Origin of the sequence: uncultured Phocaeicola sp. (genome assembly GCF_948499155.1) — a bacterium.
Classification (GTDB): domain Bacteria; phylum Bacteroidota; class Bacteroidia; order Bacteroidales; family Bacteroidaceae; genus Phocaeicola; species Phocaeicola faecalis.
Genome location: NZ_CAOOSE010000029.1, coordinates 1 through 49,278, shown reverse-complemented (window position 1 = coordinate 49,278; position 49,278 = coordinate 1). Strand labels below are relative to the sequence as shown.

Here is a 49,278-nt window from a genome sequence, read left to right as displayed (position 1 = left end):
GAAACAGGTGCATTCCAGGATGTTACTTTGCCCGCTACTTCTGACTCATTCGTAGTAGAAGCTCTGGCTCCTATCGTTAATGTTAAATTCCAAACTGCAAAGTGGCAACCTGCTGCAAAGAATACTACAGAAAAAGCAAAGAAGGCATATAAGGCATTGACTGAGAAATTCACTGACCTTACCGGTATTGCTGCAAATGCTACAGTAAAACAAGGTGGCGAATTGCCGATATTGGTAAATCCCGCAAATGTAGAATTGACAGATAAGTTTGATTTCTCTTTGCAACTGGCTAAAGGAAAAGTTCTTGATATTGCATTGTCTAACCCTGTCAAAGGTATTGCAGACGACTGGAAAGTAAAAAATGGTGTTATGTCTAGAGCCGCTAAAACGGAAGATTGCTTGTGGACATTGGACGTAGAACCTGCATACGATGAAAAGGATAAAAAATATGCAACTACTGAGAGTGAAGAAGCATCTCTAGTTATAGAAAATGAAAAGGGTACAGTTGTCAAGACTGCTTTTGCATATAATGTTTCTGCAAACGAAGTGAAAGCTGACGTTACTGTACAAGCTGGAACTGTAACTTATGCTCCTACTATTGATTTGACAGCTGTTGATGCTAAGACTGAGAAAGCCGGTATCATCTATGCAAATGAATACAAAGGTAAGGCTATTGTAAAACTTCGTGACCAGTTGAATATTGAACAATATGGTTTGTCTTTGGACGGAAATGTATTGACTATTGCCAATATGCCCGCCAATGTATCTAGTATTACTGTTAAATTGAATGTTATAGCACTTGGTCTGAATGGTTCAGCTATTGATCAGGATATTGATGTAACTGTTAATCAGGATATTCAAGTAGCCGGTGGTTTGGAAGACAAGAATGTAACATTATCTACTGAAAAAGTTGGTGCAGCTTATACACAGAATATCCTTTGGAATGTCGCTGACTTCCAGTTTACTACTGCAACTCAGAAAAATGCATTCTTCAAAGCTGCTAAGACTATGCAGGTTTATCTGTTGGATGAAAATGGTGAAAAGCCTGAAACAGCAACATATACTTATTCTACTAAGGACAGTAATCTTAATCAGTATAAGAGTGACGGCAAAGCAACAGCTACATCATACAGTGACTTTGCTAAGTTTGGCTTTAGCTTGGATGCTGCAACATATATACCTGGAACTTATGCAATTGAATTTGAAGCAAAAGATGGTGCTACAACTATTGTGAAGTCTGAAGCTACCATGATTGTTTCTAATCCGAAAGCAGAAGACATCTTCAAGTTAGTACCTGACTTTACTACAGCCGGTGTATTGCAGGTTATCGGTGACTATGCAAGCGTACCTAATAAGGTAGTTTACAATCTGGGAGACGGTATCTTGGTTCCTGATTTCGCTGATAACACTTCAGTAACTTATATCGACTTGGATCACAAAGCTTGGGTAGATGCTATGGGTGCTAATACTGAAATGGGTGCAGAAGACTGGATTACTAATAACCAGTTGAATGTATACCAGAATGCTTGGAAGGGTGCTAATACTCCTGATAACCAATATATGCTGAACAAGGACCGCAATATCCGCGCTACTTATAAATTGTATGGCAATGCTGAAAACACTATTAACTATGACTTCAAGGTTATCGTTAAGAGTTCAGTTTATACAAAAGACGGTTCTAACGTAACTGTAAAAGCTATTACCGGTAACTTCGGTAAAACAGTTGATATGACTTCTAATATCTCTGCTGTTTATGCTTTGGGTATCAACAAGGGTAAGGCTCTGACATTATTCGGAAACGCAGGCGGTTCTACTCAGAAAGACGTTACTGACTATAACGCTCCTGAGAAAGATGCTGCCGGAAAGTATGTAGTGGATGCTAATGCTACTCCTATCGAAATTGCGAAGGCTGACTTGATCAAGTTCGGTATGACTGTTGATGCTTATACCGCATTGAAAGACGAGAAGTTCTTCTTGACTGTTGCAAACAATGATGTAACAGTAGGAAGCGAGACCAGCACTTTGATGGGCTGGGAAACTATCATGACTGAGGTTAACAAGTATTATACTTATAACAACGGAGTATGGGGTGACAAGTCAGGTTTGACAGCAGACGAGAAAGCTGCAAGAGACGCCAGTGCTGAAGTTGCTTTGTTCAAAGCTTATAATGCTAAGTTAGCATACGCTACCAAGAAAGAAACAGTAACAACTGATGAAAAGAAAGCTTCAGATGAAATCAAGTCTGTAGAATTTGCATGGGACGATGCTAAATTGGCTGATAAATTTGTATCAAGTGTAGCTACTGACGGTGCTATTGCTGATGGTAAGTTTACAGCTAAAGCAGAAAGTGACATCAAAGCATCTGATTTGGTTAATGGTAAAGCTGAACTGAAAGTAAACATGAAGGTTACAGATAAGTGGGGTATGGTAATGACCAAGACTTATACTGTCACTCTGACAAAAAAATAATCAACCTATAAAGTAAAAGCTCGCTTCCCCTTCGTGAGAAGCAGCTTCTACCCAAAGTAGAAATTATAAACTCTTTCAAGCGGGGAAAGAAAACACTTCCTATCAACGGAGTGGTTCTTTCCCCGCTTTCTTATATATTACTGATTATAAATGCTTTCATACTAAAAAAGATAGTATATCTATTTAAATATCTCAGCAAAGAAATGGAATGCTTAACTATTCTTTTGTAAGCATGAAATAGGTATTTAATCAAGAAAAGACGAGTGAAAAACATGAAACAATTAAATAAAAAACGCATACTGGTTAAAATACTGGAAGAACTATCGACGGAGATGAGATTTGAAGTACAATTCCTATCAGAAGATTGGATTACTATAATAAAGAGGCAAAATAAAGTTGGCTACATTTATGGATATGAATGGGGAATCAATTCATCAACAGCCCAATTGCTAGCCAAAGATAAAGAAGCAACTTATGAAATACTATCACGCAACCATATCAATGCAATAGAACATAAATTATTTTTCAATTACAATTGGCAAGCCAAATATATAGGACAGAAGGGATGCTGGGCTGAAATAATGAAATATGTTCAGAAGTGCCAATCAGACGGTAATTATAGGATAGTATGTAAGCCCAATAAAGGTACCGGAGGTAATGATGTCAGTCGAATATCCAATCAATGGGAGCTGGAAAGTACAGTCCAGAAAATGTTTAGCAAATATCATGATCTTTGCTTGTGCCCTTTTTATAATATAGAAAATGAATATAGGGTTATATTTCTAAACGGAAAGAGTTTATTGTTATATGCAAAAGAAAGGCCTTATATTGTAGGTAATGGTAAAGATACTTTAGCAACTTTGGTAATTGCAAAGTATAAAGAACAAGGACTTTCATATTTAAATGATTTGCTTGAAAAACTTGAACTAATTGTACCGAAAGGCGAGAAAGTTGTCATGTCATGGAAACATAATTTAGGTAACGGAGCGAATGCAATAATAATAGAAGATGAATCTTTGAAAGCTAAATTGGCAGAGTTTGTGAAATTAGCCGCTGATGCACTAGACATAAAATTTGCATCTATTGATATTGTGGTATCCAATGGAACATATTATATTATGGAAGTGAACTCAGGAATAATGATTGAAAACTTTGCAGCGCAACAGCCGAATGGTAGATATAATTATTATGAGATAACAAAAGATATTTATAGATTGGCGGTAACAACATTGCTTGAACAATAAAAATAACCTTAAGTATGGACAATGAAGATATAGCTCACCTTATAGCAAGATTAGCTCCTCAGATAGGAGCTAGTATCATTATGGAGCCTGTATATCAAAGGTTTGGAATGATTATTTTTCAGAATGGCAAACGTGTATTCTTTAAACACAACCAACTTAATATCAATATGGCAAATACAGTTGCTGTTACTACTAATAAATTTGAAACCAATAATTTCTTATCACAATTAGGTTATAACGTACCCATCGGTAAGAGTTTTTCTAACCATCCATATGATGAAAAGTATGGCCGCGGAATAAAAGATGGATGTTTATATGCACAAGAATTAGGTTTTCCTGTCATTTTGAAACCCAATAATAAAAGTCAAGGAACTTTAGTCTGTAAAGTTAGCAATGTGAAGGAATTCTATGATATAGCTACAAAAATTGTAAAAAAGAGAAAAGACTTTTTATTGGTAGAAAAGTTTTATTCTAATTATGCGGATTACAGAATAGTTGTATTGGATGGACGTGTTCTTTCAGCCTATCAGCGTATTCCTTTGACTGTTACAGGTGATGGAAAGAAAAACATTTTAGAGTTATTGAAAGAAAAGCAGAAGCATTTTAAAGAAATAGGAAGACCTGTTAAAGAAATTGATTTAAATGATTTTAGAATGATAAACCATTTAAAAAATGAAGGCAAAGACTTGAATTATGTTCCATCGGAAAAAGAAAATGTGGTGCTTTTAGATAATGCAAACTTATCTTCGGGTGGTACTGCTTTAGAATTGACAGATGAAATGGCAGAAGAGTATCGTAAGTTAGCTATTTCTATAGCCCATGACATGAATTTAGAATTATGTGGCATTGACATCTTAACTCCAACAATTAAAAAGTGGTGCAAAAATTATATAGTTCTGGAAATCAATAGTGCACCCGGATTAGATAATTATGCCTTCATTGGTGATAAACAGAAAAAATATGTAGACTCAATCTATTTGCAAATTCTGAGATATATTGAATCTCGAAACTAAAAAATCATAGTCGCTCCTAATTGAAGGGAATATACCAGCCTAAGGTTCTAGGATTGTATAACCTTTCCCGAAATATCCTTGGACATGAAGCATGTAAACGTCTCTGCGATTCTATATTGCCGTTCTTTTTTTAGTTCTCATATCTTTGCAATGTATAAAAACGAAGCATTATGGATTTAAAAGAAAACAGATTTGGAAGCACTTGGAAACGTTTCCTTGAAGTATTAAAAGTAGACTACCATTGTTCTTTAGCGGATGTCTGCCGCGAGCGGCATACGACTTTCGGAGGTATGAGTTCGTGGATGTCCAGACATGGCTATAGCGTCAAACAAGCCAGGGAAGATGTGGTCCGTGATTATTATGGGGGCGTTGAACCCTCCCTGCAGAGAACTTCCTCTCCCGGGTTCACTCAAATATCACCCTCCATGTTGCCGGAAGAGGAGTTTGGCCTTGCCGGGGTCACAATCACCTTTAATAGCGGGAGCACCGTTTCAATCAAACGGGCCACACTCGGGGGTGTCATTAAAATGTTGCGTGATTACAAAAGAAAGGAGGGGGATTTATGTATTCTCTGACATCAGCCAACCGGTACTATCTGTACCAGGGCTTTGTCCGTATGAGCCTCGGAATTGACGGTTTATTCAAAATTATACGCTCGCAAATGAAGGGCCTGTCTCTCATTTCCGAAGATATCTTTTTGTTCTTCGGCAGCCATAAGGGGGCCGAACGGGGCACCATACTCTACACGATAGCACTCACTTGCAGGATGCATAAAGTGAATCTGTTTGACTATCTCACCGATGTGATAAACAGAACTGCCGGATGGCAACCGAACACACCACTTGAAAAATATAGGGAACTGCTTCCCGACAGATGGAGAAAGGCTGATGAGTGAAAAAGAAAACTCATCAGCCTTTTTTGGATGGCACACAGAATCGCGGAGACACTTACGATATTGCAATAAATATTACTACTATTTATTGTCTTTCTTAGGTTTCAAAGTCACCACAATGACGACTGGATTGTCGTCCTCTTTTATATTTTTCAACAACCCATCCAATTCCTTTTTCCTCTCAGGCAAAAGACCGGTTGAATGACGCTTTTCTTTATCTTGCAGGAGTCCACCGACATAATAGACCATCAGTAAATGATTGTCATCACTTGTCCATGCAGGATGGATATCATAGCCACCGGCCAGATTGTCTTTAATAGTAACATTAGTAAAGGTTTTCTTCTCTTTATCATATATTCCCAAACGAGAAATATTCTTCATTCCATAACTGACAAACAAATATTGATTTGTTTCCTTAGCCCAATAGACCGATAAGAACTGAAATCTTTTCTTTGGATCAACTTCATCAGCCGATACGTCAATATCTTTACCGGAACAATCGAATTTATAAGCTAACTGACGTTTTTTAGGTGAGATAATCTTAAATATCACATTCTCCAATGCCGGTTTATAGAACAAACTATTATCATAATTATACATGAAGTCACGGGAAGTCAAAATCATACCGTATTTTTTGTTCTCCTCTAAATGGCCGCGCCACTTACTTACTGTTTTGCCACTCTGACTGTCGACCATATATAACTGTATCGGATTCGCCTTGTCAGCATAATAAATGTCATTACTATACAAAATATGATTCTCGTCGAACAATCCGGCTGCTCCCATATTTAATTGGGGTGTAGGAATACTCTTCACAAACTTTCCATCAAATCCATAACAAGTCAAGGTAGTCCAGTTCTGAACATATAATAACTTGTTTTTCCAATCGCCAAAAGCAAATAAGCCCTGCAAATATTCTTCCGGGCCCTGACCTTTATTTCCAATTTTATTGAGAAACTTTCCATTCTTATCAAAATGGAAAATGCCACTTGTAATAATATCTTCACCTGTATACTGCATGATGTAGAACTCATTATTCATTAGACAATCATCGGTCGTCTCCAAAGGCACATACCTGATATCCGAAGCCAACTCGCTTAGCATTATCTCTTTAGGAGATTCACTGATGGCTTTTGCCAAATTAATAATCACAGGTTTTTGAGCTGAAACCGACAAAGCACAACACAAGCATAAGAAAGAAAACAGATACTTCATATTCATTTTATATTAGATTAATAATGTCCTTCATTTTAATTCCGCTATCGATTGTAAAAGCACGTCAATCATTAGCTCACCATTTTCTACTGCATAATCGGATACACATACTTTTTGTTTTTCATAACCGGCTGCCGAAATATAAACCGTATCCCTTTTTCCAACCGACAACTGATAGTTGCCATTGATATCACTAATCGTTCCAAATGATTTTTGAGGAACAAATACAGAGGCAGCCACTATTTCCTGTCCAGTTTCATCCGTAATCTTTCCTATTACCGTCACCTGCTGAAAATCTGTAGCCTCTGCACTCGATACCGGAACTGCAAATATCCAGACATACAGCAATAATAAAGGAACAAGAGCTACTGTCCAACATTTTTGTATGCCGTGAGAAGAAGGCTTTTTCAACATGGAAAGACGCATTAATCGGGTAGAATATGCAAACGGATTAACCAAACTTTTCATGGTTCCATATAACCAATATCGGGTAAGTGTCTCCTTATAAACATCCATTCCCGCCACATTCCCGGCATTACTATCCGCCAAAAACTCATGGTTTTCCACCAAGTCACGTTTATACAGCCAAGCAGTAGGGTTGAACCACTGTATGATACAAAAAATATCTCCCAACAATAAATCAACGCAATGCCATTGGCGAATATGAGTCTCTTCGTGTGTAAGAATTACATTTTTATCCGCTTCTTTCATCCCTTGTGGAAGCACTATATAACGAAGGAAAGAGAAAGAAGATTGAACCATCGGTGTCTCTATCGAAACAATACCGCAAAAAACTTCTTTCGAACCGTTGCGAATACATCGGAACAACCGGAAAACAGTCCACATACGAGATAACAAAAGTACAATAAGTCCCGAAATATAAATGAGACAGCCTATCTGACTGAAATTGACAGATTCATTGACTTTCATTTCTATACTGATGATATTGCCAATCCGAAAAGCCGTTTCCGGCAAATCAGTCTCACTGACCGTTGGCACAGCATAATATAGAGGGACAAAAGGCAGTGCTAAAGCCATAAGCATTCCCGCTAAAAGATATACCCGATTAAATCTGAAAAAGGTATTTCCACGCAATGCCCAATGATATAAACTATAAAAAAGGGTGGTCAGCAAACAAATTTTTAAGAGTAACATCCACATAATTACTCCTTCCCTTTTTCATTTTCCAATTTCCGTCTGGTTTCTTCCAACAGCACATCCAACTCTTCTGCCGTCATATTACTTTCTTTGGCAAAAAAAGAAGCCAAGGATGAAAAGGAGTTATCAAAATAACGGCTGATAAAGCCAAAAAGCTGTTTGCGAGAGTACTCTTCTTTTTTAACCAAAGGATAATAAATGTAACCGCGCCCTGTACCCGGTTTATGACTGACCGCCCCTTTGTTTTCAAGAATACGAATAATAGTGGATACGGTAGTGCGTGAAGGTTTTCCTGCGTCATTCATACACGAAAGTATATCCTGTACGGTAGCTTCCTCCAACTTCCATAAATAATGCAATATTTGTTCTTCTGCCTTTGTTAGTTCCATAACTTATTAGATTGATAAGTACGAACTAAATATATGACTAAATTTTTAGTCATTATCATTTAAAGGCGAAAAAGAACCATTAATTAACTATATTTATAAGTTTGTTTAGAGTGTCATTACATATAAGACATGTTTGCATAGCGGACGGTCGTACTTTACCAACGGATGATTGAACTCCTTCACAAAACGCATCCCTATTTTTTGCATTACCCGTTCATCATTGTTTATTCACACAAAAAAATGGAATATCGTCTTCTTTTCAATCGCGCAATACCAAGCAGGGTGTTTCTATATAAATTATATTATCAATTCTATTATAATCCGTATTTTTTCATTTTGTTGAATAAAGTCTTCCGGCTAATATTCAAAGCCTCAGCCGTAAGTGTACGGTTTCCGGCAAACTTTCTTAATGTCTCTTGTATCAACTCCTTTTCTACTTGGGCATTCACTTCACGGATATCATTATTATCACCTAAAGATAAAGGGATATCATTTTGCTCATACCCTTTGATACGCACAGGAAGCTGCTGCACATCAATCGTTCCCTCCAGACTAAGAATCATGGCACTCTGAATGGCATTTTCCAAATCACGGATATTTCCCGGCCAGTCATAAATACAAAGTTTATCCATCGCTGCCGGAGTAATACTTTTCACTGACAGATTTAATGCCTCATTGTGCTTGCAGATAAAGAAATCAGTCAATAAAGGAATATCTTCTTTACGTTCCCTCAGGGGTGGAAGTTCTAATGTAAATACATTCAGCCGATACAACAAATCCAGCCGGAAATTGCCTTGTTTCACTTCTTCTTCCAAATTACGATTGGTAGCGGCTACAATACGCACATTAACCGGAATTTGTTTTGTTCCCCCGATACGAGTCACTTTCCTCTCTTCCAGTACACGAAGAAGTTTCACTTGCGCATCCATCGGCAATTCACCAATCTCATCCAGAAAAAGTGTTCCTCCTTCTGCTTGTTCAAAGATACCCGGCTGGGCTTCTTTAGCATCGGTAAAAGCCCCTTTTTCGTGTCCGAACAATTCATTTTCTATCAAAGAAAGAGGAATAGCACCACAGTTGATTGCTATAAAAGGCCTTTCACTCCGTTTGCTGCGTACATGCACCGCACGGGCAATTAACTCTTTTCCGGTTCCGCTTTCTCCATGAATAAACACGGTAGCTTCAGTCCTTGCCACGCGGTTTACTTGTTCCATTACCATTCGGAGTCCGCCTTCGCTACCGATAATCGGACGTTCTCCCTCTCCCAAACGCTTCTTTAATTGATGAATCTCTCCTTTCAGACGACTGTGTTCCACAGCACGCTTCACTTTCAACAGCAAATCATCATTATCAAAAGGTTTTTCTATAAAATCATACGCTCCTTTTTTTACAGCATCCACCGCCAACGAAATAGTGCCGAAAGCTGTTACCAACATCATAACCTGATTAGGACGCATGAGTCGTATTTTATCCAAGGCTTCCGTTCCATTCATTATCGGCATTTGCTGGTCCAGAAGAATTACATCAGGATTAAACAAAGTAGCTTCGGCAACAGCCTCTTTACCGTTCTCTACCGACTTGACTTCATATCCTTCCTGCGATAATAAAAGAGTTATTATCTTCCGTATACGCGGTTCATCATCCGCTATCAATACCTTTCCTTTCATATATGTTGGGGGAGTTTAATCGTAAAACAAGTTCCTTTTCCAAGAGTACTACGGACTTCCAGCTCTCCCTTATGTCGGTTGATAATACCGTAACAGATGGCAAGTCCCAGTCCTGTTCCTTCTTCTTTGGTAGTGAAGAAGGGATTGAATACATTCTCAATATTTTCCCCATCAATTCCTTTTCCCGTATCCTCAAATGAAATCAACAGATAACGACTGCGGACATCAATCAGGGCACCTTCTTCCATACTTATATATAAAGTTCGGGGATGGGAGTCGTCATTTTCCTTCATTGCTTCCACCGCATTCAGAATAATATTCAGACATACCTGTTTTAGTTGCTCCGCATCTCCCATAATGGTAGTCTGTTCGGTGAAATATTCAAATTCCACTTCTATCTGCTGCTTTCTCAACGTGTTGTTAACAAGTAACAAAGTCTGGTTAATAAGCTGTTCCAGGTTGACTTCCATAGAATTTAACTCAGATGGACGAGCAAAAGAAAGCAAACCTTGCACAATCTTGTTAATACGTTCTGTTTCATTCAATAACTCATGCATCATCTGCCCTTTTTCACTCTCAACATCAAAGTCATTACTCAAATATTGAATAGTGCTGCGGATAGAAGTAAGCGGATTTTTTATTTCGTGGGCTGCCCCGGCCGCCAGTTCTCCCAATACAGCCAAACGGTCTGTGCGATACATCCGTTTCAAGCGATCTCGTTGAATTTCATAAAGCGAGGCATGTTCAATGGCAAAAGCAGCCTGTCCCAACAATAAAGAAAGTAATTCCAGCTCTTTCTTATCAAATTCTTTTCCATTCATTTTTTTCCCCATTACCAGAATACCACTAATTCGGTTCATTACATTCAATGGATAGACTAACTCCGCATTCAGCCGGGCCAGCAATTTTCGCTCCTCCTCAGAAAAATAGGAGAGGAGAGAGGAACTTTTCGAAACAATCAACGGACGTTCATTCACAGCCAACCAGTTCACCAATTTTCCTCTTCCCATAAAATAGGAAACATTCTTGTCTTCCAATCCCTGCATTTTATATTTCTCCGTATTCTCATCAGGAAGAAAAAGAAAAATACCCTGCACAGGAGTTATTTGATTAACCTTCGACAAAAAGTTACTGATTAATAACTGTTTATCAACAATCAGCATGAGCGAACGGTTGAACTCCGACAAAAGTTGTTTTAATTCAACAGAATGAGTGGTAGGAAAAAGATGAAACATAATAGGTTCTATTTATACTCACAAAGATATTGTTTTAAAATAAAAAATGATATAAAATGAGTAACTATTTACTCACAATTGGGTAATCATTTTCTCAAATTCAATATACTCTCCATTAGCTTTTCATAGTAACCGTTTGATTATCAATACATCTTCCATTTTGGCATGGGAATTGTATTTTATATAGTAAATAGAAAAGAAATAAAGAATCATTGGGTAATTTGTTACCCACCCGACAGGAATAACCAATAATATCAATAAAATATGAAAGCGATAAAATTACTTCTAGCTTTGCTGCTGACAGGAATAACCGCCGCACAAGCACAAACCATTACCGGGAAATTAATAGACGAAACCAATGTGCCGTTGGAATATGCCAACATTATATTGTTAAACCCGACTGATTCCAGCTTTGTACAGGGAACTATCACTAATACTGACGGAGATTTCATATTAGACAAGGTGAACGGAAAAACTTATATTCTGAAAGCTTCCTCCGTAGGATATAAAACAATCTATAAGAAGTGTCAATCGGGAAATATCGGTACCCTAACTCTGAAATCCGATGCAATTCTGTTGCAAGAAGCTGTAGTTACTGCCCGCCGTCCTACTTATAAAATGAAAGGAAACGCACTTGTCACCAATGTTTCCAATTCCTTGCTAAGTACTGCCGGAACAGCTAATGACGTACTGGGCCATATCCCTTTTGTACAAGGTGACAATGGCCAATTCACCGTCTTTGGAAAAGGTACTCCATTGATTTATCTGAACGGACGTCAACTCCGTGACCTCAGCGAACTGGAACGTTTGAGTTCTAAAGACATACAAAGCGTAGAAGTCATCACCAACCCGGGAGCCGAATATGATGTAACTGTAAAATCAGTCATTAAAATTAAAACAGTGAAACCTAAAGGCGAGGGCTTCAGTACGAACATCAATGCCAGTGTCATCCAAGACCACAACTTCAATCACTCTGAACAACTGAACATGAATTACCGTCACGGAGGATTGGATTTGTTTGCCAATATCTACTATTCGCGTATGGGTAACTATCAGGAACAAAGAGACAAGCATTATATAGAAGTAGATACCATTTGGCAGCATCAATCTGAAATGGACATGAATGCCAAAAGCCATTATATCAACACCGAGGGCGGATTCAACTATATGGTAAACAGCAACCATTCTCTAGGGGCACGATATACTTTCAACCGTTCGCCTAAAAGCAATCTAAAAATGACTTCCGATTACGAAATCATAGCTGACGGCTCATTCTATGATAAACAACATTATGATTACGATTGGAATAACAATGATTTTTCTCACCGTATCAACACTTATTATCTGGGCAACATCGGAAAGCTAGGAATTAACTTCAACGCCGATTATTATAGTGGAGAAACACGCCAATATCAAAATGTGCTGGAAATCAGTGAAGAATACGAAGACCGCCACGTCACTGCCAGTAACCTGAATGACAACCGCCTATATGCCGCTAAACTTGTCCTTACACACCCCATCGGGAAAGGAGAACTGAAAGCCGGAGCTGAATACAGTCATACACGTCGTCTGAACCGTTATGAAAACCCGCAGAATTACCTGCCCGAAACAGATAATGAAATCAAAGAAGACAAGGTGGCGGGATTCGCTGAATTTGCTATCGCTTTGGGCAAACTGCAAGCATCAGCAGGATTCCGTTTTGAACATGTCACTTCCGAATACTTGAACAAAGGGAAACGCATAGAGGAACAAAGCCGGGACTATGACAACTTGTTCCCGAATATTTCTTTTGCCCTGCCTGTAGGAGAAACACAGCTCTCATTAAGTTATACAGCCAAGACACGCCGTCCGTCTTATAACGAGCTAAGCAGTAATTTGCAATACGATGACCGTTTTACCTACGAAGGGGGTAACCCTAATTTGAAACCCGAAACCATCCACGACCTTACGTTGATGGGCAGTTACCAGTGGATACAGCTTTTTGTCAGCTACCAGCAACGCCGTGACGCCATAGAATTTGTGGCCGAATCCTATGACAAAAACCCTGCCATCACCCTGTTTACCCGTGAGAATTTCGACAAGATAGAAGCATTGAACACAGGATTGGTACTTTCTCCCAAATTCGGTATTTGGGAACCTTCTCTCAGCCTGCAAATGCAGCAGCAGTTTTTCAAGAACATGACAATGGGAAACTTGAAACATTTCAACCGTCCTATTTTCAATAGCCGATTGGATAACTATTTCCGATTCAGCAAGACATTTACAGGAAACCTGACCCTGTTCTATAGAAGTAAAGGCAACTCAAGCATTATGCTGATGAAACCCAATCAAGGAGTAAACGTCAGTTTGAACAAAACCTTTATGAATGACCGTATGAGCGTAAACCTGCGTGTAAACGATATTTTTGCCTCACAACGCAGTTCCTACATTATCTATGGTGACTGTATGCAGTTCGACAAATGGAATTACAGCGATACACGGAATATACGGCTCACGGTGAGCTACAAATTTAATTCCACTCGCAGCAAATACCGAGGAACAGGAGCAGCCAATGAGGAGTTGAACCGTCTGTAAAAACACTCTTACTACAACTCATTTTAGATGCGAATTATACGGATTTCATAGAAAGTATAAAGAGAAATTCGTGTAATCCGCACCTGAAAAAGAAAGCACAACAAAAGTTCTAGAATAAGTTGCTACCACAAAACGATAACAAAAAAAGAAAAAAAATAGGAGAAGAAACAATTCCTCCTTATCTTTGAATCATTCAATATAGACACAATATGTTGCAAGCCATTGATTTAACCAAAAGATATGATGACGGAAGTCTGGCACTCGATGCATTAAACCTCCAAATAGAAGAAGGAGAAATCTTTTTCCTGCTGGGAGCAAACGGAGCCGGAAAAACAACTACCCTCAATCTGTTCCTCAACTTTATCCGTCCCACCTCAGGACAAGCCTTGATAGACGGAAGAGACAGTGTGAGACAATCATTAGAAGCGAAACGGTTCATCTCCTATATTTCTGAAAACGTAATGCTTTATGAAGACTTGTCAGCACGGGAAAATCTGGAATTCTTTGCCCGCCTTAACGGAAAGAATCCCCCAAAGGAGACCTATTATAACTTAATGAGAAGCGTAGGTCTAAAAGAGACAGATTTTGAAAAGCGCGTGAAATACTTCTCAAAAGGAATGCGCCAAAAAGTAGGACTGGCCTGCGTGCTTCAAAAAGACACACCGAATATTCTGATGGATGAACCCACTACCGGATTGGACCCCAAAAGTGCTGCCGAACTGATGGATACATTGCTTCTATTGAAACAAAAAGGAAAATCAATTTTGCTATGCACCCATGACTTGTTCCGCGCCCGCATGATAGCCGACCGTATCGGTATTATGAAAGAAGGACGTATGGTAATGTTACGCCCTCGCGAAGAATTTATACATGAGGATATTGAACGCATTTATTTGGATTATATGCAGGAGGTTCCACTATGAACATGATTCACTCTATCGCACTGAAAGATTTCAAGCAGCATCTACGTTCTTCACGTTTCTTTCTGACCCTGCTGCTCTGTCTGCTTTTTCTACCTTTTACCCTACTGACAGGAACAGATTATTATTGTGCCCGGCAAACAGTGTGCGAACAAAGACAAGCCACAGCCGACAGTGCATTGAATAATGCTTATGTATGGTCACAAGTACGTCCGCTGGTTATCAAACAAACCGAACCACTCAGTATCTTTTGTCAGGGAGTGACTCCCAATATGGGAATCTATAATCAAATATTATTAAACACTTATCCATTGCTGCCTTACGCATACAGTGGTAAAGAACAATCTATAATAGGATATAAACAAGCAGAAATACAAGGAGATACAGGAGGAAATGAAAATATTTTTCTAAATACCTTCTCGTATACCGACTTCACCGGCATGATAGGACTTGTATTCTCTCTGCTGGCACTCGTATTTTCATACGATGCTTTTTCACATGAAAAAGAAATAGGCATGCTACGGATGATATTCAGCCATCCTGTAAAGCGGTTAACTTTTCTTTTTGGAAAAATAGGAGGAATATGTTTCGTTTTGATTCCACCGGTCTTATTATGTTATGCCATAAGTGCCGGTTATCTGATTTATGCCGGAATCTCTTTACCGGGAACCGTCTGGAATGGAATATTACTGCTTTCCATACTGACATTAGGTTTCATTTTTGTATGCATACTTATAGGAATACTTATCTCTTTGCTCGCCTCTACCTCCGAACAGGCATTAACCGTCAGCCTCCTGCTTTGGATAGGTATGGTATTCGTTCTTCCCCCCGTATCAAGTTATTTGGCGGAAACCATGGCACCCATTCCTTTGTACCGGAATATAGAAGCAAAAATGAAATCGCTGGATGATGAACGCTATGAGAAATTAAAAGAAATAAGGAGAAAGATTGCAAAAGAAGAAAAAGTAAAGACTGAAATGACGCTCTTCAATAACATGGGAGAAGACGGATTTATGGACAAATGGGGCATTACTATTCCATTTGCTCATGCCATACGCCGCATCCATGCAGAAAGCGAACCAATAAGGCTCGATTATGCCGACCAAAAATGGATATTACAAAAAGACTATCTGAATAAACTGGAACGACAAATCCGCCTACGCTATTGGTTTTCCTGCTTCTCCCCCTTACAGATCTTCCAGGAAACAGCACAACATATATGCCGTACTTCACCTGAAAACTACTTGTCCTATATGGATGAAGTGCGAAGTTACAGACAAACTGTATGGAATTATTTCATAGAAAATAAATTATTCAGTTCTTATTCCTATTTTACCACACAAAATGAAGAAGACTTTATGACTGAACAAAGAATGGACGAAGTTTGCCGGGAATATGATAGTTTGGGTGAAGAAGGAAAAATAAATTTCCTTCAAAATATAGAAAACCGCCCCAAACTGGATACACAAGAATTACCACGATTCATACAACAAACGGCAAGTATCCGTGAACAGATAAAAGAGTGTCTGAATGCATTTTTCTTTTTCAGCATAACAAGTTTAATATTAATCTATACAACGATAAAAATTGCTGTCCGTTATGATATCCGATAAACTGATGACACTAACCATATTGCTAAAACAAGAATGGAAGAAGAATAGACGCAGCCTGAGATTCCGTTTATCCTGGATATTAATGCTATGCATATTTATCTGTGGAACTACTGCCTTTGTCCGTCAATGGCAAAATACAGAAAGTGAATACGAGCAATACCGGAAAGTAAATTATAACGAGTATCATGGATGGACGGTTACTACCTATGCCGTTATTACACAGGAATATTTGCTACAACCACGGCTTTCCTCACTGATAGACCCTTGTTCTGAACAACAATTACCTTCCATCTTTACCTATAATGCATTTGGAATACATAATTTCCACACCGCATTCTCGGTCAAGAATCCGTTGATGCAATCCAATGTTTCTTTCAGTTGGTCGTTCGTTGTCACCACCTTACTTACTTTTATTATTTTATTATTCTCTTTCAATGCGTTTTCGGGGGAGAAGGAGACTCATACCTTGGGATTCCTGCTTACCTATCCTGTTTCACGCCCCCTGCTATTGTTATCAAAATATATATGTATAATGATGCAGACCGGCATTATATTGCTATCGGGCATTGGGATAGGAATCTTGATTCTGATTCTGGCAGGCATTGAAATGAATATACACTTCCTGATTTTATGCGGTGGATTTTTTCTGTCTTCCTTATTATTACTTTCGTTGTTCGCCGCTTTCGGATTATTTGCTTCCACCATTAGCAGTCATCCCCGGAATAGTTTATTATTCTGTATCATTTTCTGGCTGTTGTGCGTCATTATCATCCCCAGCAGCCAGTTGCCTATGGCACGTTATCTGTTCCCTCTTCCCACTACAATGGAAGAAGTGCAACAAGATTATCAACAGCAGCAACGACAGATTATAGACCATGCTCCGGCTTCTGCACTGGGAAACCGAGAAGATGAACCATTCTATCCTCCACACGAAATGCGTGCCGATATAATGCGTCGCATGTTGAAGGTCAAACTGGATAAACTCAATGAATTTTATCAAGCGGGAGAGCAACAATATGAGCGAACAAATCAATTATCAATGTGTTCACCCATCATTGTCTTCAACCGACTGAATGAATACTGGCTAGACAGTGGCTACATCCGCTTCCGGAAAAACCAAAAGGCTTTAAGTGATTTTTGCACTCATTTTATGCAATGGTTTGAAGAAGAAGATGCCAAAGACCCCCAAAGCCCGCACTGGCTTAACCCACAAGAGCGATACAGCAGTACACAACGTATACTCACGGAAACGGACTATCCTGTCTATAAAGAACCCGAAGTAAACATAACAAATAGACTGCTATCTTCCTTGCCGGCTATATTTATTCTGTCAGGAATCACCTTATTTTGGTTCATTCTCAGTATCTTTGCATTCAATAAATACGATGTAAGATGAAACGAAAATTAGTATTTGCTACAAACAATGCTCATAAACTGGATGAAATATCCGCTATTCTAGGAGAGAAAGTAGAATTATTGAGCTTAAAAGATATCCATTGCGATGTTGATATCCCCGAAACAGCCGATACCCTGGAAGGTAATGCGATGTTGAAAGCTGAGTATATTTATGAACACTACGGTTTAGACTGTTTTGCCGACGATACGGGTCTGGAAGTAGAGGCACTAAATGGAGAACCGGGTGTTTACTCTGCCCGTTATGCAGGAGGAGAAGGACATAATGCGGAAGCCAATATGCAGAAATTATTGCAAAATATGCAGGGAGTACAAAATAGGAAAGCGCAATTCCGTACAGTTATTTGTTTAATAATGGATGGAAAGAAGCATTTATTCGAAGGTATTGTAAAAGGTGAGATTATCAAAGAAAAACGCGGTGGTTCCGGTTTCGGATACGATCCTATCTTTATGCCTCAAGGATATGAGCAAACGTTTGCCGAACTGGGAAACGAGACGAAGAATAAAATCAGTCATCGCGCATTGGCGGTGGAGAAGCTTTGCCGGTTTCTTGCACTCTTCACAGTGTAAGTATAAATATGAGGGTGTTTTTAAACTTCCCTTTTATCGAAATCACCCTCGTCACAGACAGTTGTAGCGAGAGTGATTTTTAGTTTATGAGCGTTTCGACACACCCTCTATAGTTCTATAACTTGTTTGCTTCTCTTTCAATTCCTACCTGATAATCATTCATATTTCTCTATAGCTTTTATAGTATTATCTATATCAGTTATAAGATAATCAAAGGATTCAAGGTTTATCAAATTGGGAATCTGAAACAACAAATCAAGTCCTTCATCAGTAGCCAATAAACGACTCCATAACTGGTCAGCGGAAAGTTTTTGAACATATAAACGCTTTACTTCCGGCTTGGTATCCAACCAGTCATTCCGTTCTTTTTTTAGATTTTGATAAGTGGCATATAGCGCATCAACCGCTTTTATAGAAGCATAAGCCTGGATAATACTCAACCCCAATTGTTTATTCTTTATTTGAGGAAAAAGTGCCGAACTTTTCATCAGTTCCAATGCATCAGTAGTAAAAGTAATAAATGAAGTTTGAAAAGGCATATTAAAATAATAACTCAACGAATCTTTCGATACAAATGAAAGACTATCCTTATTTTTCAATAAAAAATGAGCAGCACGTATTTCTTGTTCTATTCTTTTCTTTCCGTCTAATATAGTTTCTCTATTAGTCTCTAATTCCGCTTTTACTAACTGAAGCGCACTTTTCACATCACGTTGCGTATTCCGGTTTTCTATCCAGTCACTTCCCATAAAGGTAAGGATGATGCCAAGCATTACAGCCGTAAAATTGCATACGAAATCTCCCATTCTACGATTCCTAAAAAGGAGTGTTATTCTTTTCCACAGTATTATTTTCATTTTATAATTCTTTTACTTCCCATAAAAAAATAATTTTGGCGGAATAATGATTCCCTAAGAACACATTCTTCCGCCAAAATATTCTATTCACCTTTACTATTTTATAATCCCAGCTTTTCCGAGATTTCCAGCATCTTCTTGATAGGCTTCACCGCTTCCCGGGCTACTGCTTCGTCCACTGTCACTTCCGGCCATTCATACTTTAATGTATTGTATAGCTTTTCCATAGTGTTCAAACGCATGAAATTACATTCATTGCAAGCACAGGTGCTGTCTTCGGGCGGAGCGGGAATAAAGTTCTTTTCAGGGCATTGTTTACGCATCTCGTGCAGGATACCACTTTCAGTAGCAACAATAAAATCCTTTTTGTCACTGGCAATAGCATACTTCAACAAGCCTGCCGTAGAACCGACTTTATCAGCTAGCTTCGCAACAGCTCCTTTACATTCGGGATGTACCAGAATAGCCGCATCGGGATATTGCTTTTTCAATGCTACAATCTTCTCAACAGAGAATTGTTCATGCACATGACAGGCACCGTCCCATAACAGCATATTACGTCCTGTAATCGAATTTATATAGTTTCCCAAGTTACGGTCGGGACCAAAGATAATCTTCTCGTCTGCCGGAAAACTTTCCACTATCTGCTTGGCATTGGTAGAAGTCACCACCACATCAGTCACAGCCTTTACAGCAGCCGTTGTATTAACGTATGAAATTACAGTATAATCCGGATGTGCTTTAACAAACGCTGCAAAAGCATCGGCAGGACAACTGTCGGCCAACGAACAGCCTGCATTTAAATCAGGTACAAGCACTTTCTTATTCGGACAAAGAATTTTAGCTGTTTCCCCCATAAAGTGCACACCGCACATCACGATGATGTCAGCATCTGTTTTGGCTGCCCATTGTGCCAATGCCAGACTATCACCTACAAAGTCGGCAATATCCTGTATTTCACCCGACTGGTAGTAATGTCCCAGAATAAGCGCATTCTTCTCTTTACGCAACTTATTTATCTCTGCTTTCAAATCTAAGGTCTTGTCCACCGGTTCGGCAGCATACCCTTTTTTCAACCATTCCTCTTTATTCATTATTTCTATGTTTTTTCTTTCTTCTCTTAAAAAAAGAATTTATAGTGATGATAATTGTCGGTTAATAGTGTTAGTAAAAAGTAGACTGCTTTTCTTGCCTGAGAAGTTATTCATTCATAATGCAAAGATATGAATAAGTAATCAACGGGCTTAAACTCTGATAATACAGTCTTTACCTTTTCTATTAACAAACTGTTGATAATATGCAAAGTTAAAAACTTTATGATTATGAACGCCTAAAATAGTGATTAAATTGTGTTGATATTGGCGGTTTAAATTCTCGGATTCTTTTTTGGATTGTTGATTTCTGTCATTTGATATATCTTTTATTGAAATATGCAAGAAATACTTTTGAAATGATATGCCCATTCTTTCTACATGTTTTCAACCGTTATCAACAGGGTTATGTGAATTAGTTATTATCTTTGCAATACATATTAATAGCATATACACAAAGATGAGAAAATTGAAAATAACGGAGCTTAACCGTCTTACAGTAGATGAATTTAAACAGGCAAATAAGTTACCGTTGGTAGTGATATTGGATGAAGTACGCAGTTTGCATAATATAGGTTCTGTATTCCGCACGTCGGATGCTTTTCTTGTAGAGCGTATTTATTTATGTGGCATTACCGCCACTCCTCCCCATCCTGAAATGCATAAAACGGCATTAGGGGCCGAAGATACCGTTGACTGGAAGTATGTGAAGCATACATTGGAAGCAGTAGAAGAACTTCATAATGAAGGATATACGGTGTTGGCTATCGAGCAAGTGGAAGGAAGTACCATGCTTGACGAGCTTGAACTGGAGCCGGATAAAAAGTATGCCATTGTGATGGGAAATGAAGTGAAAGGTGTTCAACAAGAAGTGGTGAATGCTTGTGACGGTTGCATTGAGATTCCTCAGTACGGCACAAAACATTCGCTGAATGTATCCGTAACTACAGGCATTGTGCTTTGGGAGTTTGCAAATAAATTGATTAAGTTTAGAAAAGAGTAACTATAAAAGAATGAGGAACTAACCGGATTTATATTTGTCCGTTTTCCACCAATAATACCACCCGTTCCGTCAGTTTATCTTCCGCCTCGGGATGATATTCTTTTTTCAGACTTGCGCCGAATAATGCGGCAAAAGTCTGATAAAACCCTGCTTTAAAGGGACCCATGAAAGCTTTTACCAATTCATAGGAAGAAGAGTCGGTTTCACGGTTTACCAACTTTATCAACAGTTTGCCCTGTGCAAAAGTTAATTTCTTCATGACGGGAGTATATTGTTCTTTCAGTCCTTTTTCAACGAGTTTCAGATGTTTCTCTCTGGCTTTTTTGTCGGGGAGCGTTTCCAGATACTCGTAGGTTTCGATAATGGCACGGTTGATGGCACGAGCCAAAGGCAAAGTCTTCTTTACATTCCTTACCAGGCGGTAATATTCCCGTCTTTCTTTTTCATTTTTAAATTTTAATGGCTTGAATACGTATACATTGGGCAGCCGTAATGAAGGAATGGTATCTCCTTTGTATACACATACAGGTACCATATATCCGTTTATAGTAGTCGTCGATTGCTGGGAATAGGCAGCAATGGCTATAAAGGAAAGAAATAAAGCTATATAGAGTTTCCTTTTCATTGTCTATGCAAAAGTAGTAAGAAATGCGGTTACTCTTGCTTTGAATAAAACTATTTAACTTAAAACACACCAATAAATTACAAAATGAACAGATTGTTGAAATCTATGTTAATTGCTTGTATTACAATAGCCTTATCGGTGAATAACCTATCAGCACAAGAAGTTTGGGAAGAATTGGCCGAGCAATTAATTGGTGAAGAGGAAGGAGAAGTCTTTCAGTGGGAGAATAATTTTGAAGAATTGTCAGAGTTAAAAGAAAATCCTATCAATATCAATACGGCAACAAAAGAGCAATTGGAGAAGTTTCCTTTTCTGTCTGATCGGATAGTCGAAAATATCTTGTATTATCTTTATAAGAACGGACCGATGCTCAGTGAGAATGAATTGTGGATGATTGAAGATATTAACAGACAGACTATTCGTTGTTTACAACCGTTTATCTACTTTAAACAGCCTGAAAAAGAGGAATATAAGCCTACTTTAAAACAGGTGTTGAAATATGGAAAACAAGAGTTATCAACACGTGTGGATATTCCTTTTTATATTAAATCAGGTTATAAATTCCATACTAAAGAAGAATTGAAGAAGAACCCGAACAAACAATACTTAGGGTATGGTTATTATCACAGTTTGAGATATAGTTTTCACTATCGGGACAAAATATACTTGGGACTTACGGCAGAGAAGGATGCCGGTGAACCTTTCTTTGCCGGGCAGAACCAAAAGGGATATGATTTTTATTCACCTTACCTGTTAATTCATAACATTGGAAAAATCAAGGCATTAGCTATCGGTAATTATCGTTTAAGCTATGGTTATGGACTGGTTATGAACACTGATTTCGGCATGGGAAAAACAGCTACACTTTCTACATTGGGAAATAAAAGCCGCGGTATTCGCAAACATTCTTCTGCTGACGAATACAATTACTTTCAGGGAATGGCAATTAGTTATAAATTGTCGAAAAGGTGGACGGTAGATGCTTTTTATTCTTATCGAAAGATGGATGGAATTGTGAATAACCGGTTTATAACTTCGCTGAAAAAGGATGGATACCATCGTTTATATAGAGAATTTGAAAAGAAGAATATGGTAACTAATCAATTGATTGGTAGTAATTTAAATTATAATGGGAAGTATTGTGAATTGGGATTAACAACGGTTTATAATGTTTTCAACAAGCCGTTAAATCCTGACTTAAAACCTTATAACAGATTCTATCCTCGTGGCAAAGACTTTTATAATGTGGGAGGAAACTATAAAATCTTTTGGAAACAATTCTCTCTTTTAGGCGAAACTGCCATTGATAAAAACGGTACTGTTGCCACTATGAATATGTTGAGTTATTCACCGAATGGAGGAACACAGTTAATAGTTATGAACAGATATTATGATGCGAAATATCAAAGTATTTATGGCCGTTCTATAGGAGAGGGCAATGGTGTGCAAAATGAAAGTGGATTTTATATTGGATTGGAAACGAAGTTATTACGATATATAAGGATGAGTTGTTATGGAGACTTTTTTTATTTTCCATGGAAGAAGTATTTAGTTAGCGAACCGGGAACCAAAGGTTTTGACGGATTGGTTCAGCTAAGTTATTCACCTACTTATCAACTGGAAATGTTCATAAGATATCGCTATAAAAACAAGAAAAAAGATTTCACAGCAGAGGATAAAATCAGGCAAACAATTCCTTATATACAACAGAAATGCCGTTATCAGTTAAATTATGCACTGAAGGATAAACTGCTGTTGAAAACAATAGCGGATTATGCCCGGGTAAACTATAGGGGGCAGTCGGCTTCCAACGGATTTCTGTTTTCACAAAGTGCCGGTTATAAATTCACCTCCATTCCTTTGCAGTTTGACGTAAGTGGTTCTTGGTTTAACACAGATGATTATGAATCACGATTGACGATTTATGAAAAGAATGTGCTTTATGCTTTTTCTATGCCTTCATTCTATTATGAAGGTACACGATGGGCGGTAAATGCCCGCTATGAACTGAATAAACACATCATGATTCAGGCAAAGTATGGGATGACGCATTATTTAAATCGGGATGTTATCGGTTCGGCTTTGGAGGCAATTGACGGAAGTACGAAAAGTGACCTTTATTTGCAGTTGAGGCTTAAGTTCTGAAAAACATTATGTATTTTTGCACTGTTATCAACAGAAACAACAACTATGTCAACAGTCATTTATCCTTCTCCTATATTCGGTCCGGTGCATAGCCGTCGTTTGGGAGTTTCTTTGGGAATCAATCTTCTTCCCGAAGATGGTAAGCTTTGTTCTTTCGATTGTATTTATTGCGAGTGCGGTTTTAATAAAGACCATCGTCCGAAGAAAAAATTACCTACCCGTGAACAGGTTCGTGAAGCTTTGGAAGCTCGTTTGCTTGATATGCGGCAAAACGGTCCCCAACCGGATGTCCTGACTTTTGCCGGCAATGGTGAACCTACTGCCCATCCTGAGTTTGCCGGAATTATAGACGATACATTGTCATTGCGTGATAAATACTTTCCGCAGGCGAAGGTAAGCGTGTTGACCAACTCCACTTTCATTCATAAACCGGATGTTTTTGATGCACTGAACAAGATAGATAATAATATCATGAAGCTGGACACGGTGAATGCTGATTATATCAAAGAAGTGGATCGTCCGGTAGGACATTATGATGTGCAGAAAATCATAGAAGGGATGAAAGCGTTCAAAGGCAATCTGATTATTCAAACCATGTTTCTGAAAGGTACATACCAAGGACAGGATGTGAATAATACGACAGACAACTATGTATTGCCTTGGCTGGACACAGTAAAAGAAATAGCTCCCCGCCAAGTGATGATTTATACTATTGACCGCGAAACACCCGATCATGATTTGGAAAAAGCGACCCACGAGGAGCTGGACAGAATTGCAGAATTGATAAAGGCAGCAGGCATTCCGGTGTCGGTTTCGTATTGAAACTGAAACCGGAATATGTATAAACCCGATTATATGCTATGGAAAGAGTTATAAATGCAATAAATAAGATATTCAAAATAGATGAGATAACTCTTCATGAACTCATTTCCAGATTGCAGCCTCTTGCTTTATCAAAAAGAACCATTCTGATAGCACCCGACAAGAGAGATGACAATGTCTATTTCATAGAGAAGGGAATCGCTCGTTCTTATATTCTGATGGATGGGAGAGAGGTAACCTCTTGGTTTAGCAAAGAAGGTGACCTTACTTTTTCCACTAATAGTTTTTATGGTAAAACAGAGGGCTATGAGAATGAGATGGTTCAAGTGCTCGAAGATTCTATTTTATATTTTATTCCTATCGCAGAACTTGAAGCCTTATGTTTGAAATATGCTGATATAGCAAACTGGTTGCGCATCTTACATCAAAAAGCTTTTGTGGAAATGGAAAGAAGGCTTATTTATCGTTTGTATATGTCGGCAGAGGAACGTTATAATGATTTCCTCATTAAAAATCCTGATATGTTTCAGCGTGTCAATCTGGGTTATATCGCTTCTTATTTAGGTATGTCTCATGTAACTTTATGCGCTTTAAGAAAGTAAATAGGCATTTCTTTAAGTAGTTAAAAAAGTTTGGATGGCTTATTTTGTACTTTTGCCGGTAAATATATAAAATAAGAAATATGTTACAAGCTAGTCCATCCAATCAACCCCATAGAATAGTATGGGTTGATGTACTTCGTTTTCTCGCCATATTTATGGTAATATGTATTCATTGTGCCGATCCTTTTAATGTTTCTCCCGAAGCTCGTTCTAATCCGGAGTTTAATTTTTGGGGTTCTATTTATGGCTCCTTTCTTCGTCCCTGCGTCCCCTTGTTTGTTATGATTACGGGATTGTTACTTTTGCCGGTTAATATGCCCATCCAAAGTTTTTATAAAAAGCGGTTGTTGCGTATTGCCGTTCCTTTTTTAGTATGGTCTGTTCTATACAATCTTTTTCCTTGGATAACAGGTGTGTTGGGATTATCATCTGCTGTGATAGCTGATGTTTTTGCTTATGCATCGCCCGATGCTTCTCAATCTTTTGGTGATGCGATGACAAATATTGCATTGATTCCTTTTAAATTCAATGTCTACACAGTACCGATGTGGTATCTTTATATGCTTATAGGTCTGTATCTCTATATGCCGTTCTTCTCTGCTTGGATAGAGAAGGCAAATCTTTCACAGAAAAAAATATTCCTTGGCATTTGGGGAATAACATTGTTCCTGCCTTACGCCTACGCTTTCTTTTCGCAAGAACTCTTCGGGCTTTGTGCCTGGAACTCATTTGGCACTTTTTATTATTTTGCCGGTTTTAACGGTTACCTACTGTTGGGCTATTATTTGGCAAAAGATGTAAAAGAGTGGAATTGGGTGAAGACAGTTGGAGTTGCTGTACCGTTATTTGCCATCGGGTATATTGTGACTTATGTAGGTTTTAAGTCGATAACTGCCAATCCTGATTGCACGGAACAAGAAATGGAGATGTTTTTCTTATATTGCTCTCCTAATGTTGTGTTGATGACTATCGCTGTGTTTCTGATTATCCGTCGGATAAGGTTTACATCTCCCGGTTGGGTGAGTTTATTCTCTAACATCACTAAATGTGGACTTGGTATTTATTTGATTCATTATTTTATGGTTGGTTTTAGTTATGGTATTGCTGATATACTTTCTATTCCTATTTCAGTAAAGATACCTGTTACGGCCATAATAGCCTTTGCCATTTCATGGGGAGTGGTAGCTTTCTTTTATAGGTTTGTACCCAAAGCAGCCAAATGGATTTTCGGCTGACTTTAGAAAATACTCCCATACTGCATTTTGTTTAGGAACATTACGGTATAGGAGTATTTTTTCAGCTTAGCAATAATACAAAGCCCACTCCCCGGATATTCTTCAATTCGATGAGAGGCTCCTCCTTCAGTGATTTCCGCAAATTCGTGATAAAGACATCCAAGCTGCGTGAGGCAAAATAATCATCCTCTGTATTCCAAAAACGACTTAAAATAGCCCTCCTTTCCACTATTTCATTTATGTTTTCGCACAGGAGCTGAAGTATTTGGGCTTCGCGCACCGTCAGAGTTTTGTTCTCTCCGGTTTCATTGTTATGCAGTGTGGCGTGTTTGGCATCCAAGGTGAAGCGTCCCAATGCATAGTGTTCATTTTCATTGCGTAATTTGACTCCTGCCTTCATTTTCAGGATGGCGTGTATATGTGCGTCCAATTCATCGGGCACAAAGGGCTTTTTCACATAGTTATTAACCCCCAGTTTATATCCTTCTTTCACGTCTTTGGGAGATGTCAATGCAGAAGTAAACAAGATAGGAGTATCCCCGTCTATTTCACGGATACGTTCCACCATTTGATAACCGTTCATCACAGGCATATCGATATCCGAAATAATAATATCCGGATGATATTCTTTCCAAGCTTTCAGTCCTTCTGCACCATTGGTAGCGGTTATCACTTCGTAGCCACCGATAATTTCCTGCAATTCATTCTTTACGATATAACTGAAAGTGGAATCATCCTCCACTAATAATAGTTTAATCATAGCTTTTTATTATTTTAGGTATTAACAGGCTGAATTCACTGAATTCCCCTTCTATACTGTTAATATATACTCTTCCCTCGTGGGCTTCCATTACCTGATAAACATAGTTCAACCCTAGTCCGAATCCTGAAGGGCCTCCTTTTCGGGTTCGTTTGATGGCCGATGCACGCTCAAACTTCTCGAAAATCTTCTTTTGGTCTTTTTGCGAGATTCCAATACCATTGTCGTATATGTTGATAATGTCATGGTTGGCATCACTTGATGAACTGATGTTTATCTTTACCGATTCTTTGGAATATTTTATGGCATTGTCTATCAGATTACTGATTGCTTCCTTCAGAAACTCTTCGTCGGCATATACCTTTTCTGTTTTTAAGTCTGTAGTAAAATGGATTGTTTTTTCAGTTTTTATGGTAAACTTTTCAATTAAGTCTCCTATCATGGGAGATAATGAAACTTCTTTTTTGTTCATCTCCAGTTTGTGTTGTTCCAGTTTCGCCAGCGTCAGCACTTTGTTAGAAAGAGCCAACAAATGTTCTAGTTCATTTTCCACAATAGTAAAATAATGGTTCTTTATTTCCGGTTTGTCATCCAGCTTTCCGCTATGTAGCCTGCTGGCACACATGATGGCAGAACTGATGGGCGTCTTCATGTCATGAATCATGGCGTAGGAGAAATCTTCTTTCAGCCGGGCTATTTTCCTTTCTGTGATGATGATTTTTATTTGATAAAACAATCCGATGAAAGCGGATACTACCATAACCGCTGTAGTCAGCAACAAGATTCCCATGCGTGCAAATATGCTCCAATGTGGATTCACCAATATCATTTGTACAGCTTGTGATAGGTCTGTGCGGATAGGAATTTCCTTAGAGTGAATGGCATTCCATAGACAAAAGTTTCCTTCTTTGCTTTGTTGAAGCACTTCTCCGGTTTTCGGATTGATAAGGTTCAATATGAAATCGCTGCTTATTTTATGCTCTAAGAGCAGAGTGGAAGCGATGGAATCCACGTCTTCTATAGAGATATAATAACCTATTCTTCTAAATAAGTGATTTCGGGGATGCTGTCTTTTGTTTCTTTTTCTTGTTTCCCTTCTATACTAGTTCCTTTAGGAGTTGTATGAAAGCGTTTTAACGCTTCTTCTTCTATTGCCTCATATAGAATTTGGTCTGTTTCTTCACATATATTATCTCTGATAAGAACATAAGTATTGCATAACCATATAAATTGCAGTGCTAATATGGAGGTTAAGCTTATAGCAGTGATTATTTTCAAGTACTTAGTCTTTATCATGTAGCAAATATAATAACTTATTCTTAAAATCGGATAACATTCTGATAACATATTATTATAAAATTTCCTATTATGTTTGCAACATCAAACTAAAACTCATACATATAATTAAAAATATAGTATTATGGAAAAAATAATAGTAACATTAAGCAGTGAAGAACAAACTTCTATTTATGGAGGAGAAATAAAAAATATCAAATGGAATAATGAAGAAGAGAAAAAGGCAGAAACTTATTATTATATATGGACAAACAATTAACATAAAGATAACAATTCAATAACAAAGAGCTAGAAAAAGACAGCTTATCTTTGTTGCATTAAAACAAACACGAAAGAGAGATGGGAAAAACGAGTATAAACGAACAAGCTCAGGAAGGGAAACGGATGAATGGTATACCTCATCTTTTTGCTCACCGCTTGTTCAGACGAAGAATAAGGGACTGCCCGAGTCTATAAATAAGGGAAATAATAACACAAACACAAAACACGATGAAAATTTAATAAAATGGAAATGCTGACGTTAGCAGAATGTATGAATATTTATGGCGGATGCTACATTTACAGTAGCAGTACTAGTCTGACTAGTGTATTTGTAGTGCTCAGCCGTTTTAGAGAGTTATTTTTTTAGTATATAACAACAAAACACAAAATGAAGTATGAAAAAGAATGATTATTGTATGGTGAAACCACTCAGTGGTGAGGAACATGTACAGGTCTCGGGAGGTTATGTGCCTCCTACGGAGGAACAGATGGAAGAACTTCGTAAAATATATGGGCCATTAGCAGATCTTATTTGCTGGTAGCTTCTATACAAACACAATTTTATTAACTAATTAGAAAATTACTATTATGAAAAGTTTAGAAAACAATGTTTTGATGCAGGAAATGAATTTGAATGAGATACAAGATATGAATGGTGGAATACCAGGATTAGTATGGTTAGCTATTGGTGTATTAGTCAGTGAAGCACTAGATAGAAATGCTGGAAATGATTTTATGGATGGTTGGAATGCTGCAAAAAAATAATAAATAATTTTGAAATATATAAAATATGAAAAATCAAATAATACCAAATAAAGAACTTATTTCTATTATGGATATTTCTGATTGCAGAATGATTGCTGGTGGAACATGGTTATCATACTTGGTCGGATATGTACTTAGCGCATTAGATAATAATGTACAAAGTTCTGATGAAACAAGATACGGTGGTACATATCTTGAAAGTAATTGTGGACATTCTTCTATCATGTAACTATATTAATATGTTCCATGATAGATTGTAATTTAAATCATAATAGTGAGATAAGATTTTAATACTCAATATTATTGATGTAATATCTTAGAGAGGGTGTCAAAATGTTGATAATGCTATCATTTTGCTCTGTTATTCTGATATTCTGAGCTTTTGCAAAAAAGTAAATGCAAACAGTTCCTTCACTTTGTTCAGGATGACAAAGTGATAGGTTATTTAGTTTTGACACATTCTCTTTTCACTATATATTAAGTATTAAAATTTGAAATATGTAATAATTGAAATACATAAAATATGAAAAGTAAAAATTATATTGGAATATGTGTGTCTTTAATATTTATTATAATAATGTTTATATTAAGGTTTTGGACTGATATTGACAGTTCATTTTATATCCTATTTTTTTTCCCTTCTATAATAGTCTTTCCATATAGCGACAAAACTTTTATCTACAGAATTATTTATATAATTATGTGCATGTTATTACTTTTTGTCATTTGGAGGTATTATAGTGTACAAGATTTAATTGTATCTTTCAGTGGGGGTGCTTTTGCTCTTGTTGGCTCTTCTGTCCTAGCTTCTTTACTTAAAAAAATATCTAAATAAAATTTCCCATAATTCCTTATAATAGGAAGTAGCATTATCTTTCTGAATAATTTTAGTTTGATAAAGCAGTTGGGAATGGATGGCGATAGAATATAAATGTACAGTGAAAGCAGAATAGAGAATTATAAGAATTATGTATCATGTTTTATGGATAAATAATTAACCTAATGATAACAATCCGATAACACATTTCCTTTTTCTTTCCTTTTACTTTTGCGGTATAAATCAGTAAAAGTAGAAATGTTATGTTATTACCAAACGAATGGATAGAGAACAGTATTGAAACATACATCTATCAACACACCACAAAATCCCAGATTATCTATTGGGTGGTATTGGCTGCCGTTGCTGCCGCTATTATTGCATTGCCTTTTATCTATGTAGACATTTCCGTGCAGGGAAGTGGGGTAGTGAGGCCGGTGACTGAAAAAACCGAAATAAAATCGGCTATAACAGAATTGGTAGATTCTGTCTATGTACGCGAAGGCGACCGGGTAAACAAAGGAGATGTCCTTCTTCGCTTTCGTACCAATAATTCCGATTATAAAATAAATTATCAGACTAATCGTCTGAATGATTATCAAGCACATTTGGCAGATTTAGCTTATCTGGCAAAAGGTGAATGCCCTGTGGTGTTCCATTCTCCGGTTCGTCAGCAGGAATATACCTATTTTATCAAAAAGAAAAAAGAACTGGAAACCTCTTTGGCGCAGGCGGAAAAAGAATATATGCGCAATAAAAACCTGTTTGATAAGAAGGTGATTTCAGAAGAAGAATATGATAAATATTATTTCCAGTATCAGAGCCAGCAAAATGAACTGGCTTCATTGATACAAAGCCAGTTGAGTACGTGGCAGGCAGATATGAATACCTATCGTAATTCCCGTAGCGAAATGAATACCACCTTACAACAGGAGTTGAAAGATAAAGAGCTTTATATAGTCCGTAGTCCGGTAAGCGGAACTATTGATCAGTTTTCGGGCATATACAGGGGAAGCAGCATACAGGCAGGGCAGTCATTGGCAGTGGTCAGTCCCGATTCTACCCTGTGTATGGAGATATATGTCACACCCAGGAATATAGGTTTTATGAATATCGGGATGCCGGTAAATGTACAGGTGGAATCATTTAATTATAATGAATGGGGAACATTAGCCGGAAAAGTAACAGAGATTTCATCGGATTTCTTGACGGACAGTCAAGGGAATTCATTCTATAAAGTGAAATGCCGGATGGAACGTAACTATCTGATGTTGAAAAGCGGACAAAAAGGAGTCTTGAAAAAAGGTATGACCGTCAGTGCTCATTTTATGATAACCCGGCGCTCATTGTTTGATTTATTGTATCAGAAGATAGACGATTGGGCAAATCCCAAGCAATATGAGAATAAAACAATGATGGCTAAATTTTAAAACACGAATACAAGATGAAAAAAGGAGTTAAAATAAAACAGTTTGATATTACAGATTGTGGAGCGGCTTGTCTGGCTTCCGTATGTGCCTATTATGGTTTGCAATTTCCCATTGCACGTATTCGCCAATATGCGTTTACCGACCAAAAAGGAACAAATATATTGGGATTGATAGAGGCTGCCAATAAGTTGGGCTTGTCAGCTAAAGGAGTGCGGGCTAAGTTTGAGGCATTGTATATTGTTCCTAAACCTGTTATTGCCCATGTTATAGTACACGAGCAGCTTCAGCATTTTGTAGTGATATATAAGGTGGAGAAAAAGAAAGAATACATAGAATATATGGATCCGGGTGACGGGCGGATGCATCGCGTCACCAATCAGGAATTTGAGAAAATGTGGACCGGTGTACTGGTGTTATTGGAACCGGAAGAAACTTTCAAGACCGGAAATATGAAGACCGGTATGACGAAGAAATTCTTCTCACTGCTAGCTCCGCATAAAAGTGTGATGCTGCAAGCCGTGTTTGGTGCGCTTATTTATAGTATCTTGGGATTATCCACTTCCATTTATGTAGGTAAAATTACAGATTATGTGCTGGTAGACAAGAATATCAATTTACTCAATCTCATGGGAGTGATCATGCTGGTCATCCTGCTATTGCGGACTTTTATCGGAGCAATGAAAAGTATTCTGGCTTTAAAGACCGGACAACGGATTGATGCGGCATTGATTTTAGGATATTATAAGCATCTGCTGACTTTGCCTCAGCAATTCTTTGATACGATGCGCGTAGGTGAAATTATTTCACGCGTCAATGATGCAGTGAAAATCCGTAATTTTATCAATAATGTTTCGTTGGATCTGGTGGTTAATATCATGATTCTTGTCTTCTCTGTGTGCCTTATGTTCGTTTATTCCTGGGAATTGGCATTGATTACATTAGTGTCTGCCCCCTTATTCCTGCTTATTTTCTGGGGATTTAATAAATTGAACCGGAAATATCAGCGCGGTATTATGGAAAGTAGCGCCGATTTGGAAGCGCAGTTGGTGGAATCTCTTAATTCCATTTCTACTATCAAACGATTCGGTATAGAAGAATATGCTAATTTGAAGACGGAAACTCGTTTTGTACATTTATTGAAGAATACGTATCGCAGTATATATGGTTCCATTATGGCGCAAGGCGGTATTCAGTTTGTATCTACCGGCATTACGATTGCCATTCTTTGGTTAGGAAGTATTTTGGTGGTCGATCAGGAATTGACACCGGGTGCTCTGATGGTGTTTTATTCCTTGGTTGGTTATGTAATTTCTCCTATCGGCTCGCTGATTTCTTCCAATCAGACTATTCAGGATGCACTGATTGCCGCCGACCGCTTATTCCAGATTATGGACTTGGAACGCGAACAGGATAATAATCAAAAGATAATATTAGAACCGGATATGGTGGGCGATATTACGTTTGAGAATGTTTCGTTTCGCTATGGTTCGCGCAAGGATGTGTTCAAGGAATTGAGCTTGAAGATAGAAAAGGGGAAGACCACTGCCATAGTGGGAGAAAGCGGGTCGGGCAAGACGACTTTGATTTCGTTGTTACAGCATATTTATCCTATACAGGAGGGTCGCATTCGCATAGGCGATTATGATATTGCGCAAATAGACAACCGCAGCCTTCGTCGTCGGGTGGGAACAGTACCTCAACAGATTGAATTATTTGCCGGCAGCATTGCAGAGAATATAGCGGTAGGCGACTTGCATCCGGACATGAAGAAAATTGTAGATTTGACAGAACAACTTGGCTTGAAGGACTTTATAGATGGTTTGCCTAAGGACTACCGGACTTATATCGGCGAACATGGTGCATCCTTATCGGGTGGCGAGCGGCAGAGACTTGCCATAGCGCGCGCTTTATATAAAGAACCGGAGATACTTATTTTTGATGAGGCGACCTCTTCGCTTGATTCTATTTCCGAGCACTATGTAAAGCGGACGCTGGATGCACTGGCACGGAAGGGGAAAACGATTATCGTGATTGCTCATCGGTTGAGTACAGTGAAGAATGCTGATAAGATTGTGGTGATTGATAAGGGGCAAGTAGTCGAGGCAGGTACTCATGAAGAATTGTTCAATTCGAATGGGATGTATCATCGTTTATGGAAGGAACAGTTTGATGAAATAGGTTAAAGAATGGACAGTATGAAAAAATTAATAGTTGCAGCTGTTGTAGCCATCGCATTTATAGCAAATATGCAAGCACAAAATAAAAAGTGGAGTCTCAAAGAATGTATAGATTATGCCATACTGCACAATATAGAGGTGAAGCAGAGCCAAAACCGGATTAAAAGTTTGAGAGTAGAGAGAAATACGTTGAAGAACAGTTTTCTACCCGACCTGAATGTAGGAGCTTCACAACGTTTTTCTTTTGGCAGGGCTTTGAATCAGGATAATACGTATGAAGATAGCAACATACAAAATTCTTCTTTCTCCGTCAGTACCGAAATGCCTCTTTTTACCGGATTCAAAACAAGTGCATCCATTTCTCGAAATAAATTCGATATATTGGCGGCTGAGGCAAATAAGGAATTGATAAAAAACAACTTGTCACTCAATGTAACCAACTATTATTTTCAGATACTGTTGAATAAAGAAATCTATCGTATCGCTCAAGAACAAATCCGGTTGACAAAAGAACAAGAAAGCAGGACACGGATTCTGATAGAGAATGGAAAAGTTCCGCAGTCTCAATTATATGATGTGAAAGCTCAATTGGCTGATGATGAACTGGTGGCTACTGAAGCCAGGAACTCGCTGCGGCTTTCTTTTCTTGACTTGATGCAATTGATGGAGTTGAAGGGTGAGGAGTATTTTGATGTAGATTCTTTGGATGAAAGTATAGTTTCTATGGAATCTGTCACTCCTGAGGGGATTTATGCTTCGGCATTAAGCTGTATGCCTCAGATAAAGCAAGCTCATTATTCTTTGCAGAGTAAAGTGAAAAGTATAAAAGTTGCCAAGTCGGGATATTACCCGCAGCTTTTTTGGGGTGCCGGAATCAATACCGGTTACTATTATTCTCGTGGTGCAATGAATCCGTCTTTTCATCAGCAGTTTAAAAACAATATGCAGAAAAGCGTTTATTTCACATTAAGCGTCCCTCTTTTTGACCGCTTCTCTACCAGGAATCAGGTAAAAATGGCGCGTTTGGAAGAGAATAATGCCCGCTTGTCATTGGAAAATGAAAAGAAAAGCCTTTATAAGGATATTGAGAAAGCGTATATGGATGCGCTGGCAGCTTTTGAGAAATACGAATCTACTACCAAAGCGGTAGCTGCCAATCGGGAGGCGCATCGGTATGCGTTAGAGAAGTATATGGCTGGAAAGTCGACTGTATATGAGTATAATGAGATAAAAATGAAATTGGCAGATGCGTTGTCCCAACAATCACAAGCTAAATATACCTATTTACTGAAAGAACGGATATTGGCATTTTATTCATGCCACTCTTTAGCGAACTTAGAAACTGTTTTGAATTAGCAACATCAAAGTCCCAAGTTCTATAGACACACAATTAACATAAAGATAACAATCCAATAACACAGAGTTTGGGAAGAGCGATTTACCTTTGTGATATTAACATAAATACAATTTACCAACTAATTAAAAACTTATAGGTATGCATTTTTTCTCTGTTTATTCATTATTTGTGTCTATAGGGAGTTTGTTCGTTTTCTGCTTCCCAGAAGAAGCTTATGGTGTTGGTGTAAAATCAATGCAGAGTTTCCCCAACGTCCAGGTTTGTAATACTGAGGCTAGTATTCCGTTTGACTCAGTAATTTGTTTGGATGATAATAATCGTTGGGAGGTTAGTCAATGAAAAAAAGAAAAGCTATAGGATGGGGGCTATGGGTGTTATACGCCTTTTCTTTATTTTTTTCATTTCATTTTGATTGGGTATCACAATACAGAGATTTCTTTGCTGTCTATTTTTTAGTCGCTTCTTCTGTTGTGTGGTATCTGATTTTTAAGAAGTAAAATAGCGGCTATACATTTCATTAGTCAGATTAAGCGTTTTCATCCTTTAGATTAAGCCCTTCTATAAGTAAGATTACTACAGTCTCCCACAGCGAATCGTACAGTCTGCTATAATGGACTGTACAGTCCATTGTCGTAGTCTGTAATAATCTTACGTTTAAAAGACCTTGGCTGACAGTAAGAAACAGCTTAGTCTTCCCTTTGTCCGTGGTATTATATAGGGAGATAAAAACAATTGTTTTCTCCGTACGCTCATAAACTAAAAATCACCCTCGCCACAGGCAGCTGTAGCGAGGGTGATTTCAATAAAAGGGAAGTTTTGACACATTCCCGACTTTTAGTTAATGAGAGTTTCGGCACCTTCATTTATCAATAAATAATCTCTTTCAGTCGGGCAGCCCGATTTTATTTCTCTACGATGGCTTTGGCTTTTTCAAGAGCTACATTGATATTGGGACAAATGTTGTCTTCGCCGAGCAAATCATAAAAACCGGCTTTCTCCAATACTTTATGCACCTTTTCGTTTACACCCGAAAGTACGATATGGATGTTTTCTTTCTTAGACATTTCACAAAGATTAGTGAGGTTGTGAATGCCGGTAGAATCAATGAATGGCACTTTACGCATACGGATGATACGTACTTTAGGGCGGTCGCCCAGTTCAGACATGATTTCTTCGAATTTGGTGGCGATACCGAAGAAATACGGGCCGTTGATTTCGTATACTTCTACACCTGCAGGGACAAGTAAATGTTCTTCGTGCACATTGGCGTCTGTCTCCGTGTTGGGGTCAATCTCATCTTTGATAACCGAAATATCGGTGGTTTCCATTACACGTTTCATAAACAGCACGCAGGCAATCAGCAACCCTACTTCAATAGCGACTGTCAAGTCGAAAATGACTGTCAGGAAGAAAGTAATCAATAACACTGTCACGTCCGATTTCGGATTCTTGAGTAATGCCTTAAAGGTGCGCCAGCCACTCATGTTATAAGATACAATGACTAACACGCCGGCCAGACAAGCCATCGGGATATATTGTGCCAACGGCATCAGGAAGAGCAGGATGAGCAGTAATACGACAGCATGAATAATGCCGGCTACCGGAGATTTACCGCCGTTGTTGATATTGGTCATGGTACGCGCAATGGCACCGGTAGCAGGGATGCCTCCGAAAAGAGGAGCAACGATATTGGCTGCACCTTGGGCTATCAGCTCTGTGTTTGAATCATGACGGTCGCCGATTACACCGTCGGCAACGGCAGCCGAAAGTAATGATTCGATGGCACCCAATACGGCAATTGTTATGGCTACGGGAAACAGGTTCTTGATTGCTTCCCAATTCAATTCGGGTACCACTGCATCGGGAAGTTGTGATTGGATGGTGAATCGGTCGCCAATCGTATCAATGCAGGTAATCCCTCCGTAAGTCTTCATCAGATAGACTGCAATTGTTACTACGATGATGGATATTAACGAACCGGGAATCTTTTTTGAGAATTTAGGAGTGATGGCAATGATGAATACACTGACCACACTGACAATGGCATTCCACCAATTCACTGTATCAAAGTGGCGGAAATAAATCATCCATTTGCCGATAAAGTCTCCGGGGACTTTCTCTCCCCCAAAGTTGAGGCCGAAGATATCAGCTATCTGTGTAGTGAAGATAGTAACGGCAATACCACTGGTAAAGCCGACAATGATGGGATAAGGAATGAATTTGATGACAGCCCCCAGTTTAAACACTCCTAATAGAATAAGGAGTATACCTGCCATCAGGGTTGCCACTGTCAGCCCGCTGATGCCATACTCTTGGATGATGCCGTAAATGATAACGATAAACGCGCCTGTCGGCCCACCGATTTGTACTTTGCTTCCTCCCAATAAAGAAATGATAAAGCCTGCAACAATAGCAGTGATAATACCTTTTTCGGGAGATACTCCTGAAGCAATACCAAATGCAATAGCCAGGGGAAGTGCAACGATACCTACGATAATGCCGGCCATGAGGTCGGCCATGAAGCTCTCTTTCGAATAATCTTTTAATGTAGTGAAGAGCTTTGGTCTGAATTCAAATGCTTTCATTTGTTAACTACTTTATGCTATGATTTTAAACGAATTGCAAAAGTAGATAAAATTAATGTATTATTATATTCAAATCCTTATTTTTGTTATTTATAGGGTGTTTTGTTGATAGTAGTGGTGCGTTGGGCGGTGGAATCATTTGTGATGCTGGTTACATCTCCTCTCGTAGTGAAGTAGACATAATTTCCTTTATCGTAAAAACGATATACCTTGCAACCATCATGTTCGAACAGGTAGCTGACGGTGTAAGTGGAGTTATTTTCAGATTCTCCGACCTTTAACGGCACGGATGCGCACGAATTAAATCCTATTATAGACAGGAAGGAAAGGGTGAATAATTTGATGATGGTCTTCATAGTGAAAAATGTTAATGTTGTTGTGAACACAAATATAGGTGTTATTGTTCACTTTATATAAAGTGAATATTTAATTAAGTATAAATTTATAATTGTAATAAATACAATTTTGAAATATAATATATATCTTTGCATCATCTAACAAGGATGATAAAAAGAATAACCAACTAATAAAACTAATAATTATGGCTAAGAGCATTAAAGGTACACAGACAGAGAAACACTTGCTGACTTCATTTGCAGGTGAATCACAAGCTAGAATGCGTTATACTTACTTTGCAAGTGTTGCAAAGAAAGAAGGTTATGAACAAATCGCTGCTATTTTCACTGAAACAGCCGACCAGGAAAAGGAACATGCAAAACGTATGTTTAAGTGGTTGGAAGGTGGTATGGTAGAAATTACTGCCAGCTATCCTGCAGGTATAATCGGCACTACAATGGAAAATTTGAAAGCTGCCGCTGCCGGAGAAAATGAAGAATGGACGACTGATTATCCTCATTTTGCTGATGTAGCCGATGAAGAAGGTTTTCCGGCTATCGCTACTATGTATCGCAGAATTGCTGAAGCAGAAAAGGGTCATGAAGAAAGATACTTGGCTTTGTTGAAGAATGTAGAAGAAGGTACAGTATTCAAAAAGGCAGAAGAGACTGTATGGCAGTGCCGTAACTGTGGTTACATTTATGTAGGTACAGAAGCTCCTGAAGTATGTCCGGCATGTTTGCATCCGCAGGCTTACTTCGAAGTAAAGAAGAACAATTATTAATTGAGATAGAATTATCCGTTTTACGGTGGGAGATGTGTCAAAACTCTCCTTTTATCGAAGGAGTTGTGTCAAAACGTGGATAATGCTGTCGTTTCGTTCGTAGGGGCGAGGTTCGCTCGCCCGAAAAAGTTTACTTTGTGTCTTCGGGCAGGCAAATCCTGCCCCTACAGCTGACGATGGGATAGACCGGTTTAGTTTTGACACACTTTCGTCTTATTTTAGGAGATTGGCCGGTAAAGTCAGTTTGTTTTCTTTCTGGCTTCGGAAGATAACCATGGTTTGCGGTTGCTTTAAATCTGCTGCCTGAACTGCTTTCTGCAAGTCGTCCAAGTTGTTCACGGATTTTCCGCCCAGCTCCAAAATCACATCGTTGGGGCGGATATAGTCACGCAGCACACCACCCAGTGCATTGACCGAAATGACATACACACCGCGTTCCGTATCCATACCGGTAGCAGAACGTTCGCCCAAGGTATCCAAGTTTTTGATTCGCAGTCCTTTCCATTCGATAGTGGCATGTGCTTTTCCTTCTTCCATGAAAATGGGTTTGGGAAATGCGGGAGTCTTGGCCAGTGCTTTCAGTCGGGGTGAGACAACTCCGAATCTATCCATGTCAAAGTTGCGGAAGCCACAACGGAAAATGGCATCCGAACGGTTGTCAATTCGATAATCTCCCCGGTCGGGGTTAAGGAAGGCGGGAGTGCATACAATGGAGTGTGCATCGGTATTCAGCTGGCGGGCTTTTTGGTAGGCAGTGCTGTCGGTGAAGATATTATAATCCACTTCCAGCCCCCAGTGGCGGACTTGAATCGGTCGGTAGGAAGACATCACAATATTACGGGTGAACACATCGCCGCTGTTTTTGAACCATACGTGAGGATGGAAAGAGTTATTAATCATGATATTGTTTTCTACCACCCGATAGAAGCCTTCGCGCAGTTTGATGCCTCCGTTCAGGCACAGATTGTTATAAATGTGGTAATTGCTGGAACCGTCGTCCAAGTCAATGTCCCAACCTCTGTCGCAGCGAAAACGATTATACCGCAATATGATGGGCGAAGTGACGTCTGCCAGAATCAGTGAGGGTTCGGCATTTACCAACGAATCCATTACTTGGCGGTGAGGATGCCAGAAACGGTCACGTCCCCAAGAATTGAAGGAACCATGGTCACCGGTTTCTTTTACGGTGTCAAACACATCGTTGAATTCGATGATATGCCCGCCCCAAGTTCCTTCGCTGACGTTGATACCGGCACGCGGAGTATCATAGATGCTGTTGTGGCTGACAGTGATGTGCCGGCACATGGATAGCTCCACTCCCGTAATCTGTTTCTCGAACAGGCCGATAGAATGAATCAGGTTGTCATATACCAGGCAATGAGCCGGATAGTTATTTCCTATAGGACCGGGCGTACGATTCAGTTTCTCGGCCGATACAGACTCATTGTATTCAAAACTTGGAGAGCGGACAGCATTCGGGTCGCCTACAAAGCAAACGGCACTGGCTCCGATACGGGTGAAATGAGAACCCGATACGGTGGAGTGGCGGTTATAACAGGAGAAGAAGACTGCGTTTCCTCCCAAATTATGAAGATAGCAATCTTTCAGCAAACAGTCTTCCGTCCCCTCAAACACTACGGCGCCTCCCCGATAGACCATCCAGTCGGAGCGGAGCAACGGTTCGTACTTATCCATAAAAGTACGCAATGTTTGTGTCAGTTCGATTCCCTGTATCGTGATGTGAGTGACCGGCTGTTGTTCCGAGCCGCGGAATTCAATCAGATGCTTGAGTATGGGAGTCTCGAAAACGGCTGTTTCTACGTTCTCGTTCGGCATGGGATAATAATATAAGGTAGAAGATTCCGCCTGATAGAACCATTCGCCCGGAGCATCCAGCTCTTCGAATATATTTTCTACCATCCGGTTCTTGGCGTGCAGTCCTGATTGGCGGTTGTTCTGCCACCCGCCTTCCAACATCAGTTTTCCGGCTTTGTCTTTACCGGTGATGCGGTAGTGGAAATCCCCCCAGTCGCTTATGTGCATGGCATGGAGGTATCCTCCTTCGGGATGTTTCCAACTTTTTACCCGCCGGGGAGCGGTGGCATCGGCTGAGGTACCGTTGAAACGCACTGCTGTGGAGTCGAAATTGGGATAACGTGCCATGTGGCGGATGTTTCCGTTACTCAACAGCATATCCGGATGATGTATTTCTTCTTGGAGAACTGCTGTCAGGATACCTTTTTTATAAGGCTTCCATGCAGGATGCAACACTTTTCCGCCGGACAATGTTACCTGTTCGTTTCGGAAGGCACGTATGGATAATGGTTTCTCTTTTCCACCGTCTTCGGGAGTGAAGATTATAGGACGCTCCAACCGATAGATACCTTTACGCAAATAGATGGTTGTTTCGCCCTGAGCTTTTCGAGCTTTCAATTGTGCCCGCTCAATGGTTCGGAAAGGTTTTTGGAGGCTTCCGTCGTGACTGTCATTCCCATCGGGAGCCACATAATATTGATTCTGTGCCCACAGGAACAATACTTGTACCAGTAGGCATAGAGTCAAAATACTTTTTTTCATTCTATTATTTCTTTTCTGCTTCGGCATGCGGATAATCAATCGTGTAGTGCAGGCCGCGGCTTTCTTTGCGTTCCATTGCCTGACGCGTAATCAGGTAACCAATGTTAATCATGTTGCGCAATTCACACAGTTCGCGTGATGCCTTGCAGCGCTTAAACAGTCGTTCGGTTTCTTCATATAGAATGTCCAAACGGTTCCAGGCGCGAATCAGGCGAGTATTACTGCGCACGATACCCACATAGGCTTCCATAATCTGGTTCACTTCCTTCATGCTCTGTGTAATCAGCACACGTTCTTCATTATTCATCGTGCCGTCATCGTTCCATTCGGGAATGTCCTCATTGTAATCATAACGGTCGAGTACACTCAAGGCATGTTTGGCCGCAGCATCGGCGTAGACCACTGCTTCAATCAGTGAGTTGGATGCCAGACGGTTGCCGCCGTGCAGTCCCGTACAGGAACATTCGCCGATGGCGTACAAGCGGTTGATACTGGACTGTCCGTCCAAATCCACCTTAATGCCTCCGCACAGATAGTGAGCAGCCGGTGCAACAGGAATGTAGTCTTTGGTAATATCGATACCCAGACTGAGACATTTCTTATAAATATTGGGAAAATGCTTCTTTGTTTCTTCCGGGTTTTTGTGGGTGACATCCAGATAAACATGGTCTTCACCGCGTTGTTTCATTTCGCTGTCGATGGCACGTGCCACGATGTCGCGCGGAGCAAGCGACAGACGCGGATCATATTTCTGCATAAATTCCTCACCGCTTTGGTTTTTCAACACGGCACCGTAACCGCGCATAGCCTCAGTGATGAGGAAGCTGGGACGGTCGCCCGGATGAAAGAGGGCAGTGGGATGGAACTGAATGAACTCCATATCTTTCACTGCGCCTTTGGCACGATATACCATGGCGATACCGTCGCCGGTGGCTACCAGCGGATTGGTGGTATTGCGGTAAACGGCTTCACAACCTCCAGTAGCCATAATAGTCACTTTTGACAGGAAAGTATCCACTTCTCCGGTGCTTTCGTTCAGCACATACGCACCAAAACATTTAATGCCCGGAGTGTGGCGGGTCACAATGATGCCCAAATGATGCTGGGTAATGATTTCAACTGCATAATGGTCAGTGAAAACCGTAATATTGGGGTGGGCTTTTACAGTCTCGATGAGGCTTGTCTGTATCTCTGCGCCGGTATTGTCTTTGTGGTGCAGGATACGGAATTCGGAATGTCCTCCTTCTTTATGTAAGTCAAACTCTCCGTTTTCTTTTTTATCAAACTCTACTCCCCATTTTATCAACTCTTGAATCTGCGATGGAGCTTCGCGCACAACTTTTTCCACGGCTGCACGGTCACTAATCCAGTCACCGGCAATCATTGTATCTTCAATGTGCTTTTCGAAATTGTCTACTTTCAGGTTGGTAACAGATGAGATACCTCCCTGAGCAAAATAGGTATTGGCTTCTTCCAGCCCGGCTTTACAAATGAGGGCAACCTTGCCTTTGTGAGCCACTTTCAGTGCGAAACTCATTCCGGCAATTCCGGAGCCGATCACAAGGAAATCGAATTTTCTAACCATGATAATGTGATTTATGGTTGCAAAGGTAAAGAAAACCTCTTTTCATTGTACATTTTAATGCTGTTATTTACTGCCTTTTTTGAAAGATATGATATTTAGTTGGTTGTTTTATGGTCGCGGGAATCTTGTTCCATGATTGTGGGGATGGAATAAAAACAATCAAGTCTTTTAAAATAATTGAGAACAAATGATTAACTTGCGCCAAAATTTTAAATTATGATGAATCGAACTTTCCATGTGAAGATTTCAGGGACAACTCATTTGTTTCTTATTCTGTTTACTTTGATTATGCTGGTTGCCTTTTGGTACAAAGGGGCGGCATTGATAGGGCTGTTTTTCGCTATGATTGTCATTATCAATATAGAGCGTATCATCCATTCTACCTATACATTGACGGCAGACGGAAACTTGGTGATTTATAACGGACGTTTCCAAAAGGAGAAGACCATTCCGCTTTCACGGATTACAGATGTAGAATTGAAGCGTCTCTTCGGGTTGAAACATTTGAGATTTACCCGATATGTGTTGGTGCATTATGACAATGACAAGGTTATAGACCTGCTGCCGGAGAAGCCTGAAGAATTTATGAATGCATTGGTCAGGCGGTTGGAACATAAAGAAGAGGGCGAAGATACTTTCTGAAGAAAATATGTAGCGGGAAACCGGTTATTTTAGTATCTTTCGGACATACAACCTTTTATGTCCCGGCCTGGCGGTCGAAGGTTTTGAATTGATAAAGAACTGATTAATTTTAATAAATACCATGAAATATCAAATTGCGATTATCGGTGGAGGGCCTGCCGGCTATACTGCTGCCGAAGTTGCCGGAAAAGCCGGCCTCAGTGTTGTGTTGTTTGAAAAGAGAAGTCTGGGGGGCGTGTGCCTGAATGAAGGTTGCATCCCCACAAAGACATTGCTTTATTCTGCCAAAGTGTATGATTATGCCAAGCATGCTTCCAAATATGCGGTCACTGTGCCCGAAGCTTCTTTTGACTTGGGCAAGATTGTTGCCCGGAAATCAAAGGTGGTGCGTAAACTGGTGTTGGGCATCAAGGCGAAACTGACTGCCCATCAGGTGAATATAGTAACAGGAGAGGCTACTGTCATAGATAAGAACACGGTGAAATGCGGTGAGGAGATTTACGAATGTGAGAACTTGTTACTTTGTACCGGTAGCGATACATTTATTCCTCCCATTCCGGGAGTGGATGGTGTGGATTATTGGACACACCGTGATGCATTGGACAATAAGGAAGTGCCTGCTTCACTGGCTATTGTCGGCGGTGGTGTAATCGGAATGGAGTTTGCTTCTTTCTTCAATAGTTTGGGCGTACAGGTTACTGTGGTCGAGATGATGGATGAGATTTTAGGTGGAATGGATAAGGAACTTTCGGCGATGCTGCGTGCCGAGTATGCCAAGAAGGGAATTAAGTTCCTGCTGAGTACCAAGGTGGTAGGAGTGGCAAAAGAGGAGAACGGAGTAACGGTCTCTTACGAAAATGCAGAAGGGGCGGGAAGTGTTACGGCCGAAAAGTTACTGATGAGTGTAGGCCGTCGTCCTGTAATGAAAGGTTTCGGATTAGAGAATTTGAATTTGGAACTGACGGAACGTAAGTGCGTCAAGGTGGACGAACACATGCAGTCTTCGGTTCCCGGTGTCTATGTGTGCGGAGACTTGAACGGCGTTTCATTGTTGGCACATACGGCCGTGCGCGAAGCGGAAGTGGCTGTTCATCATATTCTAGGAAAAGAAGATGCGATGAGTTACCGTGCCATTCCGGGGGTAGTCTATACCAATCCTGAGATAGCAGGGGCAGGTATGAGTGAAGAAGCTCTGCAGGCTGCCGGCATTGCTTATCATACAATAAAACTACCGATGGCATATTCCGGTCGCTTTGTGGCGGAGAATGAGGGAGTAAATGGAGTTTGTAAAGTATTGGCTGCCGAAGACGGAACGGTATTGGGTGCCCACATGCTGGGTAATCCTGCTTCCGAACTGATTGTATTGGCAGGCATGGCCATCGAAGACCGCAAGAAAGTGGATGATTGGAAACGATATGTGTTCCCTCACCCCACAGTAGGAGAAATCTTCAGAGAACTGTAAACATTTTCAAAGAGTATCCTGCCTAGCATTCCACCACCCGGTACACATTTATGCACTCGCTCGAACAACTGGGTGGCGGAAAGGCTCAGCACCTCCTGCGGTTCTCAACTGCTTAATACCTTCTTATGGTATCCTGCTCTATAAAAAACACTCTTTGGTTTACTATCCGTTCAGGCAAAGTCAGCCAATATAATGCATTTTCTGGTATCTGTTCGTATGTTTGCGTAGAGTCTGTTGAGCTTTTGCAAGGAATGGATACAAATGATTTCCTATCAACATCCCAATAGTGCAATGTATAATCCCTACTTCTTTTTTTCTTATCGAATGTATAACTGAACTTTTGCTCTGGTCGGGGTATAAACAAATGCACTTCACCATTTGGGCTCACGTAAAAAGGAGCGGTCAGGTAACGTAAAGCACCATTGTCTGTTACATCGGCTACCATAAAGATATTATCACCCACCACATTTTTAAAAGAACACATCCCGTTTTCTAAATATGAGCCAACTGCCAACGGCTTCCATTCATAATAATTATGTACGCACAAATAGACCTTGCCGTGAAGATTGTTTTTTTCCTTGTCCCAGACAGGTACTTCAATCTCGATTGTCTTATCAAGGTATTCATGGGTTACATCACGCCATAAAGGAGTATTGAGGAATGTCTGATAACCGCCCGTCGAAGAAATCTTGCCGTAATGTAACGGATTGAATTGGTAACGGTAAACTTTTGCAGGCCTTCTGTGACGTTTTTGCGAAAACATTCTTGCATGGACTTCCGGCTGGTCTTCTCCGGGGCCAAAGCTGTAAAATCGTCTGTTATTCCAAACCGCGCACCAGCTATGTCCCAAATCCATTTTCGGCCAAATAGTAAAATCAACGGCGACAGGTATGCCTACCGCACGCATGATATATGTACCCAAATTGCAAATGCCGTCACAGCGGCTTATTCCTGACCGATAAGTCTCTTCGATGGTCGGATAGAAAGGCAGGCCGGTATCTTGGTATCTTACAACCGATTTTAAATGTTCATTCAATGCCACGCAAGCTTCCAGCGGTGTCTTTACTCCTGCGGAATCCAGTAAAGGTAGAAACCGCTTCATCATCTCTTCACGCAAAGAAGATATTTGCTCCGTTTGCACCCTGTAAGGAAGTATATACGTGCAAAACACGTCAAAAGGCACATCCCTTGCCCAAGGCTTTTTCCATGCCATGAAAGCCAAATCTATATTCTTAATCAGAAAAGAGCTGTCAACAGAGAGGACATCATATATCATATCATGTTTTTCCAGATACCCACACCGTGTCAATGAGTCGCAATGCATTCCCAGTTCTTCCTTGTTCTTGAACTTGCATATATCAGGCCTGTATTTTTCCCCTTCCGGCGATAAATAATAGTCTTCCTGCGAATAATGATAAGGCATATTCTTGATAAGGAAGCAGGCTGCCCGGTATTTTAAAGAATCATGCTTGTAATGGTCAAGAACTGCCTCTAACGCATTACGGTTTTCTCCTGACAGCTTCAAGGCTTGCTCAAGTTCACCACCGCTACGGTTTTGCGAACAAGCAGCCATAAAGCACGATAATATTATATAGGTTATAATTCTCATCACACTACTCTATTCTTTTAAATACTCTGTTCCAACGTATCTTTCCCGTATCACGGCTGCGCGAAGTAATGACAAAGCCGGCCTTTCCTACAATAAAGTCTTCAGGTATCAATCCCCAAAAACGCGAATCTACGGAATTCATGCTATTGTCCCCACTCATGAAATAATAATTGCTCTTAAAACGATATCCGTCCAATTCTTTATTGCCCAAATAAACTTTTCCATCCTGAAACAGCACTTCCTCACTCTGTTCCCACGCTATTATTTTTTTGTACAGAAGGTAGTTTGTTCTGTTCATTGGAATGGAATCGTTCTTTCCCGGTATATAAAAAGGACCAAACTCCCTGATGTTCCATCGGACAATGCTGTCGAAAGGAAGCGTGTAATATTGGTCGTCAGGAATATTATCAGGATTAAATTTCATGATTCGCTTTTGAGATTCAATATTACCGGCCAATACATTCCCATCACCAATCATATAGATTCCGTCATGGATAAACAGAGTATCTCCGGGGACAGCCACACAACGCTTTACATAATAGTTCGATATGTTCATTTTCATATTCTCATCCCATTGATTCCACTCCGAATAAGGAAAATTAAAAACCAAGACATCATCCCTTCTGACCTTAGAAAAGCCAGGCAATCTGTACACGTCAACCTCTTCGCCTTTCAGAGCAGCCCAAATGTTAAATATCCGTGCGCCTAAAGCCGGTTTACAGACAGATATGACATCCCCTTCTATCAATGTAGGCTCCATCGAGTCACTGGGAATTTTGAATGTAGCGAACAATAATATTTGCGCCAAGACATACAGCACCAACAGCGCGGCCAAACCAAAGATAGCATTAACTGCCTTATTCATCCATTTTCGAACCCTCTTCATGGTTATAGTTATTTGACAGGTTTACCTATAATTTCATCCCAATAAGATTTTTCCATCTGAGGGCTGGAGACAGGATTGCCGACTAAAACAACCCGGTTATGCTCATCCAATAGAAAATATTTATCAGAAGAAAATTCATTCAATCTACCAATTCGATTATCTGCATCAATACAGACCGGATAGTCGGGTAAATCACAGTCCAGCATAAATTTCATCTCTTCCACGTCATTAGGAAACAAGAAGAAAGCAAATGAAACTGATTTGCTTAATGACTCGTCCGCCTTGATTTTAGCAATCAAATCGCTCCATCTGTCCAGATACAATTTACACCCCATGCAGTCTGTTGTATCTGCATAAATAAAGAACTTCCATTTCGACTTGTCAAAATCAAAATAAATCGTATCCTTTCCGGCTTTTGTAAATACAATATTTTCAGGAAAGGAAATTTGCTTGTTTTCCCATTGTCCTTCATTCGATTTGCAGGAAACGAAGAAAGCCAAAGGCAATATCCACAAGAGCCATCTATTTTTTAATTTTGTCATCCTATCATTTTTTATGGTTTCAGTACCCTAAACTCGCACTGAGATGTGCCTAAGTTTCCTAAGCCATCCGTTCCTTCCATCACGCCCACAAAGCTTGTATTGATGTCCGAACAGAAGAACTCCACTTCGGCTTCTCCTTTCTCATCGGTGACAATGTCCGGTTTCCACAGCAAGACGTTCCGCGCATCCGGCATCGGGCTTTGCATGTCCAGCTCATCGGGTTGGTAGAACTCGCGCGTGCCGTAATAGCCTTTTACACGCCATAAGTTGTTCATGCGAAGAAGTTCTTCTTCGGTAAATTCCTCTCCCTGATAAGTGACATAATCCATAGCAGTAATAATCCATTTACCATCCTTCCTCCCCACAGGTTCATATTTTATAAGTGCATACGTTTCTCCAATAGTAGGAGGAAGCCTTTTTGGGGGGGGAGGAGGCGTCGGAGACCCCACAGGATGATGTGAATATCCTTTATAATCATTCAAGAAAGTTGTTCCAGAACCTGCATTACATCCGCAAACCCATGAAACTCCGATACTTATCTGTGCCAAACTATCCAATCTTCCCATCATCTTATCCCGAAACACTCTTCCTTTCTTACCTGTAACTGTTATCTCAGACAAAAGAATACTGCTATCCTGACTGATAATGGGATAAT

At 39.6% G+C, this 49,278-nt stretch carries 43 protein-coding genes and 2 pseudogenes; 25 read left to right on the top strand and 20 right to left on the bottom strand.

Features of this window, described 5'->3' with window-relative positions; translation table 11 throughout:
* The 5 genes from QYT14_RS16105 to QYT14_RS18910 form a co-directional block, all read left to right on the top strand.
* The coding region (locus QYT14_RS16105) for a hypothetical protein (protein WP_288325956.1) at positions 1–2,469 on the top strand (2,469 nt) is incomplete at its 5' end.
* A gap of 272 nt (positions 2,470–2,741) precedes the next feature.
* Entirely contained in the window at positions 2,742–3,713 is a 972-nt protein-coding gene (locus QYT14_RS16100; RefSeq protein WP_288325957.1) for a hypothetical protein, read from the top strand.
* Positions 3,714–3,727: 14 nt separating this feature from the next.
* Positions 3,728–4,726, top strand: coding sequence for a hypothetical protein (locus QYT14_RS16095; protein ID WP_288325958.1), 999 nt, complete (start codon positions 3,728–3,730; stop codon positions 4,724–4,726).
* 170 nt (positions 4,727–4,896) lie between these two features.
* On the top strand, positions 4,897–5,301 hold the full coding sequence (locus QYT14_RS16090) for a hypothetical protein (protein ID WP_288325960.1): 405 nt from the start codon (positions 4,897–4,899) through the stop codon (positions 5,299–5,301).
* Positions 5,289–5,621, top strand: coding sequence for a hypothetical protein (locus QYT14_RS18910; protein ID WP_347280237.1), 333 nt, complete (start codon positions 5,289–5,291; stop codon positions 5,619–5,621). Before QYT14_RS16090 ends, QYT14_RS18910 begins: the two co-directional genes overlap by 13 nt.
* A gap of 78 nt (positions 5,622–5,699) precedes the next feature.
* Here QYT14_RS18910 and QYT14_RS16075 read toward each other — a convergent pair whose 3' ends face one another.
* From QYT14_RS16075 to QYT14_RS16050, 6 genes and pseudogenes are all read right to left on the bottom strand, one after another.
* Positions 5,700–6,833: a 6-bladed beta-propeller gene (locus QYT14_RS16075; RefSeq protein WP_289307137.1), complete on the bottom strand. Its 1,134-nt coding sequence runs from the start codon at positions 6,831–6,833 to the stop codon at positions 5,700–5,702.
* Between the two features lie 30 nt (positions 6,834–6,863).
* On the bottom strand, positions 6,864–7,871 hold the full coding sequence (locus QYT14_RS16070; RefSeq protein WP_288325964.1) for a carboxypeptidase-like regulatory domain-containing protein: 1,008 nt from the start codon (positions 7,869–7,871) through the stop codon (positions 6,864–6,866).
* A 125-nt stretch (positions 7,872–7,996) separates the two neighbouring features.
* Entirely contained in the window at positions 7,997–8,380 is a 384-nt protein-coding gene (locus tag QYT14_RS16065) for a BlaI/MecI/CopY family transcriptional regulator (RefSeq protein WP_288325965.1), read from the bottom strand.
* 105 nt (positions 8,381–8,485) lie between these two features.
* Positions 8,486–8,596 (bottom strand): annotated as a pseudogene (locus QYT14_RS16060) (GNAT family N-acetyltransferase); the annotation flags it as partial.
* A gap of 98 nt (positions 8,597–8,694) precedes the next feature.
* Positions 8,695–10,047 (bottom strand): sigma-54 dependent transcriptional regulator, encoded by a 1,353-nt coding sequence (locus tag QYT14_RS16055; RefSeq protein WP_288325966.1) that lies wholly within the window; start codon positions 10,045–10,047, stop codon positions 8,695–8,697.
* The gene (locus QYT14_RS16050) at positions 10,044–11,282 is read right to left on the bottom strand and encodes an ATP-binding protein (RefSeq protein ID WP_288325967.1); all 1,239 of its coding nucleotides are present in this window, start codon (positions 11,280–11,282) and stop codon (positions 10,044–10,046) included. The genes QYT14_RS16055 and QYT14_RS16050 overlap by 4 nt, the downstream gene beginning before the upstream one ends.
* Positions 11,283–11,546: 264 nt before the next feature.
* Between QYT14_RS16050 and QYT14_RS16045 the strand changes: the two genes are divergently transcribed.
* The 5 genes from QYT14_RS16045 to QYT14_RS16025 all read left to right on the top strand — a co-directional run bounded on the left by QYT14_RS16045 (position 11,547) and on the right by QYT14_RS16025 (position 18,372).
* Positions 11,547–13,856 (top strand): outer membrane beta-barrel family protein, encoded by a 2,310-nt coding sequence (locus QYT14_RS16045; RefSeq protein WP_288325968.1) that lies wholly within the window; start codon positions 11,547–11,549, stop codon positions 13,854–13,856.
* A 209-nt stretch (positions 13,857–14,065) separates the two neighbouring features.
* Positions 14,066–14,779 carry an ABC transporter ATP-binding protein gene (locus tag QYT14_RS16040; protein WP_288325969.1) on the top strand — a complete coding sequence of 238 codons (714 nt, stop codon included), beginning with the start codon at positions 14,066–14,068 and terminating at the stop codon, positions 14,777–14,779.
* Positions 14,776–16,389, top strand: a complete 1,614-nt coding sequence (locus tag QYT14_RS16035) for an ABC transporter permease subunit (RefSeq protein ID WP_288325970.1) — start codon at positions 14,776–14,778, stop codon at positions 16,387–16,389. Before QYT14_RS16040 ends, QYT14_RS16035 begins: the two co-directional genes overlap by 4 nt.
* Complete coding sequence (locus tag QYT14_RS16030; protein ID WP_288325971.1) at positions 16,376–17,785, top strand: ABC transporter permease; 1,410 nt, start codon at positions 16,376–16,378, stop codon at positions 17,783–17,785. Before QYT14_RS16035 ends, QYT14_RS16030 begins: the two co-directional genes overlap by 14 nt.
* Positions 17,782–18,372 carry a non-canonical purine NTP diphosphatase gene (locus QYT14_RS16025; RefSeq protein ID WP_288325973.1) on the top strand — a complete coding sequence of 197 codons (591 nt, stop codon included), beginning with the start codon at positions 17,782–17,784 and terminating at the stop codon, positions 18,370–18,372. Before QYT14_RS16030 ends, QYT14_RS16025 begins: the two co-directional genes overlap by 4 nt.
* Before the next feature lie 155 nt (positions 18,373–18,527).
* Here QYT14_RS16025 and QYT14_RS16020 read toward each other — a convergent pair whose 3' ends face one another.
* Both QYT14_RS16020 and nadA read right to left on the bottom strand, forming a co-directional pair.
* Entirely contained in the window at positions 18,528–19,229 is a 702-nt protein-coding gene (locus QYT14_RS16020) for a hypothetical protein (protein ID WP_288325975.1), read from the bottom strand.
* Between the two features lie 101 nt (positions 19,230–19,330).
* Entirely contained in the window at positions 19,331–20,323 is a 993-nt protein-coding gene (nadA, locus tag QYT14_RS16015) for a quinolinate synthase NadA (RefSeq protein ID WP_288325976.1), read from the bottom strand.
* Between the two features lie 457 nt (positions 20,324–20,780).
* On the opposite strand from nadA, the gene QYT14_RS16010 reads away from it, so the two are divergent.
* Positions 20,781–21,323 carry an RNA methyltransferase gene (locus QYT14_RS16010; protein WP_237040268.1) on the top strand — a complete coding sequence of 181 codons (543 nt, stop codon included), beginning with the start codon at positions 20,781–20,783 and terminating at the stop codon, positions 21,321–21,323.
* A 28-nt stretch (positions 21,324–21,351) separates the two neighbouring features.
* On the opposite strand, the gene QYT14_RS16005 is transcribed toward QYT14_RS16010, so the two are convergent.
* A complete protein-coding gene (locus QYT14_RS16005; RefSeq protein WP_005945093.1) occupies positions 21,352–21,858 on the bottom strand; it encodes a DUF4294 domain-containing protein in 507 nt (168 codons plus the stop codon).
* Positions 21,859–22,020: 162 nt separating this feature from the next.
* Here QYT14_RS16005 and QYT14_RS16000 point away from each other — a divergent pair, with 162 nt between their 5' ends.
* The 4 genes from QYT14_RS16000 to QYT14_RS15985 all read left to right on the top strand — a co-directional run bounded on the left by QYT14_RS16000 (position 22,021) and on the right by QYT14_RS15985 (position 26,752).
* Complete coding sequence (locus QYT14_RS16000; protein WP_288326002.1) at positions 22,021–24,093, top strand: helix-hairpin-helix domain-containing protein; 2,073 nt, start codon at positions 22,021–22,023, stop codon at positions 24,091–24,093.
* Between the two features lie 45 nt (positions 24,094–24,138).
* Positions 24,139–24,915 carry a radical SAM protein gene (locus tag QYT14_RS15995; protein WP_237040267.1) on the top strand — a complete coding sequence of 259 codons (777 nt, stop codon included), beginning with the start codon at positions 24,139–24,141 and terminating at the stop codon, positions 24,913–24,915.
* Between the two features lie 38 nt (positions 24,916–24,953).
* The gene (locus tag QYT14_RS15990; protein WP_237040266.1) at positions 24,954–25,517 is read left to right on the top strand and encodes a Crp/Fnr family transcriptional regulator; all 564 of its coding nucleotides are present in this window, start codon (positions 24,954–24,956) and stop codon (positions 25,515–25,517) included.
* Positions 25,518–25,597: 80 nt separating this feature from the next.
* Positions 25,598–26,752 (top strand): acyltransferase family protein, encoded by a 1,155-nt coding sequence (locus QYT14_RS15985; RefSeq protein ID WP_288325977.1) that lies wholly within the window; start codon positions 25,598–25,600, stop codon positions 26,750–26,752.
* A gap of 61 nt (positions 26,753–26,813) precedes the next feature.
* Here QYT14_RS15985 and QYT14_RS15980 read toward each other — a convergent pair whose 3' ends face one another.
* The 3 genes from QYT14_RS15980 to QYT14_RS15970 are packed head-to-tail and all read right to left on the bottom strand — an operon-like array spanning position 26,814 to position 28,808.
* On the bottom strand, positions 26,814–27,512 hold the full coding sequence (locus QYT14_RS15980) for a response regulator transcription factor (protein ID WP_237040264.1): 699 nt from the start codon (positions 27,510–27,512) through the stop codon (positions 26,814–26,816).
* The gene (locus QYT14_RS15975) at positions 27,505–28,524 is read right to left on the bottom strand and encodes a HAMP domain-containing sensor histidine kinase (protein WP_288325978.1); all 1,020 of its coding nucleotides are present in this window, start codon (positions 28,522–28,524) and stop codon (positions 27,505–27,507) included. Before QYT14_RS15975 ends, QYT14_RS15980 begins: the two co-directional genes overlap by 8 nt.
* 23 nt (positions 28,525–28,547) lie before the next feature.
* Positions 28,548–28,808 (bottom strand): hypothetical protein, encoded by a 261-nt coding sequence (locus QYT14_RS15970; RefSeq protein WP_288325980.1) that lies wholly within the window; start codon positions 28,806–28,808, stop codon positions 28,548–28,550.
* A 124-nt stretch (positions 28,809–28,932) separates the two neighbouring features.
* Between QYT14_RS15970 and QYT14_RS15965 the strand changes: the two genes are divergently transcribed.
* The 7 genes from QYT14_RS15965 to QYT14_RS15935 all read left to right on the top strand — a co-directional run bounded on the left by QYT14_RS15965 (position 28,933) and on the right by QYT14_RS15935 (position 35,614).
* Positions 28,933–29,067 (top strand): hypothetical protein, encoded by a 135-nt coding sequence (locus tag QYT14_RS15965; protein WP_288325982.1) that lies wholly within the window; start codon positions 28,933–28,935, stop codon positions 29,065–29,067.
* 397 nt (positions 29,068–29,464) lie between these two features.
* Positions 29,465–29,611 (top strand): hypothetical protein, encoded by a 147-nt coding sequence (locus QYT14_RS15960; RefSeq protein WP_288325984.1) that lies wholly within the window; start codon positions 29,465–29,467, stop codon positions 29,609–29,611.
* A gap of 46 nt (positions 29,612–29,657) precedes the next feature.
* A complete protein-coding gene (locus tag QYT14_RS15955; protein ID WP_288325986.1) occupies positions 29,658–29,834 on the top strand; it encodes a lactobin A/cerein 7B family class IIb bacteriocin in 177 nt (58 codons plus the stop codon).
* Between the two features lie 25 nt (positions 29,835–29,859).
* Positions 29,860–30,063: a hypothetical protein gene (locus QYT14_RS15950; RefSeq protein ID WP_132216358.1), complete on the top strand. Its 204-nt coding sequence runs from the start codon at positions 29,860–29,862 to the stop codon at positions 30,061–30,063.
* Positions 30,064–30,914: 851 nt separating this feature from the next.
* On the top strand, positions 30,915–32,081 hold the full coding sequence (locus QYT14_RS15945; RefSeq protein ID WP_288325989.1) for an HlyD family efflux transporter periplasmic adaptor subunit: 1,167 nt from the start codon (positions 30,915–30,917) through the stop codon (positions 32,079–32,081).
* Between the two features lie 14 nt (positions 32,082–32,095).
* Complete coding sequence (locus QYT14_RS15940) at positions 32,096–34,264, top strand: peptidase domain-containing ABC transporter (protein ID WP_288325991.1); 2,169 nt, start codon at positions 32,096–32,098, stop codon at positions 34,262–34,264.
* A gap of 12 nt (positions 34,265–34,276) precedes the next feature.
* Positions 34,277–35,614: a TolC family protein gene (locus tag QYT14_RS15935; RefSeq protein WP_288325992.1), complete on the top strand. Its 1,338-nt coding sequence runs from the start codon at positions 34,277–34,279 to the stop codon at positions 35,612–35,614.
* A 903-nt stretch (positions 35,615–36,517) separates the two neighbouring features.
* Here QYT14_RS15935 and sulP read toward each other — a convergent pair.
* Positions 36,518–38,200 carry a sulfate permease gene (sulP, locus tag QYT14_RS15930; protein ID WP_288325994.1) on the bottom strand — a complete coding sequence of 561 codons (1,683 nt, stop codon included), beginning with the start codon at positions 38,198–38,200 and terminating at the stop codon, positions 36,518–36,520.
* A gap of 86 nt (positions 38,201–38,286) precedes the next feature.
* The gene (locus tag QYT14_RS15925) at positions 38,287–38,556 is read right to left on the bottom strand and encodes a DUF4884 domain-containing protein (protein WP_288325996.1); all 270 of its coding nucleotides are present in this window, start codon (positions 38,554–38,556) and stop codon (positions 38,287–38,289) included.
* 185 nt (positions 38,557–38,741) lie between these two features.
* Between QYT14_RS15925 and rbr the strand changes: the two genes are divergently transcribed.
* Positions 38,742–39,320 (top strand): rubrerythrin, encoded by a 579-nt coding sequence (rbr, locus tag QYT14_RS15920; protein ID WP_237040260.1) that lies wholly within the window; start codon positions 38,742–38,744, stop codon positions 39,318–39,320.
* A 213-nt stretch (positions 39,321–39,533) separates the two neighbouring features.
* Here the strand turns inward: rbr and QYT14_RS15915 are convergent, their stop codons facing one another.
* Positions 39,534–41,897 carry a PDZ domain-containing protein gene (locus QYT14_RS15915; protein WP_288325998.1) on the bottom strand — a complete coding sequence of 788 codons (2,364 nt, stop codon included), beginning with the start codon at positions 41,895–41,897 and terminating at the stop codon, positions 39,534–39,536.
* Between the two features lie 4 nt (positions 41,898–41,901).
* Complete coding sequence (gene nadB / locus QYT14_RS15910; RefSeq protein ID WP_237040258.1) at positions 41,902–43,482, bottom strand: L-aspartate oxidase; 1,581 nt, start codon at positions 43,480–43,482, stop codon at positions 41,902–41,904.
* Between the two features lie 219 nt (positions 43,483–43,701).
* Between nadB and QYT14_RS15905 the strand changes: the two genes are divergently transcribed.
* Both QYT14_RS15905 and lpdA read left to right on the top strand, forming a co-directional pair.
* On the top strand, positions 43,702–44,124 hold the full coding sequence (locus QYT14_RS15905) for a PH domain-containing protein (protein WP_237040286.1): 423 nt from the start codon (positions 43,702–43,704) through the stop codon (positions 44,122–44,124).
* A gap of 121 nt (positions 44,125–44,245) precedes the next feature.
* Positions 44,246–45,586, top strand: coding sequence for a dihydrolipoyl dehydrogenase (lpdA, locus tag QYT14_RS15900; protein ID WP_117462945.1), 1,341 nt, complete (start codon positions 44,246–44,248; stop codon positions 45,584–45,586).
* 112 nt (positions 45,587–45,698) lie between these two features.
* Here the strand turns inward: lpdA and QYT14_RS15895 are convergent, their stop codons facing one another.
* From QYT14_RS15895 to QYT14_RS15880, 4 genes and pseudogenes are all read right to left on the bottom strand, one after another.
* Positions 45,699–47,195 (bottom strand): transglutaminase domain-containing protein, encoded by a 1,497-nt coding sequence (locus QYT14_RS15895; protein ID WP_288326003.1) that lies wholly within the window; start codon positions 47,193–47,195, stop codon positions 45,699–45,701.
* Between the two features lie 4 nt (positions 47,196–47,199).
* Positions 47,200–48,060 carry a signal peptidase I gene (lepB, locus tag QYT14_RS15890; protein ID WP_288326000.1) on the bottom strand — a complete coding sequence of 287 codons (861 nt, stop codon included), beginning with the start codon at positions 48,058–48,060 and terminating at the stop codon, positions 47,200–47,202.
* A gap of 29 nt (positions 48,061–48,089) precedes the next feature.
* Entirely contained in the window at positions 48,090–48,623 is a 534-nt protein-coding gene (locus QYT14_RS15885; protein ID WP_237040250.1) for a hypothetical protein, read from the bottom strand.
* Between the two features lie 11 nt (positions 48,624–48,634).
* Positions 48,635–49,278, bottom strand: a pseudogene (locus QYT14_RS15880) (hypothetical protein); the annotation flags it as partial.

What these genes read in the sequence shown, in the direction of transcription:
- QYT14_RS16055 (WP_288325966.1), bottom strand. Translation starts at nt 10,047, where the DNA reads ATGAAAGGAAAGGTATTGATAGCGGATGATGAACCGCGTATACGGAAG.
- QYT14_RS15970 (WP_288325980.1), bottom strand. Translation starts at nt 28,808, where the DNA reads ATGATAAAGACTAAGTACTTGAAAATAATCACTGCTATAAGCTTAACC.
- QYT14_RS16095 (WP_288325958.1), top strand. Translation starts at nt 3,728, where the DNA reads ATGGACAATGAAGATATAGCTCACCTTATAGCAAGATTAGCTCCTCAG.
- QYT14_RS16100 (WP_288325957.1), top strand. Translation starts at nt 2,742, where the DNA reads ATGAAACAATTAAATAAAAAACGCATACTGGTTAAAATACTGGAAGAA.
- QYT14_RS15985 (WP_288325977.1), top strand. Translation starts at nt 25,598, where the DNA reads ATGTTACAAGCTAGTCCATCCAATCAACCCCATAGAATAGTATGGGTT.
- QYT14_RS15955 (WP_288325986.1), top strand. Translation starts at nt 29,658, where the DNA reads ATGAAAAGTTTAGAAAACAATGTTTTGATGCAGGAAATGAATTTGAAT.
- QYT14_RS16070 (WP_288325964.1), bottom strand. Translation starts at nt 7,871, where the DNA reads ATGGCTTTAGCACTGCCTTTTGTCCCTCTATATTATGCTGTGCCAACG.
- QYT14_RS16020 (WP_288325975.1), bottom strand. Translation starts at nt 19,229, where the DNA reads ATGAAAATAATACTGTGGAAAAGAATAACACTCCTTTTTAGGAATCGT.
- QYT14_RS15965 (WP_288325982.1), top strand. Translation starts at nt 28,933, where the DNA reads ATGGAAAAAATAATAGTAACATTAAGCAGTGAAGAACAAACTTCTATT.
- lpdA (WP_117462945.1), top strand. Translation starts at nt 44,246, where the DNA reads ATGAAATATCAAATTGCGATTATCGGTGGAGGGCCTGCCGGCTATACT.
- QYT14_RS15915 (WP_288325998.1), bottom strand. Translation starts at nt 41,897, where the DNA reads ATGAAAAAAAGTATTTTGACTCTATGCCTACTGGTACAAGTATTGTTC.
- QYT14_RS16030 (WP_288325971.1), top strand. Translation starts at nt 16,376, where the DNA reads ATGATATCCGATAAACTGATGACACTAACCATATTGCTAAAACAAGAA.
- QYT14_RS15905 (WP_237040286.1), top strand. Translation starts at nt 43,702, where the DNA reads ATGAATCGAACTTTCCATGTGAAGATTTCAGGGACAACTCATTTGTTT.
- QYT14_RS15990 (WP_237040266.1), top strand. Translation starts at nt 24,954, where the DNA reads ATGGAAAGAGTTATAAATGCAATAAATAAGATATTCAAAATAGATGAG.
- nadA (WP_288325976.1), bottom strand. Translation starts at nt 20,323, where the DNA reads ATGAATAAAGAGGAATGGTTGAAAAAAGGGTATGCTGCCGAACCGGTG.
- QYT14_RS16005 (WP_005945093.1), bottom strand. Translation starts at nt 21,858, where the DNA reads ATGGTACCTGTATGTGTATACAAAGGAGATACCATTCCTTCATTACGG.
- QYT14_RS15925 (WP_288325996.1), bottom strand. Translation starts at nt 38,556, where the DNA reads ATGAAGACCATCATCAAATTATTCACCCTTTCCTTCCTGTCTATAATA.
- QYT14_RS16090 (WP_288325960.1), top strand. Translation starts at nt 4,897, where the DNA reads ATGGATTTAAAAGAAAACAGATTTGGAAGCACTTGGAAACGTTTCCTT.
- QYT14_RS15950 (WP_132216358.1), top strand. Translation starts at nt 29,860, where the DNA reads ATGAAAAATCAAATAATACCAAATAAAGAACTTATTTCTATTATGGAT.
- QYT14_RS16075 (WP_289307137.1), bottom strand. Translation starts at nt 6,833, where the DNA reads ATGAAGTATCTGTTTTCTTTCTTATGCTTGTGTTGTGCTTTGTCGGTT.
- QYT14_RS15935 (WP_288325992.1), top strand. Translation starts at nt 34,277, where the DNA reads ATGAAAAAATTAATAGTTGCAGCTGTTGTAGCCATCGCATTTATAGCA.
- lepB (WP_288326000.1), bottom strand. Translation starts at nt 48,060, where the DNA reads ATGAATAAGGCAGTTAATGCTATCTTTGGTTTGGCCGCGCTGTTGGTG.
- QYT14_RS16065 (WP_288325965.1), bottom strand. Translation starts at nt 8,380, where the DNA reads ATGGAACTAACAAAGGCAGAAGAACAAATATTGCATTATTTATGGAAG.
- sulP (WP_288325994.1), bottom strand. Translation starts at nt 38,200, where the DNA reads ATGAAAGCATTTGAATTCAGACCAAAGCTCTTCACTACATTAAAAGAT.
- QYT14_RS15885 (WP_237040250.1), bottom strand. Translation starts at nt 48,623, where the DNA reads ATGACAAAATTAAAAAATAGATGGCTCTTGTGGATATTGCCTTTGGCT.
- QYT14_RS15960 (WP_288325984.1), top strand. Translation starts at nt 29,465, where the DNA reads ATGAAAAAGAATGATTATTGTATGGTGAAACCACTCAGTGGTGAGGAA.
- QYT14_RS15980 (WP_237040264.1), bottom strand. Translation starts at nt 27,512, where the DNA reads ATGATTAAACTATTATTAGTGGAGGATGATTCCACTTTCAGTTATATC.
- QYT14_RS16035 (WP_288325970.1), top strand. Translation starts at nt 14,776, where the DNA reads ATGAACATGATTCACTCTATCGCACTGAAAGATTTCAAGCAGCATCTA.
- QYT14_RS15995 (WP_237040267.1), top strand. Translation starts at nt 24,139, where the DNA reads ATGTCAACAGTCATTTATCCTTCTCCTATATTCGGTCCGGTGCATAGC.
- QYT14_RS16010 (WP_237040268.1), top strand. Translation starts at nt 20,781, where the DNA reads ATGAGAAAATTGAAAATAACGGAGCTTAACCGTCTTACAGTAGATGAA.
- QYT14_RS15940 (WP_288325991.1), top strand. Translation starts at nt 32,096, where the DNA reads ATGAAAAAAGGAGTTAAAATAAAACAGTTTGATATTACAGATTGTGGA.
- QYT14_RS16025 (WP_288325973.1), top strand. Translation starts at nt 17,782, where the DNA reads ATGAAACGAAAATTAGTATTTGCTACAAACAATGCTCATAAACTGGAT.
- QYT14_RS15945 (WP_288325989.1), top strand. Translation starts at nt 30,915, where the DNA reads ATGTTATTACCAAACGAATGGATAGAGAACAGTATTGAAACATACATC.
- QYT14_RS16045 (WP_288325968.1), top strand. Translation starts at nt 11,547, where the DNA reads ATGAAAGCGATAAAATTACTTCTAGCTTTGCTGCTGACAGGAATAACC.
- QYT14_RS16050 (WP_288325967.1), bottom strand. Translation starts at nt 11,282, where the DNA reads ATGTTTCATCTTTTTCCTACCACTCATTCTGTTGAATTAAAACAACTT.
- rbr (WP_237040260.1), top strand. Translation starts at nt 38,742, where the DNA reads ATGGCTAAGAGCATTAAAGGTACACAGACAGAGAAACACTTGCTGACT.
- nadB (WP_237040258.1), bottom strand. Translation starts at nt 43,482, where the DNA reads ATGGTTAGAAAATTCGATTTCCTTGTGATCGGCTCCGGAATTGCCGGA.
- QYT14_RS18910 (WP_347280237.1), top strand. Translation starts at nt 5,289, where the DNA reads ATGTATTCTCTGACATCAGCCAACCGGTACTATCTGTACCAGGGCTTT.
- QYT14_RS16040 (WP_288325969.1), top strand. Translation starts at nt 14,066, where the DNA reads ATGTTGCAAGCCATTGATTTAACCAAAAGATATGATGACGGAAGTCTG.
- QYT14_RS15895 (WP_288326003.1), bottom strand. Translation starts at nt 47,195, where the DNA reads ATGAGAATTATAACCTATATAATATTATCGTGCTTTATGGCTGCTTGT.